Annotated in this window: 55 protein-coding genes and 1 pseudogene (1 of these 56 only partly in view); 26 read left to right on the forward strand and 30 right to left on the reverse strand. The window is 64.2% G+C overall.

What is annotated here, in order from left to right; genetic code table 11:
* Window positions 1-243, forward strand: a pseudogene (locus tag A3M7_RS44095) (IS481 family transposase); the annotation flags it as partial.
* Between the two features lie 105 nt (window positions 244-348).
* On the opposite strand, the gene cimA reads toward A3M7_RS44095, so the two are convergent.
* The 3 genes from cimA to cysS all read right to left on the reverse strand — a co-directional run bounded on the left by cimA (window position 349) and on the right by cysS (window position 3,933).
* Window positions 349-1,947, reverse strand: coding sequence for a citramalate synthase (gene cimA, locus A3M7_RS0113965; protein ID WP_027544499.1), 1,599 nt, complete (start codon window positions 1,945-1,947; stop codon window positions 349-351).
* Window positions 1,944-2,435: a GNAT family N-acetyltransferase gene (locus A3M7_RS0113970; RefSeq protein WP_027544500.1), complete on the reverse strand. Its 492-nt coding sequence runs from the start codon at window positions 2,433-2,435 to the stop codon at window positions 1,944-1,946. The genes cimA and A3M7_RS0113970 overlap by 4 nt, the downstream gene beginning before the upstream one ends.
* A gap of 115 nt (window positions 2,436-2,550) precedes the next feature.
* On the reverse strand, window positions 2,551-3,933 hold the full coding sequence (gene cysS / locus A3M7_RS0113980; RefSeq protein ID WP_027544501.1) for a cysteine--tRNA ligase: 1,383 nt from the start codon (window positions 3,931-3,933) through the stop codon (window positions 2,551-2,553).
* A 286-nt stretch (window positions 3,934-4,219) separates the two neighbouring features.
* On the opposite strand from cysS, the gene A3M7_RS0113985 reads away from it, so the two are divergent.
* A complete protein-coding gene (locus A3M7_RS0113985) occupies window positions 4,220-4,525 on the forward strand; it encodes a hypothetical protein (protein WP_027544502.1) in 306 nt (101 codons plus the stop codon).
* A gap of 130 nt (window positions 4,526-4,655) precedes the next feature.
* Window positions 4,656-5,840, forward strand: coding sequence for a DUF2865 domain-containing protein (locus A3M7_RS0113990; protein WP_027544503.1), 1,185 nt, complete (start codon window positions 4,656-4,658; stop codon window positions 5,838-5,840).
* A gap of 54 nt (window positions 5,841-5,894) precedes the next feature.
* On the opposite strand, the gene A3M7_RS0113995 is transcribed toward A3M7_RS0113990, so the two are convergent.
* Window positions 5,895-6,803 (reverse strand): DUF2189 domain-containing protein, encoded by a 909-nt coding sequence (locus tag A3M7_RS0113995; protein ID WP_027544504.1) that lies wholly within the window; start codon window positions 6,801-6,803, stop codon window positions 5,895-5,897.
* Window positions 6,804-7,330: 527 nt separating this feature from the next.
* Here A3M7_RS0113995 and A3M7_RS0114000 point away from each other — a divergent pair.
* The 5 genes from A3M7_RS0114000 (at window position 7,331) to A3M7_RS0114020 (ending at window position 11,860) form a co-directional block, all read left to right on the forward strand.
* Entirely contained in the window at window positions 7,331-8,164 is an 834-nt protein-coding gene (locus tag A3M7_RS0114000; protein WP_027544505.1) for a cytochrome c oxidase subunit II, read from the forward strand.
* 77 nt (window positions 8,165-8,241) lie between these two features.
* The gene (locus A3M7_RS0114005) at window positions 8,242-10,020 is read left to right on the forward strand and encodes a cbb3-type cytochrome c oxidase subunit I (RefSeq protein ID WP_027544506.1); all 1,779 of its coding nucleotides are present in this window, start codon (window positions 8,242-8,244) and stop codon (window positions 10,018-10,020) included.
* The gene (locus A3M7_RS0114010) at window positions 10,017-10,721 is read left to right on the forward strand and encodes a cytochrome c oxidase subunit 3 (protein ID WP_027544507.1); all 705 of its coding nucleotides are present in this window, start codon (window positions 10,017-10,019) and stop codon (window positions 10,719-10,721) included. The genes A3M7_RS0114005 and A3M7_RS0114010 overlap by 4 nt, the downstream gene beginning before the upstream one ends.
* Before the next feature lie 14 nt (window positions 10,722-10,735).
* Window positions 10,736-11,458, forward strand: coding sequence for a heme-copper oxidase subunit III family protein (locus tag A3M7_RS0114015; RefSeq protein WP_027544508.1), 723 nt, complete (start codon window positions 10,736-10,738; stop codon window positions 11,456-11,458).
* A gap of 9 nt (window positions 11,459-11,467) precedes the next feature.
* Window positions 11,468-11,860 (forward strand): cytochrome C oxidase subunit IV family protein, encoded by a 393-nt coding sequence (locus A3M7_RS0114020; RefSeq protein WP_027544509.1) that lies wholly within the window; start codon window positions 11,468-11,470, stop codon window positions 11,858-11,860.
* A gap of 26 nt (window positions 11,861-11,886) precedes the next feature.
* Here A3M7_RS0114020 and A3M7_RS0114025 read toward each other — a convergent pair whose 3' ends face one another.
* The 3 genes from A3M7_RS0114025 to A3M7_RS0114035 all read right to left on the reverse strand — a co-directional run bounded on the left by A3M7_RS0114025 (window position 11,887) and on the right by A3M7_RS0114035 (window position 15,496).
* Window positions 11,887-13,644, reverse strand: a complete 1,758-nt coding sequence (locus A3M7_RS0114025; protein ID WP_027544510.1) for an NAD+ synthase — start codon at window positions 13,642-13,644, stop codon at window positions 11,887-11,889.
* A 105-nt stretch (window positions 13,645-13,749) separates the two neighbouring features.
* Entirely contained in the window at window positions 13,750-14,103 is a 354-nt protein-coding gene (locus A3M7_RS0114030) for a diacylglycerol kinase (protein WP_027544511.1), read from the reverse strand.
* Window positions 14,104-14,107: 4 nt separating this feature from the next.
* Window positions 14,108-15,496 carry a class II 3-deoxy-7-phosphoheptulonate synthase gene (locus A3M7_RS0114035; protein ID WP_027544512.1) on the reverse strand — a complete coding sequence of 463 codons (1,389 nt, stop codon included), beginning with the start codon at window positions 15,494-15,496 and terminating at the stop codon, window positions 14,108-14,110.
* A gap of 12 nt (window positions 15,497-15,508) precedes the next feature.
* On the opposite strand from A3M7_RS0114035, the gene A3M7_RS0114040 reads away from it, so the two are divergent.
* Entirely contained in the window at window positions 15,509-16,573 is a 1,065-nt protein-coding gene (locus A3M7_RS0114040) for an alpha/beta fold hydrolase (protein WP_245284244.1), read from the forward strand.
* 208 nt (window positions 16,574-16,781) lie between these two features.
* Here the strand turns inward: A3M7_RS0114040 and A3M7_RS0114045 are convergent, their stop codons facing one another.
* Both A3M7_RS0114045 and A3M7_RS0114050 read right to left on the reverse strand, forming a co-directional pair.
* Complete coding sequence (locus A3M7_RS0114045; RefSeq protein WP_027544514.1) at window positions 16,782-17,045, reverse strand: hypothetical protein; 264 nt, start codon at window positions 17,043-17,045, stop codon at window positions 16,782-16,784.
* Window positions 17,046-17,245: 200 nt separating this feature from the next.
* Window positions 17,246-18,730: an aldehyde dehydrogenase family protein gene (locus tag A3M7_RS0114050; protein ID WP_027544515.1), complete on the reverse strand. Its 1,485-nt coding sequence runs from the start codon at window positions 18,728-18,730 to the stop codon at window positions 17,246-17,248.
* 110 nt (window positions 18,731-18,840) lie between these two features.
* Here A3M7_RS0114050 and A3M7_RS0114055 point away from each other — a divergent pair, with 110 nt between their 5' ends.
* The 3 genes from A3M7_RS0114055 (at window position 18,841) to A3M7_RS0114065 (ending at window position 20,875) form a co-directional block, all read left to right on the forward strand.
* Complete coding sequence (locus tag A3M7_RS0114055) at window positions 18,841-19,923, forward strand: substrate-binding domain-containing protein (RefSeq protein WP_027544516.1); 1,083 nt, start codon at window positions 18,841-18,843, stop codon at window positions 19,921-19,923.
* Window positions 19,924-20,010: 87 nt separating this feature from the next.
* Window positions 20,011-20,385, forward strand: coding sequence for a winged helix-turn-helix domain-containing protein (locus A3M7_RS0114060; RefSeq protein WP_027544517.1), 375 nt, complete (start codon window positions 20,011-20,013; stop codon window positions 20,383-20,385).
* Between the two features lie 85 nt (window positions 20,386-20,470).
* On the forward strand, window positions 20,471-20,875 hold the full coding sequence (locus A3M7_RS0114065; RefSeq protein ID WP_156936873.1) for a hypothetical protein: 405 nt from the start codon (window positions 20,471-20,473) through the stop codon (window positions 20,873-20,875).
* Between the two features lie 64 nt (window positions 20,876-20,939).
* Here the strand turns inward: A3M7_RS0114065 and A3M7_RS0114070 are convergent, their stop codons facing one another.
* Window positions 20,940-21,317: a hypothetical protein gene (locus A3M7_RS0114070; RefSeq protein WP_027544519.1), complete on the reverse strand. Its 378-nt coding sequence runs from the start codon at window positions 21,315-21,317 to the stop codon at window positions 20,940-20,942.
* Window positions 21,318-21,476: 159 nt separating this feature from the next.
* A complete protein-coding gene (locus A3M7_RS0114075) occupies window positions 21,477-22,055 on the reverse strand; it encodes a hypothetical protein (protein ID WP_027544520.1) in 579 nt (192 codons plus the stop codon).
* A gap of 163 nt (window positions 22,056-22,218) precedes the next feature.
* On the opposite strand from A3M7_RS0114075, the gene A3M7_RS0114080 reads away from it, so the two are divergent.
* Window positions 22,219-23,157, forward strand: a complete 939-nt coding sequence (locus A3M7_RS0114080) for a LysR family transcriptional regulator (RefSeq protein WP_027544521.1) — start codon at window positions 22,219-22,221, stop codon at window positions 23,155-23,157.
* 173 nt (window positions 23,158-23,330) lie between these two features.
* Window positions 23,331-24,299, forward strand: a complete 969-nt coding sequence (locus tag A3M7_RS0114085; RefSeq protein WP_027544522.1) for a helix-turn-helix domain-containing protein — start codon at window positions 23,331-23,333, stop codon at window positions 24,297-24,299.
* A 31-nt stretch (window positions 24,300-24,330) separates the two neighbouring features.
* Here the strand turns inward: A3M7_RS0114085 and A3M7_RS0114090 are convergent, their stop codons facing one another.
* The 5 genes from A3M7_RS0114090 to A3M7_RS0114115 all read right to left on the reverse strand — a co-directional run bounded on the left by A3M7_RS0114090 (window position 24,331) and on the right by A3M7_RS0114115 (window position 27,358).
* On the reverse strand, window positions 24,331-24,915 hold the full coding sequence (locus tag A3M7_RS0114090) for a TIGR00645 family protein (RefSeq protein WP_027544523.1): 585 nt from the start codon (window positions 24,913-24,915) through the stop codon (window positions 24,331-24,333).
* 34 nt (window positions 24,916-24,949) lie between these two features.
* Window positions 24,950-25,585 carry a TerC family protein gene (locus A3M7_RS0114095; RefSeq protein WP_027544524.1) on the reverse strand — a complete coding sequence of 212 codons (636 nt, stop codon included), beginning with the start codon at window positions 25,583-25,585 and terminating at the stop codon, window positions 24,950-24,952.
* Window positions 25,582-25,944: a hypothetical protein gene (locus A3M7_RS0114100; RefSeq protein ID WP_027544525.1), complete on the reverse strand. Its 363-nt coding sequence runs from the start codon at window positions 25,942-25,944 to the stop codon at window positions 25,582-25,584. The genes A3M7_RS0114095 and A3M7_RS0114100 overlap by 4 nt, the downstream gene beginning before the upstream one ends.
* 2 nt (window positions 25,945-25,946) lie before the next feature.
* Window positions 25,947-26,408 carry a TerB family tellurite resistance protein gene (locus A3M7_RS0114105; protein ID WP_027544526.1) on the reverse strand — a complete coding sequence of 154 codons (462 nt, stop codon included), beginning with the start codon at window positions 26,406-26,408 and terminating at the stop codon, window positions 25,947-25,949.
* A 569-nt stretch (window positions 26,409-26,977) separates the two neighbouring features.
* A complete protein-coding gene (locus A3M7_RS0114115) occupies window positions 26,978-27,358 on the reverse strand; it encodes a nuclear transport factor 2 family protein (protein WP_027544527.1) in 381 nt (126 codons plus the stop codon).
* 273 nt (window positions 27,359-27,631) lie between these two features.
* On the opposite strand from A3M7_RS0114115, the gene A3M7_RS0114120 reads away from it, so the two are divergent.
* The 3 genes from A3M7_RS0114120 (at window position 27,632) to A3M7_RS0114130 (ending at window position 29,982) form a co-directional block, all read left to right on the forward strand.
* Window positions 27,632-28,459: a class II glutamine amidotransferase gene (locus A3M7_RS0114120; RefSeq protein WP_027544528.1), complete on the forward strand. Its 828-nt coding sequence runs from the start codon at window positions 27,632-27,634 to the stop codon at window positions 28,457-28,459.
* A gap of 20 nt (window positions 28,460-28,479) precedes the next feature.
* Entirely contained in the window at window positions 28,480-29,709 is a 1,230-nt protein-coding gene (locus A3M7_RS0114125) for a carboxylate-amine ligase (protein WP_027544529.1), read from the forward strand.
* An 87-nt stretch (window positions 29,710-29,796) separates the two neighbouring features.
* A complete protein-coding gene (locus A3M7_RS0114130; RefSeq protein WP_027544530.1) occupies window positions 29,797-29,982 on the forward strand; it encodes a hypothetical protein in 186 nt (61 codons plus the stop codon).
* Here A3M7_RS0114130 and A3M7_RS0114135 read toward each other — a convergent pair.
* Window positions 29,967-30,170 carry a hypothetical protein gene (locus A3M7_RS0114135; protein WP_027544531.1) on the reverse strand — a complete coding sequence of 68 codons (204 nt, stop codon included), beginning with the start codon at window positions 30,168-30,170 and terminating at the stop codon, window positions 29,967-29,969. The two genes, A3M7_RS0114130 and A3M7_RS0114135, sit on opposite strands and share 16 nt — an antisense overlap.
* A 400-nt stretch (window positions 30,171-30,570) precedes the next feature.
* Between A3M7_RS0114135 and A3M7_RS0114140 the strand changes: the two genes are divergently transcribed.
* Window positions 30,571-31,710: a hypothetical protein gene (locus A3M7_RS0114140; RefSeq protein WP_027544532.1), complete on the forward strand. Its 1,140-nt coding sequence runs from the start codon at window positions 30,571-30,573 to the stop codon at window positions 31,708-31,710.
* Between the two features lie 43 nt (window positions 31,711-31,753).
* Here the strand turns inward: A3M7_RS0114140 and A3M7_RS0114145 are convergent, their stop codons facing one another.
* The 3 genes from A3M7_RS0114145 to A3M7_RS44100 all read right to left on the reverse strand — a co-directional run bounded on the left by A3M7_RS0114145 (window position 31,754) and on the right by A3M7_RS44100 (window position 33,496).
* Window positions 31,754-32,374, reverse strand: a complete 621-nt coding sequence (locus A3M7_RS0114145) for a general stress protein (protein WP_027544533.1) — start codon at window positions 32,372-32,374, stop codon at window positions 31,754-31,756.
* Window positions 32,375-32,386: 12 nt separating this feature from the next.
* The gene (locus A3M7_RS0114150; RefSeq protein ID WP_027544534.1) at window positions 32,387-32,722 is read right to left on the reverse strand and encodes a hypothetical protein; all 336 of its coding nucleotides are present in this window, start codon (window positions 32,720-32,722) and stop codon (window positions 32,387-32,389) included.
* Between the two features lie 387 nt (window positions 32,723-33,109).
* Window positions 33,110-33,496: a hypothetical protein gene (locus A3M7_RS44100; protein WP_049823397.1), complete on the reverse strand. Its 387-nt coding sequence runs from the start codon at window positions 33,494-33,496 to the stop codon at window positions 33,110-33,112.
* 493 nt (window positions 33,497-33,989) lie between these two features.
* On the opposite strand from A3M7_RS44100, the gene A3M7_RS0114165 reads away from it, so the two are divergent.
* Entirely contained in the window at window positions 33,990-34,997 is a 1,008-nt protein-coding gene (locus tag A3M7_RS0114165) for an alpha/beta fold hydrolase (protein WP_027544535.1), read from the forward strand.
* Between the two features lie 13 nt (window positions 34,998-35,010).
* Here the strand turns inward: A3M7_RS0114165 and gor are convergent, their stop codons facing one another.
* The 3 genes from gor to rpiA are packed head-to-tail and all read right to left on the reverse strand — an operon-like array spanning window position 35,011 to window position 37,688.
* Window positions 35,011-36,399 (reverse strand): glutathione-disulfide reductase, encoded by a 1,389-nt coding sequence (gene gor / locus A3M7_RS0114170; protein ID WP_027544536.1) that lies wholly within the window; start codon window positions 36,397-36,399, stop codon window positions 35,011-35,013.
* A 33-nt stretch (window positions 36,400-36,432) separates the two neighbouring features.
* Entirely contained in the window at window positions 36,433-36,963 is a 531-nt protein-coding gene (locus A3M7_RS0114175; protein ID WP_027544537.1) for a DUF2059 domain-containing protein, read from the reverse strand.
* Window positions 36,964-36,965: 2 nt separating this feature from the next.
* On the reverse strand, window positions 36,966-37,688 hold the full coding sequence (rpiA, locus tag A3M7_RS0114180; protein WP_027544538.1) for a ribose-5-phosphate isomerase RpiA: 723 nt from the start codon (window positions 37,686-37,688) through the stop codon (window positions 36,966-36,968).
* 155 nt (window positions 37,689-37,843) lie between these two features.
* Here rpiA and A3M7_RS44105 point away from each other — a divergent pair, with 155 nt between their 5' ends.
* The 7 genes from A3M7_RS44105 to A3M7_RS0114225 all read left to right on the forward strand — a co-directional run bounded on the left by A3M7_RS44105 (window position 37,844) and on the right by A3M7_RS0114225 (window position 44,513).
* On the forward strand, window positions 37,844-38,536 hold the full coding sequence (locus A3M7_RS44105) for an HAD family hydrolase (protein ID WP_049823415.1): 693 nt from the start codon (window positions 37,844-37,846) through the stop codon (window positions 38,534-38,536).
* A gap of 136 nt (window positions 38,537-38,672) precedes the next feature.
* Entirely contained in the window at window positions 38,673-39,158 is a 486-nt protein-coding gene (locus tag A3M7_RS0114200; RefSeq protein WP_027544540.1) for a hypothetical protein, read from the forward strand.
* A gap of 109 nt (window positions 39,159-39,267) precedes the next feature.
* Window positions 39,268-40,302 carry a GTP 3',8-cyclase MoaA gene (moaA, locus tag A3M7_RS0114205; protein WP_027544541.1) on the forward strand — a complete coding sequence of 345 codons (1,035 nt, stop codon included), beginning with the start codon at window positions 39,268-39,270 and terminating at the stop codon, window positions 40,300-40,302.
* Between the two features lie 292 nt (window positions 40,303-40,594).
* Window positions 40,595-41,134, forward strand: coding sequence for a TRAP transporter small permease subunit (locus A3M7_RS0114210; RefSeq protein WP_011086532.1), 540 nt, complete (start codon window positions 40,595-40,597; stop codon window positions 41,132-41,134).
* Entirely contained in the window at window positions 41,131-42,732 is a 1,602-nt protein-coding gene (locus A3M7_RS0114215) for a TRAP transporter large permease subunit (RefSeq protein ID WP_027544542.1), read from the forward strand. The genes A3M7_RS0114210 and A3M7_RS0114215 overlap by 4 nt, the downstream gene beginning before the upstream one ends.
* A 121-nt stretch (window positions 42,733-42,853) precedes the next feature.
* A complete protein-coding gene (locus tag A3M7_RS0114220; protein ID WP_049823398.1) occupies window positions 42,854-44,140 on the forward strand; it encodes a M20/M25/M40 family metallo-hydrolase in 1,287 nt (428 codons plus the stop codon).
* 136 nt (window positions 44,141-44,276) lie between these two features.
* Window positions 44,277-44,513 (forward strand): hypothetical protein, encoded by a 237-nt coding sequence (locus tag A3M7_RS0114225; RefSeq protein WP_027544544.1) that lies wholly within the window; start codon window positions 44,277-44,279, stop codon window positions 44,511-44,513.
* A 186-nt stretch (window positions 44,514-44,699) separates the two neighbouring features.
* Here the strand turns inward: A3M7_RS0114225 and A3M7_RS0114230 are convergent, their stop codons facing one another.
* The 7 genes from A3M7_RS0114230 to A3M7_RS0114260 form a co-directional block, all read right to left on the reverse strand.
* Window positions 44,700-45,788 carry a TRAP transporter substrate-binding protein gene (locus tag A3M7_RS0114230; RefSeq protein ID WP_027544545.1) on the reverse strand — a complete coding sequence of 363 codons (1,089 nt, stop codon included), beginning with the start codon at window positions 45,786-45,788 and terminating at the stop codon, window positions 44,700-44,702.
* Between the two features lie 151 nt (window positions 45,789-45,939).
* Entirely contained in the window at window positions 45,940-47,298 is a 1,359-nt protein-coding gene (locus tag A3M7_RS0114235; protein WP_027544546.1) for an ATP-binding protein, read from the reverse strand.
* A gap of 1 nt (window position 47,299) precedes the next feature.
* Window positions 47,300-47,974 carry a response regulator transcription factor gene (locus A3M7_RS0114240; protein ID WP_027544547.1) on the reverse strand — a complete coding sequence of 225 codons (675 nt, stop codon included), beginning with the start codon at window positions 47,972-47,974 and terminating at the stop codon, window positions 47,300-47,302.
* A gap of 191 nt (window positions 47,975-48,165) precedes the next feature.
* Window positions 48,166-51,519, reverse strand: a complete 3,354-nt coding sequence (locus A3M7_RS0114245; protein WP_084302146.1) for a CHAT domain-containing protein — start codon at window positions 51,517-51,519, stop codon at window positions 48,166-48,168.
* A 75-nt stretch (window positions 51,520-51,594) separates the two neighbouring features.
* Window positions 51,595-53,193 (reverse strand): hypothetical protein, encoded by a 1,599-nt coding sequence (locus A3M7_RS0114250; protein ID WP_027544549.1) that lies wholly within the window; start codon window positions 53,191-53,193, stop codon window positions 51,595-51,597.
* Window positions 53,194-53,203: 10 nt separating this feature from the next.
* On the reverse strand, window positions 53,204-54,436 hold the full coding sequence (locus tag A3M7_RS0114255; RefSeq protein WP_167770689.1) for a CHAT domain-containing protein: 1,233 nt from the start codon (window positions 54,434-54,436) through the stop codon (window positions 53,204-53,206).
* A 509-nt stretch (window positions 54,437-54,945) separates the two neighbouring features.
* A protein-coding gene (locus A3M7_RS0114260; protein ID WP_027544551.1) for an SDR family NAD(P)-dependent oxidoreductase crosses the window boundary here: on the reverse strand, window positions 54,946-55,566 show its 3' portion. Its footprint extends 153 nt past the window's final position; 621 of the gene's 774 nt are visible here — the last part of the coding sequence; its start codon lies off the right edge, out of view — the gene reads right to left on this strand; its stop codon occupies window positions 54,946-54,948.

The following is a 55,566-nucleotide window of genomic DNA, read 5'->3' on the forward strand; positions in this document are numbered from 1 at the left end:
GAATACGACAGCCATGAGATCGTGCGCCGCGTTTCCACGACCAAGGCCTACGTCAGCTTCAAGGGATGTCATTGGAAAGTGCCACAGGCCTTCTGTGGTGAGCGCCTCGCCATCCGCCCCTCGGCAAACGATGCGCAATACGGGGTCTTCTTTGCCGCCCACCAAGTCGCTATCATCGACTTGGCGAGCGGAAAAAGTGTCGGCTATGTCCCCGAACACCCGTCGGTCATGTCCCCGGGCTGAACACTTGACCGGGCGATCCAGTATTCCGAGACGCCCGAGAACTACCGAGAAGCTGCGGCGTACTGGATACCCCGCTTTCGCGGGGTATGACAGCCGTAGCGGGTCTTACGCCGGCGCGCCCGATTTCACGAGCTTGTAGATCACCGAATCCATCAGCGCCTGGAACGAGGCGTCGATGATGTTCGGGGACACGCCGACCGTGGTCCAGCTGTCGCCGTTCTCGTCCTCGCTCTCGATCAGCACGCGCGTGACCGCGCCGGTGCCGCCATTGAGGATGCGCACGCGGTAGTCGATCAGCTTCAGGCCCTCGATGTATTTCTGGTACTTGCCGAGGTCTTTTCGCAAGGCGACGTCGAGTGCGTTGACGGGGCCGTTGCCTTCGGCCGCCGAGATCAGGTGCTCGCCGGCGACGTCGACCTTGACGACCGCGAGCGCCACCGTGACGCGCTCGCCGAGCGCGTTGTAGCGCTGCTCGACATTGACGTCGAACTGCTCGACCTCGAAATACTGCGGCACCTTGCCGAGCGTGCGGCGCGCCAGCAGATCGAACGAGGCGTTGGCGGATTCGTAGGCGTAGCCGGCCGCCTCGCGTTCCTTCAACTCCTCGACGAGACGCGTCAGCTTCGGATCGCTCTTTTCATAGGCGATGCCGGCGCGGTCGAGCTCGGCAATGACGTTGGAGCGGCCGGCCTGGTCCGAGACCAGCACCTTGCGGTGATTGCCAACCAGTTCCGGCAGGACGTGCTCGTAGGTCTGCGGATCCTTCAGCACGGCGGAGGCGTGGATGCCGGTCTTGGTGACGAAGGCGCTCTCGCCGACATAGGCCGCATGCCGGTTCGGCACGCGGTTGAGCATGTCGTCGAGCGTGCGCGACACCTTGACGAGGGTCGCGAGCTTCTCGGCGGTGACGCCGATCTCGAAAGCGTCGGCAAACTCCTGCTTCAGCTTCAGGGTCGGGATCAGCGAGCACAGATTGGCGTTGCCGCAGCGTTCGCCGAGGCCGTTCAGCGTGCCCTGGATCTGCCGCGCCCCGGCGCGCACCGCGGCGAGCGAATTCGCCACCGCCTGCTCGGTATCGTTATGGGCGTGGATGCCGACGTGATCGCCGGGGATGTGCCTGGTCACCTCGGTGACGATGGCCTCGACCTCGTTCGGCATGGTGCCGCCATTGGTGTCGCACAGCACCACCCAGCGGGCGCCGGCCTCGTAGGCGGCCTTGGCGCAGGCGAGCGCGAAGCTGGAATCCTCCTTGTAGCCGTCGAAGAAATGCTCGCAGTCGAGCATCACCTCGCGGCCGGCGGCTTTCGCCGCCGCGACGCTGTCGCGGATCGAAGCGAGGTTTTCTTCCCCGGTCGTCTCCAGCGCGACACGTACCTGATAGGCCGAGGACTTCGCCACGAAGCAGATCGCATCGGCCTTGGCCTCCAGCAGCCCGGCGACGCCAGGATCGTTGGAGACCGAGCGCCCGGCCCGGCGCGTCATGCCGAAAGCGGTGAAGCGCGCGTGATTGAACTTCGGCTTGCTGCCGAAGAACTCGGTATCGGTTGGATTGGCGCCGGGATAGCCGCCCTCGACATAGTCGATGCCGAGCTCGTCCAGCATCGCCGCGATGATCTGCTTGTCCGTCAGCGTGAAATCGACGCCGTTGGTCTGCGCGCCGTCGCGCAGCGTGGTGTCGAACAGATAGAGGCGCTCCTTGCTCATTGCGATGCTCCGAGCGTCTTCTTCATGGTGGTGTTGGCCAGCCACTCGTCGTTGACGGTGATGCTGTTGCGCTGCATGGCGACATAGCCGCGCTTGGCGAAGAAGCCCTGCGCGGTGTCGCTGGCATCGACCGAGAGGCTTTTCGCGCCGCGGCCGCCGGCAAGCTTCTCCAGCGCATCGACCAGCATGGTGGCGATGCCCTGCCCGCTGACTGCCGGATGCACATAGAGCATGCGGATGTGGTCGGCCCCTTGCAGCGAGGCGAAGCCCACGGGCGAGCCCTCCAGCGTCGCAATCAGCGTCAGGTCGGCGGCGAGCCGCTTGCCGAACTCTTCGGTTTCGGCAGCCTCCATCCAGGCCTGCTGCTGCGCCTCGTTGTAGTCGTCGCCGGTCAGCTCCTCGATGCTCGCAGCGAAGATCGCGGCGAGCACCGGCACGTCATCAGGCAGGAAGGGCCGCAAGCCTGGCTTCGGCAAAGTCTGTCCCATCGTCTTCACCACATCCCATAGAGCTTGAGCGCAAGTGCCACCGCCGCGGCGAGCAGCAGGATCTTCAGCGCGATGTAATAGAGCCAGTGCCGCGGAAAAGGCGTGTCGGGCCGCATCATCGCGAAAACTCCCAGGTCGTTCCTTCCTTGGAGTCCTTGATCGCAACGCCCATCGCGGCGAGCTGATCGCGGATGCGGTCGGACTCTTTGAAGTCCTTCCGTCCACGGGCCGCGGTCCGCTCCGCGATCAGGCGCTCGACCTCTCCGGCATCGACCCCGCTCGCCTGCTGCTTGCGAGCTTCCCACTGCGCAGCGCTCTCGGAGAGGAAGCCGAGCAGCCGCAGCGATCCCGCCAATGCGCTCACGTCGCTGTTGCGCAGGCCATGCAGCGCCGCGATCGCCAAGGAGGTGTTGAGGTCGTCGAGCAGCGGTTCGACCACGGACGCGGCGGGCCGGCCGGGATCGACGTCGGCCGCGACGCGATACCAGTCGTCGAGCGTCTTGGCGCTCTCCTCCAGCGATTTCATGGTCCAGTCGATCGGCGAGCGGTAATGCGTCTTCAGCATGTTCAGGCGCAGCACCTCGCCCGGCCAATCCGCCAGCAGCTCATGGATGGTGATGAAGTTGCCGAGGCTCTTCGACATCTTCTCGCTCTCGACCTGGAGGAAGCCGTTGTGCATCCAGTAGTTCGCCATCCGCTCCCGGTGGAAGGCGCAGCAGGTCTGGGCGACCTCGTTCTCGTGATGCGGAAACACGAGATCGATGCCGCCACCGTGGATGTCAAAATGCTCGCCGAGGTGCTTCCAGGCCATGGCCGAGCACTCGATGTGCCAGCCCGGGCGTCCCTGCGCAGCGATGCCGGCCGGCGACGGCCACGACGGCTCGCCGGGCTTGGACGGCTTCCACAGCACGAAGTCGGTGTTGTCCCGCTTGTAGGGCGCGACATCGACGCGGGCGCCGGCGATCATCTCGTCCAGCGAGCGATTGGACAGCGCGCCATAGTGCGGCAGGGTGGAATTGGCCGCGTTCATCGCCTGCGGCGAGAACAGCACGTGGTCCTCGGCGACATAGGCAAAGCCGCCGGCGACCAGCCGTTCGATGATCTCGCGCATCTCGCCGATATGCTCGGTCGCGCGCGGCTCGACGCTCGGCCGGAGCGCGCCGAGCGCATCGACGTCGGCGTGAAACTGCTTGCCCGTCTGCTCGGTGACCTTGCGGATCGCCTCGTTCAGCGGCAGGCCCGGAAAGTCGCGCGCGGCGCGGTCGTTGATCTTGTCGTCGACGTCGGTGATGTTGCGGACGTATTTGACGTGCGCCTCGCCATAGAGATGGCGCAGCAGCCGAAACAGCACGTCGAACACGATCACCGGCCGGGCATTGCCGATATGGGCGAAGTCATAGACCGTCGGTCCGCAGACATACATGCGGACGTTGCTCGCATCGAGCGGCACGAACGGCCGCTTTTCCCTGGTCAGCGTATCGTAGAGGCGCAATTCCATATGGACACCCGTCGGCTGTTGGCCGGGCGTCCAGTGCTCTCAATGTTTTTGAGAAAAGACGGCTCCAGCCAGCGAATCGCTAGCTCGTAATCTCGCAAATCGTGCAAATGGCGAGGAGACCGTTCATGCGGGAACATATGGGCTATGAGGCGGCCCCGCGTCAAGAGAGCCGCGAAATTGCCGTTCTATCTCCGCAAAGCACGGCCGCCCCGCCATGATGGTTCATCATCATTAACCTTTTGAGTTTATTCGAGATGCTGGCGGTTCCCCCAGCCCCGGTATTTTCATGCGATCCATACTCGCGCTCATTTCCTGTGCCTCCATCGTCGCGTCATCGGGCGCATTCGCCGAGACGCGCGTCTTCATCATCGCCAACCAGGCGGACGGCTATGGCATCGACCAGTGCCTGGCCAAGGGCGACAAATGCGGCGCGCAGGTCGCGCGCACCTATTGCCAGTCACGGGATTTTGCCCAGGCCTCGGCCTACCGCCGGGTCGATCCCGACGAAATTACCGGCTCTGTCCCCAAAACCGGCGCAAACTGCTCCCATGGCCGTTGCGACGAATATGTCGCAATCACCTGCCAGCGCTGAATTCGCTCGGAGCTGGCGGACCTTAGGCCCAATCTTTGGCCCCTGAAACGACGTGACGATGCCGCAGGAAGCGGCTATGGGAGGGCGCGCTTCGGCCCTTCATGTCACATTGGGCCGTGACCTCGCTAGAATGGCGGATATGCCTGAATTTTTGACTCTCTCCCGTGCCCGCTCGATCCTTGCCTGCACCGTGCTCCTGAGCACCGTGATGCTTGCCAACGGCGCCTTCGCGCAGGCCGGCCCGCCGCCTCAGCCCGGCCAGAACGGGCTCGGCCCCAATCCGATGTGCGTGCGACTGGAAGGCCAGCTCGCCGCGCTCGATCGTGGCGGCGGCGGTGACCCCGCGCGCGAAGACCAGATCCGTCGCTATCAGGATTCCCAGGCCAAGCAGCAGGCCGAGCTCGACCGCGTCACCATGCAGGCCAAGCGCATGGGCTGCGATTCCTCCGGCTTCTTCTCGCTGTTCAACGGCCAGTCGGCCCAGTGCGGCCCGGTCAACACCCAGATCCAGCAGATGCGCGCCAATCTGGACCAGATCACCGGCAATCTCGAACGCCTGCGTGGCGGCGGTCCCGGCGGCTTCAGCCCGGAACGCGACAGCCAGCGCCGCTCGGTGCTGGTGGCCCTCGCCCAGAACAATTGCGGCCCGCAATATGCCAACGCCGTGCAGTCGCAGGGCGGCGGCAACTTCCTGAGCAATCTGTTCGGCGGCAACAACGCCAACAATCCGCAGGCCGTGCCGCCCTCCGATCTCGGCCCGCAATCCGGCACCTACCGCACCGTATGCGTGCGCACCTGCGACGGCGCCTATTTCCCGGTCTCGTTTGCGACCGTGCCGGCGCGCTTTCCGGACGACGAGAAGACCTGCAAGGCGCTGTGCCCCGCCGCGGAAGCGGTGCTCTACACCCACCGCAATCCCGGCGAAGACATGAACTCCGCGGTCTCCGTCAGCGGCCAGCCCTACACGGCGCTGCCGACCGCATTCAAATTCCGCAGCGAGTTCAACCCGTCCTGCTCCTGCAAGGCGGCGGGACAGACCTGGGCCGATGCGTTGAAGTCGGCCGACGACAAGGCCGCGGCCGAGCAGCAGGGCGACATCATCGTCACCGAGGAGAGCGCCAAGAAGATGCAGCAGCAGCGGCTCAACAAGGGCACGCCTGCAACGACGACCAAGAAGGGTGCGCCTCCGGCGCCGACGACAGCCGCCGCGCCGGCCACGACACCGCCGGCGGATACCAGCACGGCTCCGACGAGTTCGGAGAACAAGCCGATCCGCTCGGTCGGCCCGACCTTCCTGCCGCAGCAGCAGAAGTAGGCCCTAACCGGTCATGCCCCGCGCAGGAGGTCGCCGGTCACAGCCGTTTCACCGTTACTGCTCTCCCTCGCGGCTCCACGGGAAGAGATTGGCCGGAAAGTCCGCAGCGTAGCGCTTTCCCTTCGGGGGCGGCGACGGCTCGTCCGGTGGATTCGGATTCGGCTCGACCACCCGCCGATAGAGGTGCCAGGTCGCATGACCGAGCACCGGGAGGACGACAGCGAGACCGACGAAGAACGGCAGCGAGCCAATCACGAGCAGCGCCGCGACGATCAGCCCCCACCCCGCCATCGCGACCGGATTGGCGGCCACCGCCTGCAGCGATGTTCGGATCGCATCGATCGCCGTCGCATGCCGATCGAGCATCAACGGAAACGATACGACGCTGACGCATAGGGCCGCGACCGCAAACAGGAAGCCGATACCGCAACCGACGATGATGAGCGACCATCCTTCCGGCGTGGTCAGCACGCGGGTTGCGAAGTCGGGAATGCTTGCAGCCGCCGCGTGACCGAAGATGGTGACATAGATCGCGTTCGCGACGCCGATCCAGACCCCGAACAGGACCAGCAGGAGCACGCCGAGCTCGAGCATGGCGCCGAAGGACGGTGCGCGCAGCACCTTGATCGCGTCCCATGCATCGACCTCCTCGCCGCGCTCACGGCGACGGCTGAGTTCGTAGAGGCCGATCGCGGCAAAGGGACCGATCAAGGCAAAGCCTGCGGCCAGCGGAAACAGCAGCGGCAGGACCGAATGGCCGAGGACCATCCTGAACAGGACAAGACCGAGAACCGGATAGATCACGCAGACGACGATCGCGTGACTCGGCATCGCCTGGAAATCTTCCCAGCCCAGGCGCAGCACCTCTCTCAAGTCGGACAAGCCGATCTTACGAATGGGATAAGAGACCGCCTCACCAAACAGGTGGCGCTTTATGATCCTGTCGGGATAAAGAGTGGCCATGGACACACCCTCCTCTGCTGAAAGCCGCGGCGGAGAACGGCGCACTTTCCGGCCACGCGTATCCGCCCTTGTGTGCGGGAGACGCGATCGAGCCGAGTACGGCAGTTCCAGGCTCAACGAGGAAGGAGCTTAGCCGGACGAAACCCGTCGCGACCTGCGCCCCAAGCTTAGCGCGCGCGACGTGGAATGACCAGCGCTCCGGGCTAGGTGAATTGTGCGTCGCATATTTTGTGCGATGCACATCGAGAATGCGACTGTCGATGGCTAGCTTGCACGGCAACATGGATCGCCCGCGCCAGCCAAGCGTGTTGACATGCTATTGACGCCGGGTTCGCGGGGGATCATTTTAAAAGCATAGACGCCCGCAAAATTGGCGGTCGCGATCGAATATCGCGACCGGTTGAATGGGCGAGGCAATAGGCGCGGCGATGGCATCGATGTCATCCTAGAAGAGTCCGCCATCGCGACAGACGCGAGCTCCGCCCTGGATTCGTATCCGCAGCCTTCGATGGCAAGGATGGATCAGGATGGCTGTCGCATTGATACTGCTTCTGGTCGCGATCGGCTCGGTGCTGTTTCACCTCTACAGCCCGTGGTGGTGGACGCCGATCGCCACGAACTGGGCCTATATCGACCACACCATCAACATTACGTTCTGGATCACGGGCTTTGTTTTCGTCGCGGTCATCGCCTTCATGGCTTATTGCGTCTTCCGCTTTCACCACAAAGAGGGAAGACGGGCTGACTACAATCCGGAAAACAAAAAGCTCGAATGGTGGCTGAGCGTCGGAACCGGCGTCGGCGTCGCGGCCATGCTGGCGCCTGGCCTCGTGGTCTGGCACCAGTTCGTGACGGTGCCTGCGGATGCCACCGAGGTCGAGGTCATGGGGCAGCAATGGCAATGGAGCTTCCGCCTTCCGGGCAAGGACGGGCGGTTGGGCACGTCCGACGTCCGCAACATCGCTCCCGACAATCCGATGGGACTCAATCGCGACGACCCACACGCGCAGGACGACGTCGTGATCGAGAACGGCGACCTGCACCTTCAAATGGGAAAGCCGGTCAAGGTTCTCCTCCGCTCGGTTGATGTCCTGCACGATTTCTACGTGCCCGAATTCCGGGCCAAGATGGACATGGTTCCAGGCATGGTGACCTATTTCTGGATAACGCCGATCCGAACCGGAACGTTCGATGTTCTATGTGCGGAGCTTTGTGGCGCTGCTCATTATCAGATGCGGGCCAAGGTCATCATCGACGAAGAGCGTGAATATCACGCTTGGCTGGAGCAACAAAAGACGTTTGCCGAATTGTCGCCGGCAAAAGCCCTCGTGAAGGCGACGTACCAAACCGGTGGCAAGTAGCAAGCTGCCGCTGCGAAGATGGATCGGGTGCACGAGGCCAACGCCTCGCCCCCGATGGATACGACCGAGGAGGTTCTATGGTCGATATTCCATATGAAGGGATCACCGGCATCCCGCCTGCCGAAGTACCTGAGGTCGAGCTCTATCATCCAAGGAGCTGGTGGACACGGTATGTCTTCTCCCAGGACGCCAAGGTAATCGCCATTCAGTATTCGCTGACGGCCTCGGCCATCGGGCTGGTGGCCCTGGTGCTGTCGTGGCTGATGCGGCTGCAACTGGGATTCCCCGGCACCTTCTCTTTCATCGATGCCAACCAGTACCTCCAGTTCATCACCATGCACGGCATGATCATGGTGATCTATCTGCTCACCGCATTGTTCCTGGGCGGCTTCGGCAACTACCTGATCCCGCTGATGGTCGGCGCCCGGGACATGGTCTTCCCCTATGTGAACATGCTGAGCTACTGGGTCTACCTGCTCGCAGTCCTGGTGCTGGCCTCGACATTCTTCGTGCCCGGCGGCCCCACCGGCGCCGGATGGACGCTGTACCCGCCGCAAGCCATCCTCTCCGGAACGCCCGGCCAGGATTGGGGCATCATTCTCATGATGTCGTCCCTGATCCTGTTCATCATCGGCTTCACCATGGGCGGGCTGAACTACGTGGTCACCGTGCTCCAGGCGCGCACCCGCGGCATGACGTTGATGCGCCTGCCCCTGACGGTGTGGGGCATTTTCACGGCGACCGTCATGGCGTTGCTGGCATTCCCTGCACTCTTCGTTGCCTCGGTCATGCTGCTGCTCGACCGTCTGCTGGGAACCAGCTTCTTCATGCCCTCCCTCGTCGAGATGGGACAGCTGTCGAAATATGGCGGCGGCAGCCCGCTGCTGTTCCAGCACCTGTTCTGGTTCTTCGGCCACCCCGAGGTCTACATCGTCGCCCTGCCCGCCTTCGGCATCGTCTCCGATCTGATCAGCACGCATGCGCGCAAGAACATCTTCGGTTATCGCATGATGGTCTGGGCCATTGTGGGGATTGGTGCACTCAGCTTCGTCGTGTGGGCGCACCACATGTATGTGAGCGGCATGTTCCCGCAATTCGGGTACTTCTTCGCCACCACGACGCTCATCATCGCCATCCCCACCGCGATCAAGGTCTATAACTGGGTGCTGACCCTGTGGCGCGGCGACATTCATCTCAGGGTGCCGATGCTGTTCGCCCTCGGCTTCATCATCACCTTCGTGAATGGCGGCCTCACCGGCCTCTTCCTCGGCAACGTCGTCGTGGACGTGCCGCTTTCGGATACCATGTTCGTGGTCGCGCATTTCCACATGGTGATGGGCGTGGCACCGATCATGGTCGTGCTCGGCGCGATCTATCATTGGTACCCCAAGGTCACGGGACGGATGCTGAACGACGTCCTCGGCAAGTTTCACTTCTGGGTCACCTTCCTCGGCGCCTACCTGATCTTCTTCCCCATGCACTATCTTGGACTGCTCGGGGTTCCGCGCCGGTATTTCGAACTCGGCGACGCGGCGTTCATTCCGCCCTCGGCCCATTCACTGAACGCCTTCATCTCCGTGGTGGCCCTGACCGTCGGCTTCAGCCAGATGGTGTTCCTGTTCAATCTGGCCTGGAGCCTGTTCAAGGGTGAGGCCTCAGGCGGCAATCCGTGGCGGGCGACGACGCTGGAGTGGCAGACGCCGGAGACGCCCCCAGGGCACGGCAACTGGGGCAAGGAGCTCCCGATCGTGTACCGCTGGGCCTATGACTACAGTGTGCCTGGCGCCGCGGAGGACTTCATTCCGCAGAACCAGCCGCCACGCGCGACGCAGCTCGTTCAGGGAGCTGCTTCGTGAGCGCCATCATCCTGTTCCTGGCTGTGCTTGCGATGATCGCCGGATGGTGGCTGTCGCAGCAGCGGCTGACGGCCAAGCCCTGGCTGGAGGAAGGCGCGGTCGGTGACTTCCCCGGCGGCGATAGCATGACCTGGCCCGCAGCGAAGGTCGGACTTGGCGTGTTTCTCGCCGTCGCGAGCACATTATTCGTCCTGTTCATCAGCGCCTATTCGATGCGCATGAGCGTGGTGGACTGGCGGCCGCTGCCGGTACCGCGGTTGCTGTGGGTCAACACGGGCGTCCTGGTCCTGAGCAGTGTCGCGCTGCAATGGGCGTACGTGGCTGCCGGGCGACACGATACCGAGAGCGTCATGGTCGGTCTGCTCGTTGGCGGAGCATCTGCCGTGATCTTCCTCGCCGGACAGCTCCTGGCCTGGCAGCGGCTCAGGGCTGCCGGATATTTCGTGGCGTCCAATCCGGCGAATTCCTTCTTCTACCTGTTGACCGCGGTGCACGGGCTGCATCTGACGGGCGGTCTGGTGGCCCTGGGCCGAACCTCAGCCAGGATGTGGCGTGGCACCGAGATCGCCGAGATGCGATTGAGCGTGGAACTGTGTGCCATCTACTGGCACTTCCTGCTGCTGGTCTGGCTTGTCCTGCTCGGTCTTCTCACGGGCTGGACCGATAATTTCGTCGACATCTGCCGCCAATTGCTGAGCTAGGGAGGCGAGACCAGATGGCTGAGACCGTGCTGACAAATTCGGACCAATCGACTGCGCGGCTTGAAGGCTGGCGTGGCATCGCCGCCGACTGGGCGTCCGATCAGCGCGCCTTCAAGAACGTGTCCTGGGGCAAGGCCATGATGTGGATCTTCCTCCTCAGCGACACCTTCATCTTCAGTTGCTTCCTGCTCTCCTACATGACGGCGCGCATGTCGACGACCGTGCCGTGGCCCAATCCCAGCGAAGTCTTCGCCCTCAATATCGGGGGCAAGCACATCCCCCTGATCCTGATCGCCATCATGACCTTCGTCCTGATCAGCAGCAGCGGAACAATGGCGATGGCGGTCAATTTCGGCTACCGCCGCGATCGCGTGAGAACCGCAATCCTGATGCTGGTCACAGCGGCATTTGGCGCAACATTCGTCGGAATGCAGGCGTTCGAATGGACCAAGCTGATCATGGAGGGCGTTCGACCCTGGGGCAATCCGTGGGGCGCGGCGCAGTTTGGCTCAAGCTTTTTCATGATCACGGGTTTCCACGGCACCCACGTGACGATCGGCGTGATCTTCCTGATCGCGATCGCGCGAAAGGTCTGGCGGGGAGACTTCGACGTCGAGAGACGCGGCTTTTTCACAAGCCGCAAGGGCTATTACGAGATCGTCGAGATCACCGGGCTGTACTGGCATTTCGTCGACCTCGTGTGGGTGTTCATCTTTGCATTCTTCTACCTTTGGTGAGGTCGGCGCATGACAAACGCGGCAATACACATGGAAGGACAGCTCCACGCTCCCGCGTCTGGCGCAGTCGCAACGGGAGCCGCTCACGCCAAGGGTCAACAGCACCCGATCAAGCTCTACCTCGTGGTCTGGGGCTGGTTGTTCGTCCTCAGCACGTGCTCCTACCTCGTCGACTATTTTGGCCTGCACGGCTATCTGAGGTGGTCGCTGATCCTGTTGTTCATGGTGTTGAAGGCCGGACTGATCGTCGCCGTCTTCATGCACATGGCCTGGGAGCGGCTGGCCTTGGCCTATGCCATCCTGCTGCCGCCGATCGCGGTATTGGTATTTGTGTCGATCATGGTGCTCGAATCCGAATACACGCACTTGCTTCGGGTGCTGTTCTTCGCAACCCCGTCATAGGGCCCGCTGTCGCTCAAGACTGGAGCTCAGCCTTCGAACGCGTCGATCGACGCCTTGCTCCCGCGCGAGACCAGCGTCTCGTCCGGGGCGGGCAGCGGCTCGCCCCTGTCCCGAAAGCGGTTGGTGATGGGATAGCGGCGATCGCGGCCGAAATTCTTAGCTGTCACCTTCACGCCGGGCGCGGCCTGGCGGCGCTTGTATTCGGCGACGTTGAGCAGATGATCAATGCGGGTGACCGTCTCGCGGTCGAAGCCGGCAGCGATGATCGCCTCGAGCGGCTCCTCGCGTTCGACCAGGCGCTCGAGGATGGCGTCGAGCACGTCGTAAGGCGGCAATGAATCCTGGTCGGTCTGGTTCTCGCGCAGCTCCGCCGTCGGCGGACGCGCGATGATATCAGGCGGAATGACCTCACCGGCGGGCCCGAGCGCGCCTTCGGGCTTCCAGCTGTTTCGCAGCGCCGCCAACCGGAACACCTGCGTCTTGTAGATGTCCTTGATCGGATTGAAGCCGCCGTTCATGTCGCCATAGAGCGTGGCGTAGCCGATCGACATTTCCGACTTGTTGCCTGTTGTCACCACCATCAGGCCGGTCTTGTTGGAGATCGCCATCAGCAACGTGCCGCGGGTGCGGGCCTGAAGGTTTTCCTCGGTGATATCAGGCGGCAGATTCTTGAAGATGCCGGACAAGATGGTCTCGAAGCCGGTCACGGCTTCCGCGATCGGCAGCACCTCGTAGCGGATGCCGAGATGGCCGGCGAGTTCGCCGGCGTCCGCGATCGAGCTTGCCGCAGTGTAGCGATAGGGCAGCATCACGCCATGCACCTGGTCGGCGCCGAGCGCGTCGACGGCGATTGCCGCACACAGCGCGGAATCGATGCCGCCGGAAATGCCGAGCAGCACGCCGGGAAAGCCGTTCTTGGCGACGTAGTCGCGAAGGCCCAGCACGCAGGCCGCGTAGTCGGCGTGGTCGCCTTCCGGCTGCGCGGCGATCGGCCCGGTGCAGCGCCAATCGTCGCCGTTACGAGTGAAGCGCAACGTGGTGATGCTTTCCTCGAACGCCGGCAATTGGGCCGCGAGCGAGAGATCGCTGTTGAGTGCGAACGAGGCGCCGTCGAACACCAGCTCGTCCTGGCCGCCGACCTGGTTGAGATAGACCAGCGGCAGGCCGCTCTCGGTGACGCGCGCGACCGCGACCGACAGGCGCACGTCGTTCTTGTCGCGGGCATAGGGCGAGCCGTTCGGCACCAGGATGATCTCGGCGCCGGTCTCGGCCAGCGTCTCGACCACGTTCTCGTAGTCCTCGGACTCCTCCAGCCAGATGTCCTCGCAGATCGGCACGCCGATGCGCACGCCGCGCACGGTCATCGGCCCCGCGGCGGGCCCGCGCGCAAACAGCCGCTTCTCGTCGAACACGCCGTAATTCGGCAGATTGCACTTGAAGCGCAGGCCAGCGATGCGGCCGCCCTCGAGCAGCGCGCAGGCATTGTAGAGCCTGCCGTCCTCGACCCAGGGCGTGCCGACAAGCATCGCCGGCCCGCCGTCGGCGGTCTCACGCGCAAGGCTTTCGATCGCGGCCCGGCAGGCGGCCTGGAAGGCCGGCTTCTGCACCAGGTCTTCCGGCGGATAGCCGGCGATGAACAATTCCGGAAACAGCACGAGATCGGCACCATCGGCGGCTGCCCGCACGCGCGCCGCACGTGCCCTGGCGGCATTGCCCTCGACGTCGCCCATGGTCGGGTTGAGCTGGGCCAGCGTGACCGCGAATGCGTTGAGACGTTGGGTCATGGCCGCCCCTGTCCGATCCAATGGCTAGAGCATGATCCGGAAAAGGGTGGAGCGGTTTTCCGAAAAGATCATGCTCAAACAACAACCTAAGGCGCGATAAGCGCTTTAGACGAAACCCAACCGCTCGACGATGGCAAAGATCCAGAACGCACCGGCCATCAGCAGCGCGACGCCGACGGCCGCCGAGCCCATGTCCTTGACCTGCCCGATCTGCTTGTCGTGATCGAGCGTCAGGCGGTCGGCGAGCTTTTCCACCGCGGTGTTGAGCAGCTCGACCACCAGCACGAACGCGACAGCACAGACCAGCTCGACCGCGCGCATCGCGGTCGCGCCGATGAACCAGGCCAGCGGCAGCGACAGCAGGAGCGCAAAGATCTCCTCGCGGACGGCCTGCTCCGATCGAAGTGCAAAGGCCAGACCGTTACGGGAGTTGATCGTGGCCTTCCAGATCCGCAGCAAGGTCTTAGAGCCCCGCGGCGGCCGGCATCGGCTTGGCCTTGCCGGCACGCTCCTGCTTGAGCAGCTCGGCGACCAGGAAAGCCATGTCGATGGATTGCTCGGCATTGAGGCGGGGATCGCAGACCGTGTGATAGCGGTCGTTGAGATCCTCGTCCGTGATGGCGCGGGCGCCGCCGAGGCATTCGGTGACGTCCTGGCCGGTCATCTCCAGATGCACGCCACCGGCATGGGTGCCTTCGGCGGCGTGGATCGCGAAGAACGACTTCACCTCGGACAGGACGCGGTCGAACGGCCGCGTCTTGTAGCCCGACGTCGAGGTGATGGTGTTGCCGTGCATGGGATCGCACGACCAGACCACCACTCTGCCCTCGCGCTTCACGGCGCGGATCATGCCCGGCAGGTGCTCGCCGATCTTGTCGGAGCCGAAGCGGCCGATCAGCGTCAGCCGGCCGGGCTCGTTGTCGGGGTTGAGCACGTCGATCAGCTTCAGCAATTCGTCGGGCTTCAGCGACGGGCCGCACTTCAGCCCGATCGGGTTCTTGATGCCGCGGAAATATTCGATATGGCCGTGATCGAGCTGGCGGGTGCGGTCGCCGATCCAGATCATGTGGCCTGATGTCGCGTACCAGTCGCCGGTGGTGGAATCGACGCGGGTCATGGCCTGCTCGTAGCCGAGCAGCAGCGCCTCGTGGCTGGTGTAGAAATCGGTGGCGCGCAGCTCCGGATGGCTCTCGAGATCGAGGCCGCAGGCGCGCATGAAGTTGAGCGCGTCCGAGATGCGGTCGGCCAGCTCCTTGTAGCGGCGGGACTGCGGCGAGTCCTTGAGGAAGCCGAGCATCCATTGATGCACGCTGCCGAGATTGGCGAAGCCGCCGGTCGCAAACGCGCGCAGCAGGTTCAGCGTCGCGGCCGACTGGCGATAGGCCATCAGCTGGCGCTGCGGATCCGGCACACGCGCTTCCTTGGTGAAGGCGATGTCGTTGACGATGTCGCCGCGATAGCTCGGCAGCTCGACGCCGCTGATCTTTTCGGTCGGCGAGGAGCGCGGCTTGGCGAACTGGCCGGCGATGCGGCCGACCTTCACCACCGGCACGGCGCCGGCATAGGTCAGCACCACCGCCATCTGCAGCAGCACGCGGAAGAAGTCGCGGATGTTGTTGGCGCCGTGCTCGGCAAAGCTCTCGGCGCAGTCGCCGCCCTGGAGCAGGAAGGCTTCGCCCGCCGCAACCCGCCCCAAGGCCTTCTTCAGATTGCGCGCCTCGCCCGCGAACACCAGCGGCGGAAAGGTCGCAAGCTGCGCCTCGACGTCGGCCAAGGCCTTGGCGTCGGGATAATCGGGCACCTGCAGCACCGGCTTGCTGCGCCAGGACTCGGGCGTCCACCGCTCGGACATCGCAATCTCTCCGTGAGGCAAAAAGCACAACCTGATCTGTGGGTTGCGAGGGCCGCCTTATACACAGGCTGGCTCCTGGCCGCCAGTTGTAAATCCATTCCGCACTGCAAACCCTTGCAGGAAAAGCCAAATTCGCATTTGCTGGGAGTGGCAAGGAAACTCGCAGGACACCGGCTGCCCATGGACGCGGCGCGCGACGACGTTTTCATCGACGAGATCAGCTTCCCGGCGACCGACGGGTATGCGCTGAGCGGCACCCTGTTCCTGCCGCGCGCCACCAAGCGTCATGCCGTCCTGATCAACTCGGCCACCGCCGTCCCGCGAAAGATCTATCGCGGCTTTGCCTCCTATCTCGCCCATCGCGGCTGCGCGGTGTTGACCTACGACTATCGCGGCATCGGCGACTCCCGGCTGCCGGCGATGGTCGGCTACAACCAGCCGAAATCGCTGGTCGGCTTCAAGGCCTCGATGTCGGACTGGGCGGCGCTCGACGTCACCGCTGCGGTGAGCTGGATGCGCGAGCGCTACAACACCCTGCCGCTCGCCTATATCGGCCACTCCTTCGGCGGCCAGGCCCTCGGGCTGATCGCGAACAACACCGACATCTCGCGCGCCGCGTTCGTCGCCTCGCAGGCGGCGACCTGGCGGCTGATGACCTCGCCGGAGAAATACCGCGTCCTCGCCTTCATGAACCTCATTGGCGTACCGCTCGCCCACGCGCTCGGCTACGCGCCGGGCTGGGCCGGCATTGGCGAGGATTTGCCCAAGGGCGTGTTCCTGCAATGGGCCGACTGGGTCTCGAGCCCGCGCTATCTCTTCGATTCAAAGCTGCCCGCGCTTGAGAACTTCGCCAAATTCAAGGGCGAGCTGCGCGCGCTGTGCTTCTCCGACGATCCCTGGGCAACGCGCCCCGCGGTCGAGCTGCTCGCTGGCGGGTTCACGGCGATCAAGCCGGAGGTGCTGACGGTGACGCCGTCCGACGTCGGCGCCAAGGCGATCGGCCATTTCGGCTTCTTCCGCCCCGAGCACCGCGATACGCTGTGGCGCGGCGTGGCGGAATGGATCCAGGGCGAGTGAGAAGGACGACGGTCGCCACAACCGCGATGTCGTCCCGGCGAAGGCCGGGACCCATAACCACCGAATTTAGTTTGGCGAAGATTGGTCGTTCGGCACTTCTACCTCACGCATTCGATGGATTCCGCGGTATGGGTCCCGGCCTTCGCCGGGACGACGCATGGATGTGCTTGACGACTCCACCGGCGCGGGCGGGCGTGAGCCGTTCGAATTAGCGAATGATCGTCGTCAGAGACGAGTAGCGCCTGTTCGGCTTGGCTTCGCCCGGCGCGAACTGCGCGAAGGCATCGCTGACGCGCACCGCCGGCGGCGTATCGCCGGCGAAGCGGAATTCCTTTGGCCGCGGCGCGTAGAAGCTGGCGCTGTAATAGGCGTCGTCGAAGCGCGCCTCGCCGACCCCGAACACTGCGTCGCAGACGAACAGGAGTGCGTAGACTCCCGCGACCGCGGCGACGATCTCCTTGAGAATTGACATGCTGATGCCCTGCCCTGTTGCGGGCAGGATGCGCATTGGTTCCAAAGCTCTGGTTTAGGGCGCCGTGCTTCCTGTTCGCAGGGTTTGCCGCCGCTGAGCGGAATGCAGACAATTTTATCGATCTCGAAAAGAGAGCCCGCCTGACCGGACGATCAGGCGGGCTCCAGGCTTGGCCGCTCGGGAGGTATCAGACGGCCAAATCAGACGGCTAAGTTCATCCACACCGCCTTCGGCTCGGTGAAATTGTCGAGCGCCGCGGTGCCGTGCTCGCGGCCGAGTCCGGAGTCGCGTTCGCCGCCCCAGGGCAGGCGCACGTCGGTGTAGCCATAGGTGTTCATCCAGACCGTGCCGGCGCGGGCCCGCTTGGCAAAACGCTGGAGCTTGCCGATGTCGCGGCTCCAGACGCCGGCCGCGAGGCTGTAGGCGGTGCCGTTGGCGATCCGCAAGGCATCGGCCTCATCCCTGAACTTGATGACGCTGACGACGGGGCCGAAGATTTCCTCCTGCGAGATCCGCATCTCGTGTTCGACATTCGCGAACACCGCAGGGCTGATAAAGTAGCCGCGCTCGCCGACCCGCGTCCCGCCGGTGACGAGGCTCGCCCCCTCCTGCCGGCCGATATCGACATAGTCGAGGATCGACTTCATCTGCTTCTCGGAGATGACGGGACCCAGCGCCGTCTTGCGATCGAGCGTATCGCCCATCTTCAGCGATTTTGCGCGCGCAGCAAGACGCTCGACGACTTCGTCATAGGCCCTCTCCTGCACCAGCACGCGGGAGCCGGCCGAGCACACCTGGCCGGCGTTGAAGAAGATGCCGGAGGCCGCGGCTTTCGAGGCTGCTTCGAGATCGGCATCGTCGAAGATGACGTTGGCCGATTTGCCGCCGAGTTCGAGCGAGACGCGCTTGAAGTTGCCGGCCGCGCCTTTCATGATTCCGCGACCCACACCCGGCGAGCCGGTGAAGGTGACCTTGTCGACATCGGGGTGATTGACCAGTGCGTCGCCGACGACGCGGCCGGGGCCCGTGACGACGTTGAAGACGCCCGCCGGCAGACCAGCCTGAAGCGCGAGTTCGGCGATGCGCAGCGCCGACAGCGAGGTCAGCTCGGCCGGCTTCATCACGATGGTGCAGCCGCAGGCCAGCGCCGGCGCCAGCTTCCACATCCCGATCATCAGCGGGAAGTTCCACGGCACGATCGCAGCGACCACGCCGACCGGCTCGCGCACGGTGTAGGTCAGGGCATCGTCACGCACGGGCACGACGTCGCCGCTGATCTTGTCCGCCCAGCCGGCGTAGTAGATCAGCGTATCGACGCCGGCCGGGAAGTCCTGGCGCAGCGTCGCGGAGATCGGCTTGCCGGCATCGATCGACTCGAGCTCGATGATTTCTTCAGCGTTTGCCTTGAGCAGGTCGGCCCAGCGCAGCAGGATCTGGCCGCGCTCGGAAGCGCGCATCATGCGCCACGGCCCCTCGAACGCCCGCCGCGCGGCCGCCACCGCATGCTCGACATCGGCCTCGCCGCCTTCGGCGACGGTGGCGATGACCTGCCCGGTCGCGGGATTGAGGGATTTGAAGGTGCGGCCGGAGCTTGCGGGGACGCGGCGGCCATCGATGAGCAGATGCTGCGGCCGGGCCATGAACTCGGTCGCTGGCGAATGCGCAAAGTCATATGCAACAGACATCATATTTCCTCCCGTTCTGGTATCCCAGATTAGGACGGTATTCTCCGCAGTAAATATGATATGGTGTGCCTATGGCCACCCGATATATGAACTCGACTTCATAAGATTTCATGCTCCAGATCGAGATCGAGGCAGTTTGGCGATTTCGCCAGGAGGGCAGTCCGCGCACGGCGGTGGTCATGCTCGGCGTGCTGAACGAAATCCGGAAGACCGGAAAGATCACGAGCGCGGCCGCCGACGCGCACCTCTCCTACCGGCACGTCTGGAATCTGATCGAGCAATGGTCGGAGTTCTTCGGCACGCCGCTCGTCGAGACCCAGCGCGGCAAGGGCTCCAGGCTCACGCCATTCGGCGAGCGGCTGGTATGGGCCGGCGAGCGCATGCAGGCCCGGCTCGGGCCGCAGCTGGAAAACCTGGCACAGGAGCTGGCAAGCGAGATCAAGCCGTTCCTCGAGCAGCGCCCATCGGTGATCCGCGTGCACGCCAGCCACGGCTTTGCGGTGGCAAAGCTGCGCGAATTCCTCGACCGCGAGCCTGGCATCGGCGTCGACCTGCGCTATGTCAGCAACCAGCATTCGCTGGTCTCGCTGGCACAGGGCGCCTGCGATCTCTCCGGCCTGCATCTGCCGCACGGCGCGCTACGGGCGCAAGGCATCAAGGCCGCGCGCGAATGGCTCGATCCCCGCGAGGACCGCGTCATCAGCTTCGTCACGCGCGAGATGGGGCTGATGGTCGCGCGCGGCAATCCGCTTGGCATCGAAACGATCGAGGACCTGACCAGGCCAAAGGTCCGCTTCGTCAACCGCGACCATGATTCCGGCACGCGCCTGCTGTTCGACCAGTTGCTGGCCGCACACCGCATCGACGAAAGCCGTATCAACGGCGCGCAGCAGATCGAGTTCACCCACGCAGCCGTCGCCGCCTATGTCGCGAGCGGCATGGCGGATGCGAGCTTCGGCGTCGAGGCGGCCGCCCGGCATTTCGGCCTCGATTTCATTCGCATCGTGACCGAGGATTATTTCTTCGTCTGCAAGCGTGCCTTCCTCGACACCGAGCCGATGCGGCGCATCCTCGACATCATGCGCAGCGCCGATTTTCGTGCCGCCGTCGCCAGCCTGCCCGGCTATGTGCCGTCGGAAACGGGCACCGTGACCGGCGTGAAGGCCTTTCTGGAGATGCACGCCGTGCGCTGAGGCGATACGGCGCCCTCACCTTGTCCGCGGCAGGCAAGAGTGGCAATCTGCCTTCATTGTCCCTCGATTGTCCCTCGAGATCCGAACATGTCGCGCGCGAGCGCCAAATCGCTCCCCCAGTTGAGCCTTCGCATCGACCTCGACGGCGAGGATCGGATCGGTCCCGGCAAGATCGAGCTTCTGGAGCAGATCCGCGAGCAAGGCTCGATCTCGGCGGCCGGCCGCGCCATGGACATGTCCTACAAGCGCGCCTGGGATCTCGTCGACGAAATCAATCGCATCTGCGGACATGCCGTGGTCGAGCCGCAGGCCGGCGGCAAGAACGGCGGCGGCGCGATGCTGACTCCATTCGGCGAGAAACTTGTTGCCCGCTACCGCAAGATCGAGCGCGACGCCGCGCGCGCGGTGCACAAGGAGCTGGAAGCGCTCAGGAGCGACATCGCCCGTTCGCGCAAATCGTGATCGACGGACTCGCATGCACGTGTCTTGGTCGTACGCCCCGACCTGTCACAGCTTCGCTCTCTTCGCAGAGGATTTCCTGACCGCCATGGATCCGGTATCGCAACTCCGCGCCAGCCTGCTTCCGATCCTGCAAGATTTGCAGCAGGAGCTGGGAAGAAAGCATCCAGATGTAACTACGAACATCTTCGATTGGCCGGTCGGGGAGCTCACCAGTTGGCAAGGTCACGACCTCGGAATCGAGTGCACTTTTAGCGACGTCGCGCCCGAACAGCCCGATCATGTCGTGCTATCGGTATCGCTGAAACATCTGCACGAAGCACCATCAATTCATTCCGCTGATGTGGTGTGGGCAGATGGCACCGTCGAAGCGAGTGTCTTGCCTGAATCTGTCGAGTTCTCCCCCGACTGTCTCGCAGGCCTGATCGAACGAATACCGGAACTGTCTGATGCACTCAGACAGACTATCCGACGCGGTCGGCCCGTTGCTTAACCCAATTTGGGCGAACGACCATTCTTCCGAAGCGGGCAGAGGCCAGCTCTAAGAGGCCACCATTTTAGTTCGGCCGCACCGACGTGTCGGGCATCGGCTGCGTCAGGGCCTCGCCGAGCAGGCTCTGCTCGGCCTTCGGGATCGAGAAGCGGACCTTGAAACCGTCCTCGGTCTGAAGCGTGATGATGCGCTGGGTCGTGTCGGTCGATTGTTCCAGCACCCAGGATGCCAGCGGATAGGCATAGCGCAGGCTCTGGTCGCCGTAGCGGGCCTTCAGTGCGGCCTCCAGCAATCCCGGAAGCGTCATGATCAGAGCGCCGACCTGGTTGAGCGAGACGCTGACGGCGGCGGGATTGCCCGTCACGTCCTCGAAGCCCAGCGAGATCGCACCGCCATCGGCCGCAACCTCGCAGGTCGTGAGCGATCTGACTTTGATTTCCATCGAGAGCTCCGGAACGGCATTCCGCTATATCTTAGAAAATATAGCGTTATGTGCGATCAGGTCCAGCGGCTTCTTTTGGAACAACTCGAACCGCCGCAAAGGGCTTCAAACGGCATTGACGTGAACGTCGGCGCGGTCCCGGCAGCGCGACGCGACCGCTCAGATCGCCGGCTCGTCCTTGAGCGCCGCCACCACCTGCTCGCCGCGATCGGTCAGGCGATAGGTCACCAGCGGACGGCTCGACGGCGGCTTGCGGTCGATCTCGACGATGTAGCCGCGCACCATCAGCGCTTCGAAACTGCCGTAGTAGCCGAACATGCTGATCTGGTTCTGCTTGAGCAGCTTGAACTCGCGCAGGAGACGGATCTCGTTGCCCGAGAGCAGCGAGCGACGGACGCGCTGCACGAACCGCGCGCGCTGCTCGAACCACGCCTGGTCGGGCAGTTCGTGCAAGGCCGGCGCCGGGTCGCGCTCGCAGGGGCGCGCCTCGGTCGCGACATCGGCCATGACCTCAGGAAGGCACGGCATGCTGCCGACCACCGCGTCCTTGGCGACATCGAGCAATGCGATCGGCCAGCGCCGCTTGTTGTCCACCATGACCGGCGGCGGCACGACGTTGTCGCGCACCAACTGCTCGAAACGGCCGGCGGTCACGCCGACATAGGCGGCCGCCCGACGGCGATCGACCAGACGGGTGTCCGGCCCGTGCTCCAGCTCGCAAGCGATGTTCTCGTTCACCCCGAAATCCCCTGGCGCGTCGTTGCGCGAGGCCCGGCGGCGCTCATTGGGGCCTGGCCGAGCCGGCGGCGAACCTAGGGGGGACCAGCGCTCTCGAAAAGCAGAGAATTTCGTACATGTTGATGCCGTTTCGGCAACGGCTATAGTCCGTGCCGGGGGACCCATGCGATTTCACTCACCGGCCATCCAGTACTTCCACGCCGTCCGCCGCACCGGCTCGATCCGGGCCGCGGCACGCGTTCTGAACGTCGCCTCCTCGGCGGTCAGCCGCCAGATTCTCAAGCTAGAGCAAGAGGTTGGATCACCGCTGTTCGAGCGCAATGCGCGCGGGCTGACGTTGACGACGGTCGGCGAGATGCTGGCCCGGCATGTCATGAACGTGCTCCAGGACCTCGACCGCTTCCGCTCGGACGTCGCGTCCCTGTCGGGCACCTGGCGGGGCACCGTCAGCATCGCCTGCATCGAGTCGCTGACGGAATCGGTGCTGCCGGACCTGATCACCTCACATCGCGGCCGCGCCCGCCGCGTCAGCTTCACCACCGAGGTGAAGGGATCGTCGGACGTGCTGGAGGCCCTGAGCCGCGGCGAGGCCGACATCGGCATCGCCATGGCGCTCCGCCATCCGCCGGACTTGCGGCAGGTCGCCTTGAAGCGGTTTCGCCTCGGCGCGGTGGTGTCGCGCGAGCATCCGCTGGCGCGCCGCAAGACGGTGACGCTGGAGCAATGCCTCGCCTTCCCCGTCATCAATGCGCTGCCGGAACTGTCGATCTATCATCTGCTCCAGCCGCTGATCGCACAGCTCTCCGAGACGCCGGAGCCGGCGATTCAGGCCAATTCGATCGACCTGATGCGCGAGCTCGCCGCACGCGGCGTCGGCGTCGCCTTCCAGACCCAGCTCGGCATCGGCCGGCTGTCGCGCGACAGCCAGCTCGTCTTCCTGCCGCTCGACAACGCCGGCAGCCCGGTCTGGTCCGACCTCGGCATCTATGTTCGCGCCGAGCGCACCCTGCCCGCCTTCATCGAATCCTTTCTCCAGGAGCTGGTGCGCGAGCTGGGCGAGCGCGAGCGGCGCGAGAACGCGGCCTATCCGCAGACGTCGTGACGTCGCGGCGCCGCCGCCAAGCCGGCGCAGCGTGGATGCGACCACGCGACCCGTGGTCTTGCGGACTTGCCTGAAGCAAGGTTGCTCCGGCAGCATTCCCGGCCGATGTCGCGCCCGCGAGATCGAGGACGCGCCGGCACACGCCGAACGCCTGAGGTCACTGGGATCCCGAGATGCCGGTACGTTGGCTCAAGCCGTCGCGAGTCCTGAGCATCGAGCGCTACAGCGACTTCGAATCCTTTCGTCCGAGCGAGGTTTTGGGCGGCGGCATCAGCACGCCGCTCGAGCCGCGCGAGGTCTCGCTGCACCGCGCCATCCTGCCGCTCCAGGATGGTCTGTTCGTGCTGCAGCGGACCTTCGCCCGGCGCCTTCAGGCCAACATCGGCACCGATCACGGCGTCGGCCTCGTCATCCCGCTCGCCTCCCACTCGATCGCGAACGGGCGCGAGATCGACAATTCGATGATCGGAATCGTGCGCGGCAAGGTGCCCACCGAGGCGGTCGAGCATCACGCCAACACCTATCTGATGCTGCGCTTCAACTCCGACATGCGCCATCGCGGCTGGGCGGACTACGACACCGGGCTCGAATTCACGCGCCTCAACGACGACACGATGGCGCGCGTGCGCGCGGCCATTCTCGACATGTTCTGCCTGGCCTCGCGCTGCAACGATCCCAGGCAATTCGAAGCCATCGACCGGCCGATCCAGGAAAGGCTTCTCGCGGGGCTCGATGCCGCCCTTGCCCCCATCGACGCTCGACATCTCCGGCGCGGGTCGTACGACAAGCATCGCAAGCTGGTCGCACGGCTGGACGAGGCGGCCACGCTGTCCGGCGGCATCCCGCTGTACAGCGGCGACCTCGCAAATGCGCTCGGCGTCTCCGTCCGCACGCTCCAGAGCGCGACACAGGCGGTGCATGGCGTCAGCCTGCACTACTATCTCAGGCTGAAGCGGCTGTGGTCGACCCGCGCGCAGCTCATCACCGGAGGTGACGGAATGACGGTGAAGGCCGCGGCGCTCGCGAACGGCTTCTGGCACATGGGCGAATTCTCGAAACTCTACAAGGCGACGTTCGGCGAGATGCCGTCCGGGACGCTGGCGCAGGCCCGTGATTTCAAGGACGAGAGCCCGTACCTCTGAGACAGCTTCGGTCAAACGCGCTGCGCCGCGCTCAGCCGTGCCCCACTTCCTTGCGGTGACCGCTCTCGCTGAGGCGATCGACCCAGGCGATGCCGATCGCCGAGATGATGAAGGTCAGGTGGATCAAGACCTGCCACATCACGCCGGTCTCGGTGAAATTGCTGCGCGTGGTGCCGAGATTTCCTGCCTCGATGAAGGTGCGCAGCAGCGAGATCGAGGAGATGCCGATGATCGCCATCGCAAGCTTGATCTTGAGCACGCTGGCGTTGACATGACTGAGCCATTCCGGCTCGTCGGGATGGCCGCTCAGGTTCAGCCGCGAGACGAAGGTCTCGTAGCCGCCGACGATCACCATCACCAGCAGGTTCGAGATCATGACGACGTCGATCAGTCCGAGCACGACCAGCATGATCTGCTGCTCGCTGGCGTCGAACGAGTGGAGGACCAGGTGCCAGAGCTCCTTGAGGAACAGCAGCACGTAGACGCCCTGTGCGATGATGAGGCCGACATAGAGCGGCACCTGCAGCCAGCGCGAGCCGAAGATCAGCTGGGCGACCAGGCCGATCGCCGGCGGCGGCACGGGCGCCGCCGAAGCTGCCTTGGGTTCAGACGTCATGGATCACTCCGGATTGCAGGCAGGAATCGTCGCCTCAGAGACTCGCGATGACGGGCGCGAGCTCGAGCGAGCCGCGATAGATCATCTCGAAGGCAACGTAGACGATGATGGCGAGACCGACATAGGCGATCCAGCGCTGCTTCTGCAACACCCGGCCGAGCAGATCGGCGGCGACGCCCATCATCGCGACCGACAGCAACAGTCCGAACGCGAGGATGTAGGGATGCTCACGCGCCGCGCCCGCGACCGCGAGCACGTTGTCGAGCGACATCGAGACGTCGGCGGCGACGATCTGCAAGGCGGCCTGGCCGAAGGTCTTTCGCGGCGCCGATGCCGCGCTTCCGCCGCCATGGCTGAACGCAAGCGCGCTGCCGTGCCCGGCCTGCTCGCGCAATTCGCGCCACATCTTCCAGCACACCCAGAGCAGCAGCACGCCGCCGGCGAGCAGGAGGCCGATCACCTGCAAGAGCTGGGTCGCGATGCCGGCAAAGACGATGCGCAAGACCGTGGCCGCGACGATACCGACGACGATGGCGCGCCGGCGCTGCCCGGCCGGCAGGCCGGCAGCGGCAAGGCCGATGACGACGGCGTTGTCGCCGGCGAGCACGAGGTCGATCAGGACAACCTGGAGCAGCGCCGACAGCGCGTCGGCGGTGATGAACTCAGTCATGATTGATCAATTTTCGGTGCGGACGGTTCGAGCCATTGCGGCTTGCGGCGTTCGATCCAGTCGAACACCTTCGAGCGGGCGGAGCGCAGCGCCGGCACGTCTTCGGCGAGCAATGCGAGACCGAGCGGCAGCATCCAGACGCCGAGCACCGGCAGGAAGGAGAACACGCCGCCGACGACGAGCAGCGCGCCGGAGGGGATCCTCACCCAGCGGCTGGATGGCTTGAGCAGATAGGTGACGGTGTCGCCCATGCGGGGCGGCAGACGATGGACGAGCCTGTCAAGGCGCGGATCACCGCCGGCCATCTGGCCGGTGGTGCCCGCGGTTCCGGTCGTATGCTCGTCCGATGTCGCGCTCATGCTCACTCCTTTGGGAGGGTGCCTGCCGCACCCGGTCCGACCTGCTTGGCGCGCGGCAATACCAACGTCAGCAGCCGCAGCAGCTTGATCGCCTGCACCTCTTGGGGATGCACGTCCTCGTCCGCGGCCGCAACGCGCTCCGACAGCTCCATCAGATGGGACGAGAGCGGCATGTTCGAGACCGGCCGCAGCGTGTCGATCACCACATTGGCAAAGTCCGGCTCCTCCAAGCGTTCCGCCAGCTCGTCGAACATCGCGAACAATCGGTCGTCGACGATATGCGGCGCCAAACCGCGATCCCTGATGAAGCGGATCACCTCGTCGCGCTCGACCGGCGAGACACGCCGGTCGGCGACCGCGACAAGCGCGCCGGCGATGATCAGCGCCGCCGCAGCCTGCTCATTGAGGCTGGACGGTTCGGCAATCTCAAGTGCGATCGGGTTGGAGTTTTTGGCGTCAGACATCGATGCTCCTCAACGTTGCGAGATGGCCGCGCGGAGCTGCGATGGGGACGATTGGGCCGGAGGGAAACAGAGAAGGCCCGACGATCGGCCGATCCATCGCATTCGCGCGGGACAGGTCATCCGACATCGCGAGGTTGGCCGACATTCGTCGGCGGCCTCGCCAGAGGGGCCCGGATTCTTGTTCTGCTCACAGATAAAGATGGGCCTGTCGGAATCAAGGCGAGGCGACTGCGACCAGCCGCCGCATCGGTTCCATGGTGCCGGATTTGGTTAAGCAGCTTTGCTGATTGTCTCATGTCCCGGACGCGCTGCAACGCCTTCAGCGTTGCGGCGCAGAGCCGGGACCCAGACAGCCACGCATTCGCCGCTGCATGGGCCCCGGCTCCGCAGCGCACCGCTGAAGAAGCGCTGCGCTGCGTCCGGGGCACGGGAGCCTCGTTTGGGCACGCAACTACGTCAACGCCGTCATTGCGAGCGCAGCGAAGCAATCCAGAATCCCTCCGCGGAAAGACTCTGGATTGCTTCGCTGCGCTCGCAATGACGGAGTGTGGGCGACAGCGTCGCCCCCTTCAATTCACCCGCTCGACAAGATGCGCGCGCGAGGGTGACGGATCGAACCGGTCGCCGAAATATTGCGTTTCGTGTGCCACCAGTCCGTCGCGGAATTCCATGATGCTCACGACGTAGGACGGCACGCCGTCATATGTCAGCACGAATTCGCTCACCCAGAGATCGCCGCCGCCGATGATCCGCCGGACCGTGAAGCGCTTGCTATTCGGCTGCACGAAACGGCTCTCCTGAATGTTCCGGCGGCCATGGATGCGCTCGCCCGACTGCGGGTAGTCGAGCACGGCATCCTCGTGATAGATGTCGTGCTCGGCCTCGAAATCGTTCGCGTCCGACGCGTCCCAATGGCTCCGGAGCGCCGCCAATCTGGCTCGATCATCCATCTCGGTCTCCGATCCTGAATGAAACTGTCCGACGCCCTCATCTGATGATGCAGAACTCCGGCGGCAAGGCTCCCCTCGCAACGTCTAACAACGTCCAACGAGCTAACAATTCGATTTGGATGCAGATTGGCGTGCGCACAGGTCTCAGCACATTTGCGACAGATGGAGGTCGGCGGCGGCGTCCTGATTCGCATGTAGGGGTGATGGGAACCATCCTGCCATCAGGCTTGTTGTTGCACCTCACGACGCATCCACTGCCCGACCGGAACCTGCATGTGCCGCTGGATCGCATACCGGGGCGAGACCACCTCGTTCGAACCTTACGTCACCGAGCCCGAGCATTCGCTGATCGCGCAAAGCATCCGCTCGCTCCAGTCCACCGCGGGCTCGAATGGCGACGGGTTCGGGCTCGGCTGGTATGGCGAGCATCCGGAGCCGGGCCTCTACCGTGAAACGCGCCCCGCCTGGTCGGATGAAAACCTGCGCTACCTCTGCCGCCATCTGCGCTCGCACCTCTTCTTCGCCCATGTTCGCGCCGCCACCGGCACGGCCGTGACGCGGCAGAATTGTCATCCCTTCGCCTGCGGCCAGTGGATGTTCATGCACAACGGATTCGTCGGCAGCTGGAACCGGCTGCGGCGCAAGGTCGAGGCGCTGATCCCGGATGCCTATTATCCGTCGCGATTGGGGACGACCGACTCCGAAGCCGTGTTCCTCGCCATCATGGGCGCCGGCCTCGACAACGACCCGCTTCGAGCAACGCAAGCCGTGCTGCAATCGCTCGTCGGTCTCGTCAATGAAGGCCAGCTTCGCGAGCGGCTGCGCTTCACCAGCGCGATCGCCAACGGCAGGGATCTCTATGCGTTTCGCGTTGCGGTCAACGATGCCGCCAACACGCTCTATTTCCGCGAGGCCGGTGGCCAGGTCATCGTCGTGTCCGAGCCGTTCGACAAGGAATCGGACTGGACGGAGGTGCCGCCGAATCACGCCCTGATCGCGCGCGCGTCCGAAAGTGCGAAAATTGTTCCGTTCAACCTTGCAATTTCCAGCGGGTCCGACGCGGAACCCGCCCCCGCCAGGAGGATTATTGTCCGCAGGTAATGCCTTCGCCGGGTGGCACGATGACATTTACTTCGGACGTTTTGAAATTGCTGCGTCTCGATTCCTCCGACGACAAGCAGCACCTCGTCATTCGCTCCGCCGGCGGTCGTGGCAAGGCAGCGGAATATTCATTCGGCATCGAGGAGGAATACTTCCTCGCCGATCGGCGCAGCCTGGAGGTCGCGATCCAGACTCCCAACGAGCTGTTCGAGTCGGCGAACTGGTCGACCGGCGGCCAGGCCATGCGGGAGATGCTGCAATCCCAGCTCGAGGTCGCCACCAACGTTCATGTCGACGTCAACGACGCGCGCGAAGAGCTCCGCTTTCTCCGCCGCGAAGTCGCGAACGTTGCCGCCCAGTACGGCTTCGTGATCATGGCCTGCGGCACGCATCCGACCGCCGTCTGGCGCATGTCACAACCGAGCCCGAAGCCGCGCTACGAGGAGATGATCGAGGATCTGCGCAGCATCGGCCACCGCAACATGATGTGCGGCATGCATGTGCACGTCCAGCTGCCCGATCCCGAGAAGCGCATGGCGGTGATGCGGGCGATGCTGCCGCATCTGCCGCTGTTCATCGCGCTGTCGGCGTCCTCCCCGTTCTGGAACTCGCACAAGACGGGCCTGAAGGGCTACCGCCTGGCGGCCTATTCCGAGCTGCCGCGCACCGGCCTGCCCGAACTGTTCGAGAGCAGGTACGATTACGACGAGTATGTCGGCGCATTGCAGCGCTCCGGCGTGATCCCCGACGAGAGTCACATCTGGTGGGCGATGCGCCCTTCCATGAAGCATCCGACCCTCGAGCTTCGCGCGCCCGACACCTGCACCTTCGTCGACGACGCCGTTGCCATTGCCTCGCTCTATCGCTGCCTGACGCGGCGTCTGTATCGGCGGCCCCATCTGTCGAAAGAGGTCACGGTCGTCGAGCGCGCGATCGCGGTCGAGAACAAATGGCGCGCCCAGCGCTACGGCACCGATTGCATCTTTGCCTCGAAGGACGGGCCGGTCACCATCTCGGAGCTGCTCTCCCGCCTGATCGACGGCATCGCCGAGGACGCGGATGCGCTGAATTGCGCGTCCGAGGTCGAGCATTGCCGCACCATCGTGGAACGCGGCAGCTCGGCGGAATTCCAGCTTCGCGCCTACCGTGAAAGCGGCAACGACATCGCGGCCGTGTCACAATGGATTGCTACATCGACGATATCAGGGACGAGCGCTCCGGCGGGACGCACCGCTGCTGCATCGACATAGCCTCCGCGCAAGCCTTGGGAACGATAACGGCATTCCGGAATTTGCCGTGTCTTGTACAGAGTCCTGTACAGAGTCTTGGAGAAACGCATGACCGACATCACCTGTTGCGCCGGCTGCGGCCGCGGCCTGGTGCCCATCCTGTCCGAGAAGGGCGCGACAGAATCAAGCTGCTTCTGGTGCGAAGGTGTCGATGTGCGAACGATGGAAATGGCGAAGTGGGCGGACAGCCCCTCCGGCAAGCCCGAGCGCAGCGCGCTTCAGTCGTTCGAATGAGCGGCTTCGGACGTCTTGCGGAATTCCTGTGCCTCGGTGCTGCAATGCCTTCCGGCTTGCAGGATCACCATGCTGAGCAGGTGAGCCAGGAATGAAAGTCCGGCCGTATGCGCGATTTCGCGCAGCTCGGTGCAGATCTCCGCAATGTAGCGGGCGGCCTCCTGCGGCCTTGCGTAGCCGTCTTGCATGGAAACTCCCGGGTTAGCCGGACGAGAGCTGCTGTCTCGGTTAAAAGGACAACCTAGGACGCCTAATCCCGCCGAGCCGAATGCGTTCCGCGGTTGCGCCCGGGAGCAGCCATGCCCTGCACGCTGCCGTCAGGGCTTGCCGACAAATTAGACAATTCGGGTCACCTTCGCGAGATCGCGAGGTTCGGCAGGACGGTCGGGCAATCGCGCGCCACGCGCGGTCTAACCTTCGGCGGAACCACTGGATTTTCTGCTACCCGGGCTCGCTATCCCGAGCCGCGGAGGCCATTTGCTGCTGCGCAACCGAACTGGCCCAAAATTCGCAGAGCCGCATGAGGCCCCAAGTCCCCGCCCTCGCCACCAGGGCAGCCGGGACGAGCGGATCAGATCGGAGAATGCCATGAACGTGCATGCTGCGGGCGATCTCAAATACACCGGCCTCACCCGTCCGAATGGCACGCCCCTTCGCTTGAACGATCAGGACTTCGTCGCGATCGACCGCGACAAGAATGCGAAGTTTGAGGCGACCTACCGGCCGCAAGCCCTCTACAATCGCGCCAACGAGGGCTTTCACGCCAACAACGAAACCTTCCTGCTGCACGAAGTCGCGACCAATCTGCCGATCTACCGCCCGGACACCGGCCCCACCGATTTCCATCTTCATCTTCCGCCCGGCGGCTTTCAGCTCGTACTGGTCACCTCGGGCGCGTTCACCTTCGACTACGACGGGCGCTTCTACAGTGTCGGCCCGGGCGCTGTGATGCTGCAAAGCGCGATCGTGCACCGTCAGCTCTTCTACACCTGGTCGGGCCTGTCGACCGAAGAGAATCTGAAGACGCCGCAGACGGTGGTGCCCGATCCGATCTCGATGGGCTATTCGGGTAAATTCCTCGAAGCCTTCATCACTGATCCCACCACCTTTCCGAACCCGACCATCGTCGGTCCGAGCCAGATCAACGAGGCCGAGACGCCACGCGTGGCCTGGAGCCATCCTCTGCATGATCGTCCTGCCGATGCAGGCTTCTGGCTTCAGGACCCGCTGGCGCTGGACGCGCTGTTCAAGCCGCTCACCGATGGCTCGGTCAAATCGGCCATGCCGGTCCATGTGCGCGATATCGGCATCGAGATTCCGAGCGGACATCTCGTCACCGGCCACATCATCGCAACCGACCCGCCCGGCCAGTCGCTGCTGCCGAAGAGCACGTCGGCGGCGGTGGACGGCACCTCGTTTGCCAAGGGCGAGGTCGTGATCTATCGCGTCATCCGCGGCACGGCCGAATTCAAGACCAAGTCCGGCGAGACGTTTGAACTCTCTGCCGGTGACGTGGTGACGGCCGGCAAGAGCTCGATCAGCCTCATTGGCGTCGGTGAGAACACCCAGGTCCTCCGGCTCGGCCTGCTCAAAGGCATGAACGACCTTCGCAGCTGGACCCCGACGCAGCGCGACGAGATCGACGGCCTCGCCGGTCAAATCATCACCCACAAGGACGTCCGTCCCCTGCGCACCGAAGGCAAGCCGGTCGGGTATCTATACGCGTAGCGCACAAAAAACGGCCCGCCGGAGCGGGCCGTAGAGATCTCATTTAGCGCAATGATCCGCCGTAGAGCTGTCGCTCCTTGCGGACCTCTTCGGCGCCATAAGGTTTGCTGGCGGGATCGAACGATTTCCACCCGGCCTTTTGCCAGCTGGTACTGCGGTCACGCAAGTTGACGGAAGACTCGTTCAGGATTGAATCGAGGCGGGACCGATCCGCGTCCGCCACCCGCGCCGACACAAGCGTACCTCCGCGACGGACGCCCTCGGCGTAGGTGTCCGCATCCTCACGCGAAATGCCCGCCTCCGTAAGCGCCCCGACGATGCCGCCGGTAGCTGCTCCGGCGGCAGCACCAACCGCGGTCGCGGCCAGCCAGCCAGCTGCGACGACAGGTCCGAGGCCGGGAATCGCCAGCAAGCCAAGGCCGGCAAGAAGGCCAGCGGTACCACCGACGCCCGCACCGATGCCAGCACCCGTGCCGGCTCCTTCGGCACGATCATCGACACCATCCCGATCGCGGTCCACCTTCTTGTTGGTGTTAAACCAGCTGTCCGAATTGTTGGCGACGATGCTGATGTCCGAGTGCGGCACGCCGGCAGCCTCGAGGCGCTGAACCGCCTGCTGCGCGTTGTTATAGTTGTCGTAAAGACGAGAAATTGTAACGGTCATGTTGTGTCCTTCTTACTTGGCCGAATTGACGTTGCCTTGAAAATCGATGCTGACCGCAGTGGCTGATCCACCCTTGCTGGCCTGTCCGCGCCACACGCCCTTGTCGTCCTTCTTCAATTCGGTGACGTTGGCGTAGCCGGCATCCTCGATCTTCGATTTGGCCTGCTCTTCGGTGAAACTGTTGCGCCCCGCGACGGGAGTGTCGGAGTTGTTTTGGCCGGCACTGTTGACCGCGCCGTTGTTCGGTCCGGACTGCGCCGGCGGATTCTGCGCCGAAGCCGGGGTCGCCGCCAATGCCGCGGCCGCTGTGAATAAAGAAATGCAAACGAAGAGTGATGGGCGTCTCATGATTGTCTCCAGTGTCTAAGGAGTGAGCCAAACCGCCATCAGCACTTTGGTTCCTACCTCTTCGCCCGGTGACGTCGGCTTCGAGATCAAGCGCTGAAGAAGATCATCTCCGTGACCGCTATGATGCGAATTGCAAGTCGAGTTCGCCTTGGCGCGCTTCGAGCGCAGTCTCGACGATGCGTCCGCTCTTGAACATTTGCTCGCGCATTTCGAGGGATCGGCTTGACCGTTTGCCGCGCTGGCAGCACGCGCTTCGCCCATACCGGAATCTCGTGCCCCGAAGGGGTGAGATGGTTGCGGCGAGCTTTCTTCAGGAGCGCGTCTGCACCGGCTTCAAGCGGCGCGGTTGCGCGTCTGAGTCATGAATCGTCGTTGCCGTGCGTGGGATCAGGCTTGCGCGCCTTGCGGCGAAGGTCGCGAGACCGGCGGCGTCACGCCGTCGAGCCAATCCTGCGTGTCCGCGAGAGCGAGCCAGGCATCGCCCATGCGCCTGAACTGCTGGCGCGCCGTGTCGTCGGGAGCAGTGCCTTCCAGGGTGAGGCAATGTCCGGCGTTCTCGCGAAGATGCTCGGACCGGCTCGCTTGGAGATCCGTGCTGCTCGCGGGATCTGCCGAAGACTGCCAGGCGTTCCGGCACACCGGGCACCGCCACTGATTGATGAGTTTCCCGGTGGGCAAATAGGTCGAGTGCACGGGAGCCATGACGAGCCGCCCGCAGGCGGGACAGCCGTCCGCCCCTTGCGGCGGCGGCAATTGGCCGTCGTCCTGAATCACCTTCGCACTCTAGTGACGTTCGAACTTGCGGCAAAGATGCAGAGGATTAAGCAAGACGTTCATTGCGCGCCTCCAGTTTGTGGCGGGAGCGCGGCAGCGTCTCTCTGTCACTGGCGCCTGTGGTGTCTGTGCCAGTGATCTCCTGAATATGGTGTCTCACCCGACATTCGCCAGAGCGCGATCCCGAGAAACCGTTCCTGGCGGCCGGCCAACGGCCGTCATGCGGCCTGCTCGCCGCATCAACTGGGGTTAGGAACATATCGCCACCCCTCCTGTTGCGTCTGCACGGCATGCCCGTGAATGCGCATGCCGTCTCCAAGAATGGAATATGACCATCCGTGCACTTTGTCGGCACGCGCAAAGGCGACGTCCGGGTCGACACGGTTCCGGATCCCAGGAAGGCATCGTCAAGACCACGATGCGACCAGCACGTTAATCCGGAAGAGTCCCTTCCTACTCTCCAACAGCTGGCTGCGGTCAGCGAAAGTGTCACATGCGTATACTGAAAAAGCGTTCGCCGTCGTTGGCAGCGACGACCCTTCATGCTCTCGCCAAATATCCGTTCGCCTCCGCCGTTGTCGCGGCAGCCGGCCTGATGGCTGCGGCCGCGGTCGTCAATCGGCGGCTTGCCGACAAGGCACAACGCGATAACCCGCCACAAGGACGGTTCATCGACATCGACGGCGTTCGCCTGCACTACGTCGAGCGCGGATCCGGACGCCCCCTGGTCCTGCTCCATGGCAATGGCAGCATGATCCAGGATTTCGAGTCGAGCGGTCTGATTGACCTCGCTGCGAAGGACTATCGCGTCATCGTGTTCGACCGTCCCGGCTTCGGCCACAGCCTGCGGCCCCGCAACGTGGTGTGGACGCCTGCGGCGCAAGCCGATCTATTCAAGGACGCGCTCGCGCATATCGGCGTCGAAAAGGCGATCGTGCTCGGACATTCCTGGGGAGCGTCGGTTGCGATTGCCTTGGCAAGCAGACACCCCTCGACGGTCGAGGCCTTGATCCTGGCATCCGGCTATTATTTCCCGACGGCGCGCACCGATGCCATGATGGCGATGGCCGGGCCGGCGATACCGGGATTCGGCGATATCCTCAGCCACACGATTTCCCCGATCCTCAGCCGTCTGATGTGGCCGGCGATGTTGCGGCAGCTGTTCGGACCGAAATCAGTCCCGCAAAAATTCGACGGCTTTCCAAAATCGTTGGCCGTGCGTCCCTCGCAGCTTCGTGCCGGCGCCGCCGAGGCAGCGCTGATGGTCCCTGCGGCAATGCTGTCTGCGAAGACCTACGGCGAGCTGGCTATGCCGGTAACCATCCTGGCCGGCGAGGACGATCGCCTCATCGACATCGACGAGCAGTCGGGCCGCCTGCATGACGAGATCAAGCACAGCAAGATGCACCGCGTCCCGGACGCAGGTCACATGATCCAGCAATCGAACACGGCCGACCTGATGGCTGCGGTCGAGGAAGCCGCCGCCGGAACGTTGCATTGAGACGATGACACCCCTACTCCGCGGCCTGACGGACGTGGCGCGCGGTCGGGGTGCGCATGGTGACGAGCTCTTCGGCCGCGGTCGGATGCAGCGCAAACGTCGCGTCGAAATCGGCCTTGGTCGCCTTCATCTTCACCGCGATCGCGACCGCCTGGGTGATCTCGGCGGCGGCGTCACCGACGATGTGGCAGCCGAGCACGCGGTCGGATGAGCCGTCGACGACGAGCTTCATCAGAACGCGGGTGTCGCGGCCGGACATCGTCGCCTTGATGGGACGGAACGTCGTCTTGTAGATGTCGACGTGGCTGAACTGCGCGCGCGCTTCGGTCTCGGTCAGACCGACAGTGCCGACCTCCGGCTGCGAGAACACCGCAGTCGGGATAGAGGAATGGTCCACCTGCACCTCGCGCTTGCCGAACACGGTGTCGGCGAACGCATGACCCTCGCGGATCGCGACCGGCGTCAGATTGTGGCGATGGGTGACGTCGCCGATCGCATAGATGCTGTCGACCGAGCTCTTGGAGAAATGGTCGACCGCGATGCCGCCGTTCCTCGGGTTGATGGCGACGCCGGCCTTCTCCAGGCCGAGATTGGCGACGGCCGGATGGCGGCCGATCGCGAACATCACCTGGTCGGACGCCACGCTCGAGCCGTTCGACAGGTGGGTGGTGAATTCCTCGCCATGGCGATCGACCTTCGCCACCGTGCAGCCGGTGAGAATGGTGATGCCCTGCTTCTCCATCTCGCTGCGAACGTGAGCGCGGACATCCTCGTCGAAGCCGCGCAAGATGTTGTCGCCGCGATAGATCACGGTGACGTCGGAGCCGTAGCCAGCGAAGATGCCCGCGAATTCCAGCGCGATATAGCCGCCGCCCTGGATCACGATCCGCTTCGGCAGCTTCTTGAGGTGAAACGCCTCGTTGGAGGAGATCACGTGCTCGATGCCGGGGATCGAAGCGCCGTGGTTGGGCGCGCCGCCGGTGGCGACCAGAATGTACTTCGCCGTGACCTTCCTGTCGTTCTCGAGCAGGCGGACGGTGTGGGCGTCCTCGATCACCGCACGGCTCTTGACGATCTGCGCGCCGGACTTTTCGACATTCGTCGTGTAGGCCGCCTCCAGCCGCGCGATCTCCTTGTCCTTGTTGGCGATCAGCGTCGCCCAGTCGAAGCTCATGGACGGGATGGCCCAGCCGAAGCCGGCGGCGTCCTCTATCTCGTGACGGACATGCGAGCCGATCACAAGCAGCTTCTTCGGCACGCAGCCGCGGATCACGCAGGTGCCGCCCATGCGGTACTCTTCCGCGATCGTGACGCGGGCACCGTGGCCGGCCGCGATGCGGGCGGCGCGCACGCCGCCCGAGCCGCCGCCGATGACGAAAAGGTCGACGTCGAATTCAGCCATTGTCCACTCCGACCTTCCTGCCTCGCGTCCTCGTCACATTTCCTTGCCGCGCTTCTTCATCTCGGCGCGAAACGCGCTCGCAATGGTTTCGGAGAAACTCTGCGCCCACGAATTCATGACCTTCATGCTCTGGTCGATGGCGCGCGGCTCGGCTTCGATCAGCTTCTTGCCCAGCGGCGACTTGTAGAAGGCGACGAGGTCCTTGAGCTCCTGCTCGGTGAACTGGGCGGCATAGGCCTGCGCCATGCCTTCGCCGATCTCCTTCTCGCGGCCGGCCAGCTGCTGCGCCACGACCGGCGCCAGCTCGTTGAGGTCCTTCTGGTAGTTGAGGTTCTGTCCGATCAGCGTCGCCTTGACCTTCTCGACCATGCCGGGCACCGCGTTCGCGTACATCGCGGTGGCGTTCTTCATGCTCAGGATTTCCCTGGCCGACGCGATCGCCGCGGGCGAGGCCTTGGGCGCGGCGGCTTGCTGTGCCGCGGCCGGGACCGCGCCAAAAGCCAGCCCCAAGGCCAATCCCAAGGCAAGGCCCGCAGCGGGCAGCAACTTCAAAACGCTCTTCATTCCTAGTCTCCTTTCGGCTTTCGCCGTTCAATCACGCGAATTCCCCGGCCGCCCGCCAGAACAGCAGAGCTGGCCAAGCCGATGAACAACCCATGCTCGACCACGCCTGGGATCACGCTCAACGCCTTGGCGAGGCCGGGCGGATCGACAATACGTCCGAGCTGGGCATCGAGGATCCAGTGGCCGCCATCGGTGACGAAAACGTGGCTGTCCTCCCCGCCCTTGGCCTTGCGGATCGCCATTTGCCCGGAAACGCCGCAGCCGGCAAATGCCGTCTCGATCGCCCGGCGCGTCGCCCCGAGCCCGAACGGGATGACCTCGATCGGCAGCGGGAAGCGGCCGAGCGTCGGCACCCATTTGGTGTCGTCGGCAATCACGATCATGCGATCCGATGCGGCCGCCACGATCTTCTCGCGCAGCAGCGCGCCGCCACCGCCCTTGATCAGGTTGAGCTCGGGATCGATCTCGTCGGCACCGTCGACGGTGATGTCGAGATGGTCGATCCCGTCGAGCGTGGTCAGCGGCACGCCGCAGCGCTCCGCATCGAGGCGCGTCGCCTCGGAGGTCGGCACGCCGATCACCTTGAGTCCGGCCGCGACGCGCTCGCCGAGCAACTCGACGAAATGCTTGGCGGTCGAGCCGGTGCCGAGCCCGAGCTGCATGCCGTCCCGCACCTCTTCCAGAGCGCGCGCCGCCGCCTGCCGTTTCAACTGGTCCATGTTCACGTTTGCGCCCGCCTTTGAAGTCACGAATGCGCCGCCGATCGTGGCCGCTTGCGGCGGCCTATGTAGCCTCGTTTTCCGCGCGGGAACAGGCCTATAAGCTGATCTTATGGCGTCGCCCCTTGCGCCGGCCCGGCCGGACCGATAGCGCTTGGACCATGACCTCCCCTCACACCATCGTCTTCGATCTCGACGGCACGCTTGTGGATACGGCGCCCGACCTGATCACCGCGCTGAATTACGTGCTCGACCGCGAAGGCCTGCCGCCCGTGCCAATGCAGTCGGCCCGCAACATGATCGGCGCCGGCGCCCGCAAGCTGATCGAGCGGGGCCTGGAGGCCGAGGGCCGCACCGTGACGCCTTCGGACATGGACCGGATGACGGCGGATTTCATCGCCTATTACGCCGAGCATATCGCGGTCGAATCCCGGCCTTTCGAGGGGCTGGAGGCCGCGCTCGACCATTTTGCGGCGCGAGGCCATCGCCTGGCCGTCTGCACCAACAAGCTGGAATGGCTGTCGAAGCGCCTGCTGGACCAGCTCGACCTCAGCCGCCGCTTCGCGGCGATCTGCGGCGCCGACACCTTTGGCGTCCAGAAGCCGGATCCGGCCATTTTCCGGGAAACGGTGGCCCGCGCCGGCGGAGAGGTCAAAGCCAGCATCATGGTCGGCGATGCCGGAACCGATGTCGGCGTGGCCCGGCGCGCCGGGGTGCCCGTGATCGGGGTCAGCTTCGGCTACACGGACGTACCGATCGCCGAGCTGAAGCCGGACCGGCTGATCCATCACATGCGCGACCTGCCGGCCGCAGCCCATAGCCTGATGACGGCGCGAACTTCGGCAAGCCACTGAAAGTCCATAAAAATCCTGAAGATACCCCGCGTTAACCAACTATTAACTATGCACATCCCGCCGGTTGCCTGCCCCAAACGACGCTCCTAAGGTCGGTCGGGGATGTGGCGGTTCGTCGCAGTAGAAGTGGATGGTCATGCGTCGTGTCAGCGCGATTGCGTTAGCGGGAGCGAGTCTCCTGGAGGCAACAAGTCTTGGTGGTTGCTCCTCGATGTCCTGGGACATGTTCAAGTCGGCGCCGCCGACGGTGCAGGTCCAGCTCGAATCCAACCCTCCGGGGGCTGACGCCAAGACCTCGCTCGGCCCGGGCTGCAAGACCCCCTGCTCGGTCTCCATTCCCGCCCCCGATGCCCCGTTCACGGTTGCTTTCGCGCTGCCCAAGTACCAGCCGGCGAGCATCCCGGTGAACATCATCAAGAACCCCGGCGATCTCACCACGCCCGCCTCGGTCACCACCGATCCGAATCCGGTGTTTGCGGAACTCCAGCCGGCCACCCCGCCCAAGCCGGTGAGGAAGCCGCACCGGCCGAAGAAGCCGAAACCGGCCGCAGCCGCGCCCGCAGCAGCCGCACCGGCCGCTGGAGACTCGCCCTTCCCCGATCCGAACGCGGGCAAGCGCTGACCTCCGTTATCGGCCCCAATTGTCCTCAGGCACCGCGATGCTTAGATTGCTTCGAGGGCACCGTTGAAGCAAAGATGCGCCCGTCGCCGTCAGTGACAAGGCATTTGGTATGAACGGATCTTCCGCGAATCCCCGCGCAGCGCTGTCGAGCGCCATGACCGATCCGTTCGGGCGGACCATCAGCTATTTGCGTGTCTCGGTCACGGATCGCTGCGACCTGCGCTGCTTCTACTGCATGTCGGAAGACATGACGTTCCTGCCCAAGGCGGACCTGTTGACGCTGGAGGAGCTCGACCGGCTCTGCTCGGCCTTCATCGCCAAGGGCGTGAGGAAGCTGCGACTCACCGGCGGCGAGCCGCTGGTCCGCCGCAACGTGATGACGCTGGTGCGCTCGCTGTCGCGCCACCTGTCGAGCGGCGCCCTCGGCGAGCTGACGCTGACCACCAACGGCACGCAGCTGGCAAAGTATGCCCGGGAGCTTGCCGATTGCGGCGTGCGCCGCATCAACGTCTCGCTCGACACGCTCGATCCCAGGAAGTTTCGCGAGATCACCCGCTGGGGCGAGATCGACAAGGTGCTGGAAGGCATCGAGGCCGCGCGGGCCGCAGGACTCGCCGTGAAGATCAACGCGGTGGCGCTGAAGAACCTCAACGAGGACGAGCTTCCCGAGCTGATGCGCTGGGCTCACGGCAAGAACATGGGCCTGACGCTGATCGAGGTCATGCCGATGGGCGAGATCGGCGCGGGACGGATCGACCAGTATCTGCCGCTGTCGCTGGTGCGTGCGCGCCTTTCCCAGCAATTCACGCTGACGGACCTCGCCGAAAGCACCGGCGGCCCGGCGCGCTATGTCAGCATTGCCGAGACCGGCGGCAAGCTCGGCTTCATCACGCCGATGACCCATAATTTCTGCGAATCCTGCAACCGGGTGCGCATTACCTGCACCGGCACGCTGCACACCTGCCTCGGCCACGAGGATGCCTCCGATCTGCGCAAACCTCTGCGTGCATCGGACGACGATATGCTGCTTGCGGATGCGATCGACCGCGCCATCGGGCTGAAGCCCAAGGGCCACGATTTCATCATCGACCGCCGCCACAACCGCCCCAGCGTCTCCAGGCACATGAGCGTCACCGGCGGCTGAAGATCGGCCCCTCCCCGCTAACCTAAGCTTTTGACGGCGCGTCAATTTGTCCATTTTCCGATTGACGGCACGTGAAGCCACTGATTTGGTGCGACCGCCTTTGCTTGCCCGGCAACATAAGCCGGCCCGCCCGTTGGCGGTCGCGGTCAAGACGGCAAGGCACGAGGGGAGGACTGACGCCGCAATCGCTCCGGAATGCAATCCGTGCGGTCGTGTGCATCTTGCACGCGAGCCGAGCGATGTGTGCTGAAGCCTCCCGTGAAGTGTTAGGCCGCGACGGAGAGAAAGTAAGATGCGTCCATTGCTGGCGCTCAGCAACGCCATCGACGCCCTCAACGAAAAGATTGGGTACGTCTGTAACCTGCTCGTGCTCCTGGCGTGCCTGGTCAGCGCGGCCAACGCCATGATCCGCTACGCCTTCAACGACTCGTCGAACGGCTGGCTGGAGCTGCAATGGTACATGTTCGCCATCCTCGTGATGTTCGGCTCGGCCTACACCTTCAAGCGCAATGAGCATGTGCGGGTCGAGATCTTCTACCTGACCTTGTCCGAGCGGGGCCAGCTCTGGCTCGACATGATCGGCACGCTGTTCTTCCTGATCCCCTCCTGTCTCCTGCTCGCCTATCTGTCCTGGCCGTTCTTCATGCAGGCCTATAGCGTCGGCGAGACGTCGGCCAATGCCGGCGGCCTGATCCGCTGGCCGATCAAGTTCGTGATCCCCGCCGGCTTCGTGATGCTGGCTCTCCAGGGTGTTTCCGAAGTCATCAAGCGTATCGCGGCTCTCCAGGGCTATGTGACGATCGACGCCAAGTACGAGAGGCCGACCCAATGATTACGCTGGAGATGATGCCGCCGTTGATGTTCGGCGGCCTGGTTCTGGCGATGCTGATCGGCTTCCCCGTCGCGTTCACGCTGGCGGCCGTCGGCCTTTCCTTCGGCTTCCTCGCCATCCATCTCGGCTTCTTCGATCTCAACTTCCTCCAGGCGATTCCCGGCCGCGTGTTCGGCAGCGTGCTCTCCAACGAGCTCCTGCTCGCGATCCCGTTCTTCACCTTCATGGGCGCCATATTGGAGAGATGCGGGCTGGCTGAGGACATGCTGGATTCGATGGGCCAGCTGTTCGGCCCGATCCGCGGCGGTCTCGGCTATTCCGTCATCATCGTCGGCTTCATCCTGGGCGCCATCACCGGCACGGTAGCCGCGCAGGTGATCGCCATGGCGCTGATCTCGATGCCGGTGATGATCCGCTACGGCTACAACATGCGCTACATCACCGGCGTGCTCGCCGCCTCCGGCACGATCACGCAGCTGGTGCCGCCCTCGCTGGTGCTGATCGTGCTCGCCGACCAGCTCGGCAAGTCGGTCGGCGACATGTATCTCGGCGCCTGGGGCCCCTCGGTGTTCCAGATCATGCTGTTCGCCGGCTACACTTTCATCCTCGGCCTGATCAAGCCGGGCCACGTGCCGCCGGTGCCGAAGGAGGCGCGCACGTTGACCGGCTGGCCGCTGTGGAAGAAGTGCCTGATGGGCATCATCCCCTCGGCCGTGCTGATCTTCGTCGTGCTCGGCACCATGATGATGGGCCTTGCCACGCCGACCGAAGCCGGCGCGATGGGTGCCGTCGGCGCCATCGTGCTCGCCGCGATCCACCACAAGGACTTCACCTCGACCGACCGCAAGATCTTGATCCTCGGTGTGATCGCTGCCGGCATCGGCACCATCATCGCGATGATGTACAGCGAGAATCTGATCTTCAAGCTCGCCTTCGCCCTTACCTATCTGGCGGTGGCGTGGATCTGCATCCGGGCCGCGCGCATCCCCGACCTGCGCGACCTGATCACGCAGGGCTACCAGTCCACCATGCGCCTCACCTGCATGGTCACCTTCATTCTGATCGGCTCGACCTGCTTCTCCGTGGTGTTCCTCGGCGTATCCGGCGGCGTCTGGCTCGAGCACCTCCTGACCTCGCTGCCCGGCGGCGTCTGGGGCTTCCTGATCTTCATCAACCTCTTCATCTTCTTCCTGGCCTTCTTCCTCGACTTCTTCGAGATCGCCTTCATCATCCTGCCGATGATCGCGCCGATCGCGCAGAAGATCCTCGCCCCCGTGGTGGGACCGGACGCGGCGCTGATCTGGTTCGGCGTGATGCTCTGCGTGAACATGCAGACCTCGTTCCTGCATCCGCCCTTCGGCTTTGCGTTGTTCTACCTGCGCGGCGTGGCGCCGAAGGAAGTGAAGAGCTCCGACATCTACTGGGGCGCGATGCCCTGGATCGGCCTCCAGCTGATCATGGTGATGCTCGTGATCATCTTCCCGGTCACCGTGACGGGCCTGCTTGACAAGCCCCTCAACGTCGATCTCGACAAGGTCAAGATCGAGGTGCCGCAGATCGAGCTGCCACCGCTGGATCTCGGCCCACCGCAGAAGTAGCGGCCATAACCATCGCCGTCATGTTCCGCCTCGGCGGTTCATGACGCGCGCGTCCGCGCACGTGACACGCGCCGCAAACACGGGCATACCGGGCCATCCTCCAACTGATGGACCGCCGCGTATGTCCCGATCCCACCCTGCTCCGTCGCTCACTCCCTTGATCGCATCGCTCTGGCTGGCATGTGCCGCAACGTTTGCGCATGCGGAACCGATGACCGATGTCCATGCATTGGCGCAAAAGGAGCAGCAGCCGCTGCTCGACACGCTGCGCGATCTCGTCGGCATCGAATCGGGCAGCAAGGACATCGACGGCCTGAACCAGATCGCCGAGCGCGTTGCCGGCCAGCTCAAGCAGCTCGGCGGCACGGTGGAGATTTTGCACCCCACCGACATCTATCGCCTCGACGACACGCCCGAGACAATCGGCCCGGCCGTGCACGCCGTGTTCAAGGGCACCGGCAGCAAAAAGATCATGCTGATCGCCCACATGGACACGGTGTACCTGAAGGGCATGCTGAAGGACCAACCGTTCCGCGTCGACGGCGACAAGGCCTACGGCCTCGGCATTGCCGACGACAAGCAGGGCGTCGCGCTCATTCTCCATACCGTGGCGATGCTCCAGAAACTCAACTTCAAGGATTACAGCACGCTCACGGTGCTCACCAATGGGGATGAGGAGATCTCCTCGCCCGGCTGGCGCAGCACCATCACCAAATTCGCCGCGGATCAGGACGCGGTGTTCTCGTTCGAAGGCGGCGGCACCGACGGCACGCTGCGCCTCGCCACCAGCGGCATCGGCTCGGCCTATCTCACGGTGCTGGGCAAGTCCTCGCACGCGGGCGCGCGGCCCGAGGGCGGCGTCAACGCGCTGTACGAGCTCTCGCACCAGGTGCTGCAGATGAAGGACCTGTCCAAACCCGAGCAGGGCCTGAAGCTGAACTGGACGGTTTCCAAGGCCGGCACCAACCGCAACGTCATCCCGGCCGACGCCACGGCCCAGGCCGATGCGCGTGCGCTCAAGGTCGCCGATTTCGACGAGTTGCAGAAGGCACTGCACGAGAAGATCAAGAATCGCCTGCTGCCCGACTCCAGGGTCGAGCTGAAATTCGAGGTGCGTCGTCCGCCCTTGGAAGCCAGCGACGCCTCGCGCCGCGTCGCGGCCTACGGCAAGACGATCTATGGGGAGATCGGACTGTCCCTCAAGGTCGACGAAAAGGCGACCGGCGGGGGCACCGACGCCGCGTTTGCCGCGCTCAAGACCAGCGGAGCCGTGGTGGAGGGCATGGGCCTGTCGGGCTTCGGCGCGCACTCCAACGATGCCGAATATGTGCAGATCAACAGCATCGTGCCGCGGCTTTATCTGGCCACGCGCATGATCATGGACCTGTCCACGGGCAAGCTGAAATAGCGGCCGGATGCCAAACCCGAGTCCACCGCCGGTGAACGCCTGATCCCGATGACCTGGATCAGTTACTATCCAGGACTTGTTTGCTAATTTGCCGGATATGGGCAAATCTCTGTTCCAGGACGGAAGGACGAGCTTCATGAGCAGGCCGGTCAAGACTGAAGGCGAACTGATCGCAATGGCGAGGGCCGAGTTGAAGGTTCACGCCGACTGTCCCGATGGAATGGCGATTTCCATCGTTCGCGATGGCGACTCCTGGGAGTTTCGAGCCAGTGCGGATCAGGCCACTTCCGATCGGCCCGGCTATCCCGAGTGTGTCGCCATGCTGGTCCAGATCGGCGATCACCTCAGCAAGCAGTATGACATCGGGGGGTAGACGGACCTCGAGGCTTCGAACACGCGCGTCGCGATTTCACGACACGTATTCGATCACCATCGTCAGACCAGCTGCGACGCCATCACGACAAGCAACGGAACTGCCGTTTCAAAGAACGGCAGCGCGCTGCGACAGCAGCGCCCTGAAGCCGTTGCTTCGGGGCGCCGCACGCGACAGAAGTCGCGATCAGCTCTGCGACCGCCGCGCCATGAAGATGTCGTAGCCGACTTCCGCGACCTGGAACCAGGCGTAGCCATCGCCGGTGAACTTGGCGAGGGAGTCGTGGACCTTCTTGAAGTTGGCGTTGGTCGCGCCGACTTCGGCGTGCAGCTCCTTGGCGGCCTTGTAGCAGGCCTCCATGATCGGCGGCGAGAAGGCGTGCAGCTTGGCGCCGCCCGCGAGCAGCTTCTTCAATGCGAGCGGATTGGCTGTGTCGTAGCGTGCCATCATGTAATTGTTGGCGTAGTGGCCGGCCTGCTCCAGCACGCTCTGGTAATATTTCGGCAGCGCATTCCATTTGTCGAGATTGACGAAGGCCAGCAGCATCGGCCCCCCTTCCCACCAGCCGGGATAGTAGTAGTGCGGCGCGATCTTGTAGAAGCCGAGCTTCTCGTCGTCATAGGGACCGACCCATTCGGCGGCGTCGATCGTGCCTTTTTCCAGTGCGGGATAGATGTCGCCGCCGGCGAGCTGCTGCGGCACCACGCCGAGCTTCTGGAGCACGCGGCCGGCAAAGCCGCCGATGCGGAATTTCATGCCCTTGAGATCCTCGGGCGTGTTGACCTCTTTCCTGAACCAGCCGCCCATCTGGCAGCCGGTGTTGCCCGCAAGCAGCGAGACGACGTTGTAGCTCTTGTAGAACTCGTTGAGGACTTCCCGTCCCCCGCCCTGCATGTACCAGGCCTGGTTGATGCGCATGTTGGGACCGAACGGCACGGCCGAGCCGAAGGTGAAGGTCGGATCCTTACCGAAATAATAGTAGGACGCGGTGTGGCCGATCTCGCAGGTGGCGTTCTGGACGGCGTCGAGCACCTGGAGGCCCGGCACGATCTCGCCGGCCGCGAAGATCTGGATCTGGAATTTGTTGTCGGTCGCCTCGGCGACCATCTTGCACATCATCTCGGCGCCGCCAAAGAGCGTGTCGAGCGATTTAGGCCAGCTCGTCGGCATGCGCCATTTGATTTCCGGCATCGACTGCGCGATCGCGGGAGCCGCGAGCGTGGCGGCGCCGGCCGCACCAAGTCCTGTGACCTTGATGAAGTCTCTTCTTTTCATGATTTCCTGCCCTGATGGATTGTGATTCTGGGCCTTCTTGCTGAGGCTTGGATGCCAGCATGGAACATTGCAGCGCCGATTTCCATCCGGATCAGGGGGCAGGAGACGAAATGGCGGGCCTTGCCGCCATTTCAATCCTACGACTTTAGGCTTAGACGGCGGCTTGCGTCATGTCCGCCAGCCTGAAGCGCAGCGTGAACTCCGCGCCGCCGCCGGGAAGATTCTCCACCGCAACCGTCGCGTCATGATCGTCCGCCACGCCGCGCACGATCGACAGGCCCAGACCGGCGCCGTCGCTGCGCTGGCGGTCGGCGCGCCAGAAGCGCTGGAAGATCAGCTCGCGCTCGGCGTCCGCGATGCCGGGGCCGCAATCGCGCACGCGCACCACGCCGTCGTCACCGACCTCGACATCGACCGAGGTGTCCTTTGCGGTGAACTTGATGGCGTTTTCGGCGAGATTGAAGATCGCGCGCTGGAGCATCTCGGAATTGCCGTGCACCAGCACCGGCGCATCGGTGCCCTTGAGTGCGATGTCCTTGTGCTGGGCGAGCGCGAACGGCGCGATCGCGCCGACCACCTCGGTGCAGACGGCGCGCAGATCGGCGGTCTCGCCGGGATCGAGCACCAGCGTGTCGAGCTCGGCGATCTCCAGCAGCTGGGCGACGATGCGGCTCATGGCTTCGATGTCGGCATGCAGCGCCTGCCTTGCCGCGCCGTCGCCGAGCGTCTCGATCCGGGTGCGCAGGATTGCGAGCGGCGTGCGCAATTGATGCGCGGCGTCCGCGGTGAACTGGCGCTGCACGCGAAAGCCGTCCTCGAGGCGATCGAGCGCCTGGTTCACGGCGGTGACGAGCGGCATGATCTCGCGCGGGATCTGCTCCGTCGGCAGGCGGATGTCGGTGCGCGCCGGGCCGATATTGCTGGCCTCCTCCGAGGCCTTCCACAGCGGCGCGACCGCACGGCGGAAGATGATGATGTCGGTGGCGAGCAGGATCAGCAGGATCGGGATGGTGATCCACCCGACCCGCCGGAAGAAGTTCGAGATGATGTCGTCGATGATGACGTCGCGATGCGAAAGATCCTCGGCGACGCGGATGCGCACCGTCCTGCCCTCGATCACGCGGCTGACGCCGGCACCGGAAATCGTCTCGGACAAGCGTGGCGGGGCGGTATCACCGGTCTTTCGCCGCGACGAGAACAGCACACGTCCGTCGGCATCGCGAATGTCGTACTGGTAGCGGCCATAGGCCTCCGAATAGAGGCCCCTCAGACTGTCGGGCAGATTGAACGTCAACGTGCCGTCCGGCTGCGGGACGATGCGCTCGGCGAGCACCTCGGCCTGGGCGCGCATGGCATCGCGATGCAGCTGGTCGACCTCGGAGTTGAGCAGCCAGAACAGCACCAGCGGCAGGAAGATCGCAACCACTGCGACCGCGACGATGTGCAGGAATACGATGCGCGAGATCAGCGATTTGAACGTCGGCCTGGCGAATGACCGGGCGGCGGACACGCTATTTCTCCTCGGCCATGAGATAGCCGACGCCGCGGATGGTGTGGATCACGACCTTGGCGCCGTGTTCGCTGAGCTGCTTGCGCAGCCGCGAGACGTAGACCTCGACGGCGTTGGAGGCGACTTCGCCCTCGAGGCCGAAGATGTGGTCCTCGACGTTCTTCTTCGGCACCACCCGCCCCTGCCGGCGCAGCAGGATCTCGAGCACCGAGGCCTCCCGGGCGGAGATGATCCGCGGCTGGTCGTCGATGAAGATCTGGCGGCTCTCGGTGTCGTAGACGAGGTTGGCCAAGCGCAGCGAGCGGCCGAGCAGCTGGCCCGGCCGGCGCAGGATCGCCTCCAGCCGCGCCACCAGCTCCTCCATCGCGAATGGCTTTGCGAGATAGTCGTCGGCGCCGCTGCGCAGGCCGTTGACGCGGTCCTGCAAGCCGCCGCGCGCGGTCAGCACCAGGACCGGCAACGGCTCCATCTGCCGGCGCAGCTCGCGCAGCACCGACAGGCCGTCGCCGTCGGGAAGGCCGAGGTCGAGGATCATCGCGGCATAGCTGACGCTGCCGACCGCCTCGCGCGCCTCGGCCGCGCTGCTCACGATGTCGCTCTCGTAGCCGGCCGCCGACAGCCCGCTGGCAACCAGCCGCGACAGCTCGGCATTGTCCTCGACGATCAGAAGGCGCATCGCATTTCCCGCCGGATGTTCCGGTGTCACAGCACGGCTCGCGCCGCATCTGCGCTCTCTTCCCCCATTCGTCCGGTTTCGGCCAGCGAAAAAACGCCGGGCAGGCCGGCCTCCCGCCCCTGTCAGGTCCATGTAAGGCGGTCCGGCGCGAGCTCGGGACGCAGAGGGCGTCGGATGGATCCCGGCTCCGGCTAGGGAGCTTCCGAGGCGCGCGCGAACGGATTGCCATACACGGAATAGGCCAGCCAGGTCAGTTCCTTCCGGTTCTTGGCGGCCTCGCGCGCGGCACGGACGGCATCAACCAGCGCATCGCCCTGCTTGAGCGAACGATAGAACGCCTCGGCAAAGCTGTAGGCCAGCTTGTCATCGACCGACCACAGCGCGCCGACCAGCGCGCCCGCGCCGCGTTCGGAGTACGGCCGCAGGAATGCATCGACGAAACCGGCGACACCTCCGCCGATGCCGCGCCCGGCGCGCCCGGTCTGACAGGCGTTGATGAAAACGATCGGATTCGGCCCGCTCTCCGCGAAGCGGGCAAACGCCTTGACCTGATCCGCCGAGAGCGAGTCCTGCGCAAAATTGCCGTCAACCTCGGTACCCGTCATCAGCAGGTCGGCCGTCATCACCGCGCGCTGTGCCGCCTCGCCATGGCAGGCAAAGTGCAGCACGTCGCATTCCCTCGCATCCTTCTGCAGGAAGCTGGTCACGGCGATGCTCTCGGCCGGCACCTCGCGCGGGCTGCCGAAGAGCTTGACCAGCATCTGGCGCTCGGCATCGGCGCCTTCGAGCCGCAGACCAGGATCGACATAGGCCGGGATCACGTAGTTGACGCGATCATTGCCCATGGCGAGCTGCGGACCAGGCCACGGCGTGCTGTGCAGCCAGCGCACCAGCCCCCATTCCGCGAGGAAGCCCTTCCCGTCAGGTCCGGACTTCCGGTCGTTGATGTAGAGCAGCTCCCAGGGAATGAACGGCTCCTCCGAGATGACTTGGATCGCGCGGATCGCATCGCGGTGGGTCCACAACGCCTCGCGGACCCTGTCCGGCAACAGCTCGTTTGCCATGACGATTCCGTTCGCCTGCAGGCGCGACAGGAACTGGTCGTACAAGCGGTTCGTTGCAAGCCACGAGCTCTCGATGCCCTTGAATATCTCCGCAACATAGACATCGCGGGAGAAGCCGCCCGGAAGCGTGCGCGATTCCGAAACCGCGATGTTCGGGTCGACGCAGGCAAGATCGAAGCGCAGCGTCACCTTGCCGCTCTCCACGATCTCGTAGATCCGCAGCACCGCCGGCTCGTCCGGATGTGCCGCCATGGCCTGTCCGACCTGGCCCCGGCGCAAGGTCTTGCTGTCGGCGTCGACGAACACAGGGGCCAAGGCAAATGACGCGAGAATGCGCGGGCCCTGCCGCGCTTCGACAAGGATGTCGGCCGCGCCTTCCGCGGCGCCCTCCACGACGAACCGAAGCGACTCCGCTCTGCGGTCCTGCGGCGTGTCGATCTCGACGGTGGTGTCTCCGATGACCCGGCAATTCTTGCGCGCGATGATTTCGACGACGATCTTGCGAGCCGTATCGACGTTGACCGGCGCATCCAACGCGGCCGAGGCCGGGCTCTCGGCGGCCTGGATCTTCTGTCGGGAGACCGTGACGAACAGCGGGACCGGCTTCTTCGGCGGCGGGTGAGACTCGATCTCCGCAGCGAAATAGCAGGCGGCGGTTCGTGACCCGGGCGACGTCGATGCCGGGGGCGGCGTGTCAGTTGCGGCAGGCGCCTCCTGTGGCCCGGCTGGCCTCGCCGAAGGAGCGGAGCGCGATCGCGTCCGTCGCAATGTGAGCGTGTCCGACATGGAGCCGGATCCGGAGCTTTCCCATTCGCGAGCAGCCGGACTGGATTCCTGCAGGCGTTCGACGATGGACGCCACTCCCCGCCTCGATCGCCGCGCCGGCGCCTGCAGGTCGATTTGTTCCGGGACCCGATCAGGACGAGGTTCACCAATATCCAGCCACTCGCTCAATTTCGAGGGCACAATATCCGTCGCAAAATACGTGGTGTGAAAGACGTCGTCCGTATCGCCGAAAGCAAACGTCGCGTCCTTCGCAAGGCGCGGGCCACGGGTACCGAACGATGTCATCGACGCCGTATCCACCACCAGATCGTTGTCGAGCTGGAACAGGCGATTTGTCACGCGATCGGCAATGAACTCGGCGAACTCCTTCGTCACGCCCTTGTCGGGTGCGACCTGCGCCACGAAATTCGACGTGATCGCATAATAGGCTGCGAGCCTGTCGAGAGGACCGGCCGCTCCGTTCAACTCCCTGACGAGATCGCTTGTTGGCCGCATCGCGGCAAGTCCGGGCACCCGGCCCTCGTCGATGGCGACTTCGGAAAACGCCTGGACGAAACGGCCGACGGTCTTGATCCCCTGCGACACGACGGGGCTCAGCGCTGCCCCTCCTGCGAGGAATGAAACCGCGCGGACGCCGGCCATGATCCCGTTGGTGTAGAGGTCGATCATCGCCGCCCAGTTCTCGGGCTCGGCCAGATGCGTTCCGGCATTGGTGCAGCCGACAAAGATGGCCTTGCCGAACCGGATGTCCGGCCGCTTGTCCGCAAGCAGGTTTTCGGCCACGCGATAGACCAGTGCGCCGCGACTGTGGATGACGGCGTCGATCGAGGAATTCGCGGGAATGCCGAGCGCCTGCAGTGCGGCAACAAGAGCTGCCGCATTCTCTCGGGGGGCAACCGTCAGCGTCTTGTGATCGAAGCCGAGGACGGCGTCGTAATGCGCACTGGCCTTCGACAGGAACGTCTTCCCGCCGTCGGAACCGGCAAGCTGCGCGAAGCCGCTCGCCGTCGACGAGAACGTGCCATGCACCATGAGCAGGATCTTCAGCGGGCGGTCCTGCGGCAGTCGAGGACGCGCCGAGCGCGCCGGTGTCCATGCGGCCGGATCGAGCCCGGCCATCACCACGATGCCCTCTTCCCTGTCCCCCTCGATATAGTCGGTCGCCACATCGATCGCCGTTCGGGCGGCAAACTTCAGCACGTAGGCACGGACCGGATCGATCAGCTTGTCGGACACCCAGTCGAGAACGGGGCCGCGCTTGCCGCTTGCGGCGGGCGTTCCGCGCGCCGTCCCCCTCGTCCCGGCCGTCAGAGGAAATACCAGAACTTGTCCACCTCCACGCCGCCTTGCCGGTTGGCCCGCCGGCTGCGGATAGGTCCAGGCATAGACACCGCCTGCTCCTTCGATCAGGACCATCGCCCTTTCGGACGGGCCGACTTCGACCTCGATCTGCGTCGGCGTCGACGCGTCCCGTCGCAACGCGCGAGTTCCCGGGCGCGTCGGCACCATCTCGACTTCGGCGGCGATGGTGAAGTCGGACGCCGACAACGCCCCCCTGAGCTGATCGGCGCCACTGATCTGGCTTGCAGTCCCACGGCGAAATCCCCGCCGGACAGGACCGTCCTGAACGATCCTGATTTCGACATCGTCGGGACCACGAACCACGATCCCGTTCGCTACTTCGAGTTCAGCCATGACTTCGCCCCTGTCCAGACGGTCTGCTTCGTCGCGTCCTCGTGTGCCGCTCGGGCTTGCGGGCCCGGCGTGAAATCAAGTCCTGACCTGCGTGCTCGGCTGAGACGCCGGCGCCGCCCATTCGAGCCGATTGCCATTGAGCGCCGACGACTTCCGGATCAGCTTGTTGGCCTCGATGTAGGCTTCCGCGGTCGACGGCACGAGATAGCCCATGACGAAGCCGAGCAGACCGAACAGAGCGACGATGCTCCCGTACACCAGCCAGGAGATGTACGGCATGTTCAGACCGAAATGCCTGCTCACCAATGTGAAGCCGATGAGAAGGCAGACCATGGCACACGCCATCACCACCGCATGGGTCGCGCCGTCCCTCAGCCTTGCCTCGTGATAGTCCAGTGCATCGGCCCTCAGCCGCACGTCGAGAAGAATGCTCAGGACCAGCGTATTGGTCAGGAAGACCAGGGACAGCAGCGAGCTCGCCGCAAGCGGATGACCGCTCGCCAGCCAGCCGGGCGCGATCGGGATCGTGCTGTAAGTTATCCAGAGGACGGCGTTGCCGGCCAGATAGGACAATGCCCCGAAGACCACGTAAGAGCGCCACGGCAAGGCGTACAGCGAGGGACGCGCGAAATTTGTCGAGGTCTTCGGATAGATCGCAAAGAAGATCGAGATCGTGAGGGCCACCGCATGTGCGGCGGAGGAGAGCCCTCCGGTCAGCGAGCCGACTTCATAGTTCTTCGACAGGTTCATGAAGAACAGCGGCAAGACGGAGACCACGAAGTCGAGCACGAAGATGATCACCAGGGGCGCAAACGGCAGCGGCTGAGGGAGAACGGTCTGATATCCGAAGCTGGAGATCAGCTCAGTCCGTGAGTCGCGCCTGTCGACCACCGACAACGTCGCCTCGGCCAATCGACGCTGGTACGCGACGCGCAGGTCCTCGCATTCCTCCACGATGAAATCGGAAATCTCGAGCACCAGCTCCACCGCGTCCACATCCGACACCGTGATGTCCTCGGTCAGCAGGAGCGCACGGGCCGACCGTCGCAGCATTCGTCGATATTGCTTTTCCATCTCGTCGAAGGCGGCCTTGCGGGCGCGGAAAAATCTCGCGAACCGCTTGTTCTCGCGCAGTTCGACAAAACTGGTATGGAGGGAAGCGACCTGCTTGATCATGCTTGCCGCGCCGACGGCGAGCACCTGGTTGTCGTCATTGAGCGCCTTCTCGATCAGCCCGGCGGGAACGCCATACCCTGCGAGCTCGCGCTGCAGCTCGGGCGCCGCCCGCTCCGTCACGCTGATGGGCGACCGCGCGATGGCGACGATGACGGTCTCCACGGCCTGTGGGTAGCGGGCCAGCGTCTGCATCATGCTCCGCAGAAAATCGATCACCCAACCGAGCAGCGGCAGGTGGGGCGCCAGCACCATGAAGGCGATCGTCCCCGGTATCGCAACGAGAAGTTCGACTCCGCGGGACATCAGGATCGCGACGAAGAAATAGAACACCACCGAAATCGTGACGTAGCCAACGACCGCGAAATAATAGCGATCGCGCATCACGGCATAGCGAATGTCCGCGGTTTGGAAGGGCGCGTGAAAGTCGATCGCGCTGACGATGCAGATCGCGATCGCACCGAGGCAGAGAGCTACGATCGAGTGGTCAAGGCCATGCATGGATGAAAACTCACTCCGATCCGGCCCGGTCCACGAAAATTTCCCCGTCGAGGCCGCGCATATAAAGCACCGGCGAAATCCATTCGGCGAACTGCCGCGCCTTCAATTCAGCCCGGGTATGCGCCAGCGCGGACTGGATCGATACGTTTTCCGCCAGGTAGGTGTAGAAAGTATCGGCGAACGCGAGACCCATATTGTCGCTGATCTCGAACTGCATGGCGATCACGGCGGGCACGCCTCCCTGAATGAGCTCGGCGGCGGTGCTCGAGAACAGGGAGCCCGGTTCGCCCTGCGCGCCGCTGCAGGAGTTCAGGACGACGAGACTCGGCGTTTGACCGGGCTGGGTCAGGAACGCCTTCAGCGAGTCGGCATAAAGCCTGATGCCCTTCGACCCGCCCTCCTCCTGGACCACGATGAAGCCCATCTGCCGCTCGGGATCGTGGCCGCCATGCCCGATGAAGTGAAACAAGTCCCACCGCTTGCCTTCATCTCCCCTCAGGAAGCGGCGGTTGAGATCCCGCGCCTTTGCCGAGGGGATCCAGGACAGCTTCATCCGCTTGCCGTCGTTCAACTCGCTCAGCGCCTTCTTGATCGCGACCTGCTCGGCATCGACCTCGATCTCGTCCAGCGGGAATCCGTTCAGGACCTTGACCCGCGCAGCCATGCCCAGCATCCGTATCGGCCTTGCTGCGCACGCCCGGCGCTCCTCGACATAGTCGTCGACGGCGCGCATGAATGGCGTGCTTTGGGACGTCGTCACGTAGAAGCGGTTCTTCTTGTCGTACATCGTCTCCCAGGGCACGTAGGCGAGCGTGGGATCGGTGACCCGCAGACGGATCAGGAACGGCTGATCGTCCTTTCGCGCCGCATGGGAACATTCCTGATAGAGCTCGAGGATCTTGCGCTGAAAGATGAACTCGAAGAGTTGCGATCCGACTTCCTGCACGATCCGTTCGTCCGATCCCGAGGTCAGACTTCCGGCAGCGTCACGGAGAGCGGGTTTTGCCTCATCACCACCGCCTGCCGCGGCCGCATTCTCGTTTCGCGCGCGCATCGCCACGTCGGCGCTGCGCGCGGCAGCGCACTGGAGAATTGCTTCCTGCAATGGCCTCAGATTCTGACGAAAACTCGGCTTGAGCTTCTCGACTTCAATCTCGCGGCACGTTGAATTGTATTCCGCGACGATACGGCAATGACTATCGCCACTATCTTCAATGGTCAGATTGAAAACGACTTTCGCCACGACGCAACCCTCAGCCGCGCACATGCCAGCGCAAAAATCTCACGCCTACTCAAAGTCTATACCGGACAGAAAAGCGCGCAATGGGCGAGTAGCGGTTGTAATGCCGCACATCTGCACGCGCCGACCGCCCGGGGATCGGCGCAAGCCGCACCCCGCGGTGTCCGTGCCGTTCTCCGCATCTACGGGTGCCTGCATCTCGCCGGTCACCCCGCTTTTCCGCCCAGGACGCGCACCATCCATGGTGCACGCCTGATTGGAATCAAATCGAATGATCGTCAAAACGACGCGGAACCGGCGTTCAGACCTGCCGCTCGTAGCTTGCGCGCCCCAGCCGCGGCTCGCACACCGCTTCGCGGCGATCGGCGCGGAGCGGAAGCTTGCCGGCTCCTGGGCTTTTCTAGAGCCTATTCTCCGGCACGATTGTGAGCGGTTTCACATCTCCCGTTTTGTTGATCCCGCCCGACTGCTTTGAGCTGCGCCGGAACCGAGAGCATCGTGCAGGCCGCAGGCTATGCCGCTGGAAGCTTCACGCCTGTCAGCTCCCGCAGTCCGGCGATGAGGGCGTCCTGGAATGTCGGGTCGGTCGCCTCACCGGCCGGCTGCTCCTGCCGGAGGTGATGCCAGTAGCGGCCGCTCACCAGCGCAGCCGGCTCTTCGCTGACGGCAAGCCAGGACTGCGTCTGCTGTCCGGTGTCGAGATCCACGGGGGCACCCGCACCGCCCATTTTGGTGCGCACCCAACCGGGATCGACCGCATTGCTCAGGACGCGCGGCCAGCGCCGTCCCAGTGCGTAAGCCAGCGCGACCGCGTGCAGCTTGCTTTCGGCATAGGCCTTCGCCGCATCCCAGCTTCGCTTGGTCCAGTCGAGGTCGCGCAATGAGCCCTCGCCGCCGCGGTGCAGACCGCTGCTGAGATAGACCAGCCGCTTCGGCCGCGCGATCAGGGCCGTCAGCATGTACGGCGCCAGCGTGTTGATTGCCAGCGTGCCGGCGTGCCCCTCCGCTGTCGCGCCGCGGCTCCGCTCCGTGTAGACGCCGGCATTGTGGATGATCGCGTCCATGCGTCCGATCGCGTTGACCTGGTCGGCGATGCCCTTCGTCTCGACGGCGCTCCTGAGGTCGCCGACCAC

Origin of the sequence: Bradyrhizobium sp. WSM2254, from assembly GCF_000472645.1 — a bacterium.
In the GTDB taxonomy this organism is placed as follows: domain Bacteria; phylum Pseudomonadota; class Alphaproteobacteria; order Rhizobiales; family Xanthobacteraceae; genus Bradyrhizobium; species Bradyrhizobium niftali.

What these genes read in the sequence shown, in the direction of transcription:
- cimA (WP_027544499.1), bottom strand. Translation starts at nt 1,947, where the DNA reads ATGAGCAAGGAGCGCCTCTATCTGTTCGACACCACGCTGCGCGACGGC.
- A3M7_RS0113970 (WP_027544500.1), bottom strand. Translation starts at nt 2,435, where the DNA reads ATGGGACAGACTTTGCCGAAGCCAGGCTTGCGGCCCTTCCTGCCTGAT.
- cysS (WP_027544501.1), bottom strand. Translation starts at nt 3,933, where the DNA reads ATGGAATTGCGCCTCTACGATACGCTGACCAGGGAAAAGCGGCCGTTC.
- A3M7_RS0113985 (WP_027544502.1), top strand. Translation starts at nt 4,220, where the DNA reads ATGCGATCCATACTCGCGCTCATTTCCTGTGCCTCCATCGTCGCGTCA.
- A3M7_RS0113990 (WP_027544503.1), top strand. Translation starts at nt 4,656, where the DNA reads ATGGCGGATATGCCTGAATTTTTGACTCTCTCCCGTGCCCGCTCGATC.
- A3M7_RS0113995 (WP_027544504.1), bottom strand. Translation starts at nt 6,803, where the DNA reads ATGGCCACTCTTTATCCCGACAGGATCATAAAGCGCCACCTGTTTGGT.
- A3M7_RS0114000 (WP_027544505.1), top strand. Translation starts at nt 7,331, where the DNA reads ATGGCTGTCGCATTGATACTGCTTCTGGTCGCGATCGGCTCGGTGCTG.
- A3M7_RS0114005 (WP_027544506.1), top strand. Translation starts at nt 8,242, where the DNA reads ATGGTCGATATTCCATATGAAGGGATCACCGGCATCCCGCCTGCCGAA.
- A3M7_RS0114015 (WP_027544508.1), top strand. Translation starts at nt 10,736, where the DNA reads ATGGCTGAGACCGTGCTGACAAATTCGGACCAATCGACTGCGCGGCTT.
- A3M7_RS0114020 (WP_027544509.1), top strand. Translation starts at nt 11,468, where the DNA reads ATGACAAACGCGGCAATACACATGGAAGGACAGCTCCACGCTCCCGCG.
- A3M7_RS0114025 (WP_027544510.1), bottom strand. Translation starts at nt 13,644, where the DNA reads ATGACCCAACGTCTCAACGCATTCGCGGTCACGCTGGCCCAGCTCAAC.
- A3M7_RS0114035 (WP_027544512.1), bottom strand. Translation starts at nt 15,496, where the DNA reads ATGTCCGAGCGGTGGACGCCCGAGTCCTGGCGCAGCAAGCCGGTGCTG.
- A3M7_RS0114045 (WP_027544514.1), bottom strand. Translation starts at nt 17,045, where the DNA reads ATGTCAATTCTCAAGGAGATCGTCGCCGCGGTCGCGGGAGTCTACGCA.
- A3M7_RS0114050 (WP_027544515.1), bottom strand. Translation starts at nt 18,730, where the DNA reads ATGTCTGTTGCATATGACTTTGCGCATTCGCCAGCGACCGAGTTCATG.
- A3M7_RS0114055 (WP_027544516.1), top strand. Translation starts at nt 18,841, where the DNA reads ATGCTCCAGATCGAGATCGAGGCAGTTTGGCGATTTCGCCAGGAGGGC.
- A3M7_RS0114060 (WP_027544517.1), top strand. Translation starts at nt 20,011, where the DNA reads ATGTCGCGCGCGAGCGCCAAATCGCTCCCCCAGTTGAGCCTTCGCATC.
- A3M7_RS0114065 (WP_156936873.1), top strand. Translation starts at nt 20,471, where the DNA reads ATGGATCCGGTATCGCAACTCCGCGCCAGCCTGCTTCCGATCCTGCAA.
- A3M7_RS0114070 (WP_027544519.1), bottom strand. Translation starts at nt 21,317, where the DNA reads ATGGAAATCAAAGTCAGATCGCTCACGACCTGCGAGGTTGCGGCCGAT.
- A3M7_RS0114080 (WP_027544521.1), top strand. Translation starts at nt 22,219, where the DNA reads ATGCGATTTCACTCACCGGCCATCCAGTACTTCCACGCCGTCCGCCGC.
- A3M7_RS0114085 (WP_027544522.1), top strand. Translation starts at nt 23,331, where the DNA reads ATGCCGGTACGTTGGCTCAAGCCGTCGCGAGTCCTGAGCATCGAGCGC.
- A3M7_RS0114090 (WP_027544523.1), bottom strand. Translation starts at nt 24,915, where the DNA reads ATGACGTCTGAACCCAAGGCAGCTTCGGCGGCGCCCGTGCCGCCGCCG.
- A3M7_RS0114095 (WP_027544524.1), bottom strand. Translation starts at nt 25,585, where the DNA reads ATGACTGAGTTCATCACCGCCGACGCGCTGTCGGCGCTGCTCCAGGTT.
- A3M7_RS0114100 (WP_027544525.1), bottom strand. Translation starts at nt 25,944, where the DNA reads ATGAGCGCGACATCGGACGAGCATACGACCGGAACCGCGGGCACCACC.
- A3M7_RS0114105 (WP_027544526.1), bottom strand. Translation starts at nt 26,408, where the DNA reads ATGTCTGACGCCAAAAACTCCAACCCGATCGCACTTGAGATTGCCGAA.
- A3M7_RS0114115 (WP_027544527.1), bottom strand. Translation starts at nt 27,358, where the DNA reads ATGGATGATCGAGCCAGATTGGCGGCGCTCCGGAGCCATTGGGACGCG.
- A3M7_RS0114120 (WP_027544528.1), top strand. Translation starts at nt 27,632, where the DNA reads ATGTGCCGCTGGATCGCATACCGGGGCGAGACCACCTCGTTCGAACCT.
- A3M7_RS0114125 (WP_027544529.1), top strand. Translation starts at nt 28,480, where the DNA reads ATGACATTTACTTCGGACGTTTTGAAATTGCTGCGTCTCGATTCCTCC.
- A3M7_RS0114130 (WP_027544530.1), top strand. Translation starts at nt 29,797, where the DNA reads ATGACCGACATCACCTGTTGCGCCGGCTGCGGCCGCGGCCTGGTGCCC.
- A3M7_RS0114135 (WP_027544531.1), bottom strand. Translation starts at nt 30,170, where the DNA reads ATGCAAGACGGCTACGCAAGGCCGCAGGAGGCCGCCCGCTACATTGCG.
- A3M7_RS0114140 (WP_027544532.1), top strand. Translation starts at nt 30,571, where the DNA reads ATGAACGTGCATGCTGCGGGCGATCTCAAATACACCGGCCTCACCCGT.
- A3M7_RS0114145 (WP_027544533.1), bottom strand. Translation starts at nt 32,374, where the DNA reads ATGACCGTTACAATTTCTCGTCTTTACGACAACTATAACAACGCGCAG.
- A3M7_RS0114150 (WP_027544534.1), bottom strand. Translation starts at nt 32,722, where the DNA reads ATGAGACGCCCATCACTCTTCGTTTGCATTTCTTTATTCACAGCGGCC.
- A3M7_RS0114165 (WP_027544535.1), top strand. Translation starts at nt 33,990, where the DNA reads ATGCGTATACTGAAAAAGCGTTCGCCGTCGTTGGCAGCGACGACCCTT.
- gor (WP_027544536.1), bottom strand. Translation starts at nt 36,399, where the DNA reads ATGGCTGAATTCGACGTCGACCTTTTCGTCATCGGCGGCGGCTCGGGC.
- A3M7_RS0114175 (WP_027544537.1), bottom strand. Translation starts at nt 36,963, where the DNA reads ATGAAGAGCGTTTTGAAGTTGCTGCCCGCTGCGGGCCTTGCCTTGGGA.
- A3M7_RS44105 (WP_049823415.1), top strand. Translation starts at nt 37,844, where the DNA reads ATGACCTCCCCTCACACCATCGTCTTCGATCTCGACGGCACGCTTGTG.
- A3M7_RS0114200 (WP_027544540.1), top strand. Translation starts at nt 38,673, where the DNA reads ATGCGTCGTGTCAGCGCGATTGCGTTAGCGGGAGCGAGTCTCCTGGAG.
- moaA (WP_027544541.1), top strand. Translation starts at nt 39,268, where the DNA reads ATGAACGGATCTTCCGCGAATCCCCGCGCAGCGCTGTCGAGCGCCATG.
- A3M7_RS0114210 (WP_011086532.1), top strand. Translation starts at nt 40,595, where the DNA reads ATGCGTCCATTGCTGGCGCTCAGCAACGCCATCGACGCCCTCAACGAA.
- A3M7_RS0114215 (WP_027544542.1), top strand. Translation starts at nt 41,131, where the DNA reads ATGATTACGCTGGAGATGATGCCGCCGTTGATGTTCGGCGGCCTGGTT.
- A3M7_RS0114220 (WP_049823398.1), top strand. Translation starts at nt 42,854, where the DNA reads ATGTCCCGATCCCACCCTGCTCCGTCGCTCACTCCCTTGATCGCATCG.
- A3M7_RS0114225 (WP_027544544.1), top strand. Translation starts at nt 44,277, where the DNA reads ATGAGCAGGCCGGTCAAGACTGAAGGCGAACTGATCGCAATGGCGAGG.
- A3M7_RS0114230 (WP_027544545.1), bottom strand. Translation starts at nt 45,788, where the DNA reads ATGAAAAGAAGAGACTTCATCAAGGTCACAGGACTTGGTGCGGCCGGC.
- A3M7_RS0114240 (WP_027544547.1), bottom strand. Translation starts at nt 47,974, where the DNA reads ATGCGCCTTCTGATCGTCGAGGACAATGCCGAGCTGTCGCGGCTGGTT.
- A3M7_RS0114245 (WP_084302146.1), bottom strand. Translation starts at nt 51,519, where the DNA reads ATGGCTGAACTCGAAGTAGCGAACGGGATCGTGGTTCGTGGTCCCGAC.
- A3M7_RS0114250 (WP_027544549.1), bottom strand. Translation starts at nt 53,193, where the DNA reads ATGCATGGCCTTGACCACTCGATCGTAGCTCTCTGCCTCGGTGCGATC.